Origin of the sequence: Stappia sediminis (genome assembly GCF_009826895.1) — a bacterium.
Taxonomy (GTDB): Bacteria; Pseudomonadota; Alphaproteobacteria; order Rhizobiales; family Stappiaceae; genus Hongsoonwoonella; species Hongsoonwoonella sediminis.
In genome coordinates this window covers 752,843-808,769 of record NZ_WUMV01000003.1, presented here as the reverse complement: position 1 = coordinate 808,769, position 55,927 = coordinate 752,843, and the positions used below count along the sequence as shown (strand labels likewise).

The following is a 55,927-nucleotide window of genomic DNA, read 5'->3' as shown; positions in this document are numbered from 1 at the left end:
AAGTATCCGCGCGCCGGCAGCCAGAGCTACCCCTCGCCCGCCGCCGAAACCGCCGACGACGGGTCCACGACCGTCTACTTCGGCCCCGAGCAGCCGGAAGGCGTGTCGCGCGGCAACTGGATCCAGACCGACCCCGACAAGGGCTGGTTCATCCTGCTCAGGCTCTACAGCCCGCTTCAGAGCTTCTTCGACAAGAGCTGGCGACCGAGCGAGATCGAGGCGGTGAACTGACAAAAGGAACGAAGCCGCGACACATGGAACGAAAAACGGCGCGCCGGGGGCTGGCGCGCCGTTCGTTCTTTTCAGGCGTTCGAAAGTTCAGCCAATCGGCGCGTTGTCGTCACGCTTGATGGCGATCACCGTGGAGCGGGGAAGCTTGCCCTCGCCATCCGGGAAAGGCGCCTTCGGGTGCTGGATGCCGACGAACATCGTCCGCTTGTCGGCCGACCAGGTGATGCCGGTGACTTCCGAACCGTTCGGCCCGGTCAGGAACCGCTCGATACGGCCCGTCACCGGATCGCCCGCCAGCATCTGGTTGTTGCCGTGGCCGGCGAAATCGCCCTCGTTGTCGTCATTGCCATCCGTCTGGATCCAAAGAAGGCCCGTGGTGTCGAACATCATCCCGTCCGGCGAATTGAAGAGATTGCCTTCGTTGATGTTGGACGAACCGGCATAGGCATCGTCATGCACCGCCGGGTTGCCGGCCATCACGTAAAGATCCCACGTGAAGGCGGTGTCCGCGTGATCCTCATTCGCCGGGCGCCAGCGCACGATCTGGCCGTAGTGGTTTTCGGCACGCGGGTTCGGCCCGCCGACGGGCGTCTCGTCGCCGCCGGCATTCGCCTTCACGCCACGGTTCTTGTTGTTGGTGAGCGCGCAGTACCCTTCGACGGAGACCGGATTGACCGCCACCCATTCCGGACGGTCCATGGTGGTGCCGCCGGCAGCAGAGGCGGCAAGACGCGTATGGATGAGGATTTCCGCCTCGCCCAGACCGCCTGTGGATTCCGGCGTCAGCTCAACCCACCGGCCCGAGCCGTTGTCGAGGAAATACGCGACGTAGAGCTTGCCGTCGTCAAGCAGCGTCGAGGTGTCGCCGCCCGGCGTGTAAAAGCCGTTGGAGACATATTTATAGAGATATTCGCCGCGCTCGTCGTCACCGAGGTAGACGACCACGCGCCCATCCGGTGCAAGCGCACAGGCGGCGTTTTCATGCTTGAAACGGCCAAGGGCCGTCCGCTTGACGGGGGTGGAGGCCGGGTCGGACGGGTCGATCTCGACAACGTAGCCCGCGCGATTCGGCTCATTCGGGTTCTTCGAGATGTCGAAACGCGGGTCGAACTTCTCATAGGCATAGCGGCCTTCAAGCCCGATGCCGTAGCGCTTGAACTCCGCCGGACGCTCGAAATTCGCATCCGTTGAACCGAAGTAGCCGTTGAAGTTTTCCTCACACGTGAGATAGGTGCCCCACGGCGTCTTGCCAGCTCCGCAATTGTTGAACGTGCCGAGAGATTGCGTGCCCGAAGGATCGGCCTGAGTCTTCAGCAGGTCATGGCCGGCGGCGGGGCCGGAAATGCGCATTGGCGTATTGTGCGTGATGCGCCGGTTGAACGGGCTGTCGACCACGATCTCCCAGCCGCCTTCGCCCTCGGCCACTTCCATGACCGCGACGCCTTGCAGGTTCTGAAGCTTGAGAACATCGTCGGCGCTTGCCGGGATGCCGTCTTCGTTCTTCGGCAGGTTGACCTTTGGGTTCGCATATTCGTGGTTGACGGCGATGACCTGATGGCCGCCGATCGCGAAAAGCTCCATCCCGTCGGTATTTTCGCCGAAGACACGGTCGGAATCCTTCACGCTGCCGCCGGTCTCGTGGTCAAGCTCGGAAGCGTCGGAAAAGAGCGGTTGACCCCATTTGGCAAGCGGGCGCCAGCTGTAACCCTCAGGCACATGGACCGTGAAGTCGGTCGCGATCGGGATCGGGTGGAAGGCGAAGCGGCTTTCGGCCTGCGCGTGCGCCGAGGTGCCCGACATCAGTGTCGCGAGCGTGCCCGAGCCCATGACGGCCGCCCCGGAACCGAATGCCAGAACGCCGCCCATGAAACCGCGCCGCGACATCGCGGCCTCGACAACACGGTCAAACCCGGTTTCTTCCGGACGCGGATCTTGCAACTCGTCCCACTCGTCCCACGACAGGTCCTGAATTTCCGATTTATCCATGATGCGCGCTCCTTTCAGGTTTCGCGGTTAACCTGATTAGGCCAGTTGCTTGACACTTGGATGAACGCCGCGTCATGAACAAATTCGCCAAGGAAATCAGGCCGCTTTCGCCCGATCCCTCAGCGCTTTTGTGATGAAATCGATGAAGACGCGAAGCTTCGGCGGCTCGAACGGCGTGTTCGGGCGCACCAGGCTCAAGATGCTTGGCTGGCTTTCGCAATCAGGCAGGACGCGGACGAGGCGGCCTTGCTCAAAATCCTCAACCAGGCTGATATCGGGAAGAAGCGTTATGCCAAGCCCGCGCAGGGCCGCTTCCCGGTGCGTGGCAAGGTTCGTCACGCCAAGTCGCGGGCGGATCGGCACCGTCACCCATTCGCCGTCACAGGTAAATATCCATTCGTTGGGCCGGAAGGGGTCCAGCCAGTGCATGCAGTCGTGAGCGATCAAATCCTCCGGACGTTGCGGCACGCCCTTGCGGGCGAGATAGTCCGGACTTGCGACCGCCACGAAGCTGATGTCGACGATATGATGGGCGATCATCGAGGAATCGACCAGCTCTCCGGAACGGATCGCCGCGTCGAAGCCTTCGGCGACGAGGTTGACCAGCCTCTCGGACAGATCGAGTTCCAGATCGATATGCGGGTTGGCCTCCACAAAGTCGATGGCGAGCGGCGCTATCCAGTCGCCTCCGACGCCGGGGGGCGCGGTGATGCGCAGGCGCCCGCGCGCCTGATTGCCCGCCGCACTCGTTTCGACGTTGAGCGTGTCTATCGCCTCCAGGATGGAAGCGGCGCGGGGCAGATAAGCCTCGCCCGCCTCCGTCATGCTGATATGGCGCGTGGAGCGGCGCAGGAGGGTGACGCCGAGCTTCGCCTCAAGTTCGGCGACATGACGGCTGACGGCGGTGGTCGACATGCCGAGCGAGCGCGCGGCTTCCGCGAAACTGCCCGCCCTTGCGACCGCCACGAAAACGGACATGGAAAGATGCTGGTTCATGATTATCCCTGAATTCGGGATTGTGTTTTCCGATTTTACGATATTATCCCAAATATGACGAGCCCCTAGATTGTCACCAACGATGGAGACGATCATGGCTCACTACGATGCTCATGCCACGCGGCCCGCACCGGCCGGGCTGATGGACTATCTGATCGGCAGCCTGAAGCGGCTGCGCTTTGCGCAATTCATGCCTTCGCGCGGCAGTTCCGAGGCAACCTGCAAGACGGCACTGGACGCCGAGACATCCCGCGATGCCGGCATCTGCCCGCAGTATCGCGACTATTCGTCATTCCGGGATGTGGGACATGGCCGCGACCTGCAGCGCACGGCGGAACGCATCCGCGCGGGGTTGCCCGGGTGAGGTTTCATCCTGGCCACTGAAATGCGCGCGCCGCCCGAACGAAGGCGGCGACGGCCGGCGGAAACGGGCGGCCCGGCACGGTGACGAGCGTTATATCCCGTTCCACGACCGGCTCGATCAACGGGCGCTGCTGCAATTCGGGGATCGTGACCGAATATTCCGGCATGAAGGCGAAACCGATGCGCGCCAGCACCATGGACTGCACCCAGTCCTCCCGCTCCGACCTGAAGCGGGCGTAAAGCTCGACACCCAGCCCGGCGCAGGTTTCCATCACCATCTCCCGCATCTCGCATGACAGGCGGTCGACGTAAGGCTCGCCGGAAAGGTCCTTCAAGGTCACGGCATTCAGGCTGCCGAGGCGGTGATCGGGCGGGAAGACGACAACGTAACGCTCGCTGTAAAGACGGTGGCCGTTATAGCCCGCGCGCAGACCCTCGAGCGGGTTCATGACCGCCGCATCGAGCAGGCCGTCATCGAGCTTTGCCTCCAGATCGGCGACGCTTCCCTCGGTGACCGCAACCTCGACGCCCGGAAAATTGCCCTGAAACTGCGACAGGAACCGCGACAGGCGCACCGGCCCGATGGTGGATAAAACACCGAGGCGAACGGGAACCTGATCGAGAAGGCGGTAACTGTCGGCAAGCGCGCGCGTCGTTTCCGCCTCCTCGGCGATCTTCTGCAAATGCGGCAGCATGGAGCGGCCGAACTCGCTTATCGAGATACGCTTGCCCTCCCGGTGAAAGAGCGGCGCGCCCAGTTCCACCTCCAAAGACTTCACCGCCTTGGTGAGCGCGGGCTGCGAGACATTGCAATCGCCCGCCGCACGCGTGAAGTTGAGATGCCTTGCGGCGGCGAGCACGTATCTGATCTGCGCCATTTCCATCGCCGACACCCCTCCTCCAACATGCCCGGCCATTATGGCCGCATCTATCATTCCCCAAGGTTATCGAACGATCAAATATCGGTCGTTCAAGTGACGGCAGGAACGCGCTTCAATAACCGTCATTGAGTACGAGCACGGGAGAGAGACATGACCGTCTACATGGTGGAACGCGAACTCAAGGGCATCGCGATGGAGGATCTTGCCGCCGCGCAGAAGGCGGCGATCGAAACGGGAAAGAAGATGACGGCGGACGGCAGGAACGTGCGCTATATCCGCTCCACCTTCGCACCCGACGACGGGCGCTGCATGTGCCTGTTCGAAGCGGATTCGGACGCTGCCGTCAAAAAGCTCAACGACGATGCCGGTATTCCTTACGTCAAGGTTGTCCGGGCGATGGATCTGACGCCCTGACAGTTATCATGACGGCTGCACCGAATAGCTGCGCGAGGCAACTCGCGCGGCTTTTTCACGGGTGAAAGGTGATTTGCGGCGAGAGTGAAAAGTTATACCCGCCAGCAACCTATTCCACTAATAATTGCAGAGGTGGCGCGATCACGTTTGACATCGAACAGCCAGGCCTGGTTGCAGACACAACCGTAAATAGGATAAATATGGAATAAGCCAGATATGATGGAAACATCCGGCTCACGAGGTGAATTATGAAACTCCGGTCTGCAGCATTCCGAAGAGGACTTGTAAAAGGGCTGAGCGCACCAATTTGGTTGTTTGCGCCTGCAACTTATGATTATAATTATCGAGATTATGCAACTGTAGAATCTTCTTGGCGTAGCGTTAGAGACGCGATGAATAAAGTAGAAACAAAAGAAATTTCATATGAATCAAGAACACCCAAAAGAGACAAAATCAAATCATAAAAACAATGCGCTAGGGGATGTAACTTTACAAAATTCGCAGCCTCAACGGGCGATTTCAGACGAAGAGAATTCAGCCGAATATGCCGAGAGAGTTATAGCACTCAAGAAAGAGCAGAGTTTTTCTGGTCCGGTACCGCATCCCTCTCACGCAGAACACTACGAGAGCATTTTAGAGGGCTCGTTTGATAGAATGCTGAGCATGGCGGAAAGAGAACTCAACCATCAGCAAACGCTCGATAAGTTCTCGCTAGAAGCCAGCATTCAAGATTCGAAATCTGGGCGTCTGTATGGCTTAATCGCGCTCGTGGCTCTGATAATCGCCGCTGTAATCACAGGATTATACGATCACGAAATATTAGCAGGCGCTTTCCTGACGACAGGAGCGCTTGGTACAATAAGCACTCTTGTTATGGGGCGCAGGCAAAAAAATAACTAGCGGTTTTTTATATCCGATCTGAGGATTGCTTCGGCCAAAATAACCGGGAAAAGTGGCTCGACTTTCCGAGAGGCCCGCCACCGCGCATGACCCCCATCGCCGACCCGATCTTCTATGTGCTGGCCGTACCGGCCGTATTCCTCGTCGGCATGTCGAAAGGCGGCTTCGGCGGATCGATCGCGCTGCTTGGCGTGCCGATGATGAGCCTCGTGATTTCGCCGGTGCAGGCCGCCGGCATCATGCTGCCGATCCTCGTCTGCATGGATATCGTCGGCCTGATCGCCTATCGCGGCAAATGCGACAAGACGAGCCTGAAGATCCTGCTTCCCGGCGCGGTCGTCGGCATCGCCATCGGCTATTTCACTGCCGCCTTCGTGACGGAAGCGCATGTGCGGCTGATCGTGGGTCTCGTGGCGCTGCTGTTTTCGCTGAATTACTACCTTGGACGCGCGAACCGGGGCGAGGCGCGCCCGCACAAGCCCTGGCGCGGGCGCTTCTGGGGCATGGTCGCGGGCTTCACAAGCTTCGTCAGCCACACCGGCGGCCCGCCCTTCCAGATGTACATGCTGCCGCTGCGGCTCAACCCTGTGCTTTTCGCGGGCACGGCGATCATCTTTTTCTCGACCGTCAACGCGATCAAGCTGGTGCCCTATTTCCTGCTCGGCCAGTTCGACGCCACGAACCTTGCCACTTCCGCCGTGCTCCTGCCGGTCGCGCCGGTTGCCACGCTCTTCGGCGTATGGCTCGTCCATTACGTGAAGGCGGAAACCTTTTACCGCATCACCTACGCCATGGTGCTGGCGATCTCCTTCAAGCTCATCTGGGACGGGCTCGGCGCGTTTTTGGCCTGATTATTGTGCAGTGCAAAAAGATATTGATCCTGGTCACCCGAATCTGAAGTTCGTCTCAATGCCCGGCATGCTCTGAACGAACTTCAGATTAAAAAGGGTGACTAGCAAATATATGTTTCTAGTGTGGTTTTCGGATTTGAAATACGCTCTGGAGGATGCTGCTATAGTGAGGCGTGTTTCAAATTCACCACACTAGGAGCGTTTGGCGCTTTCATGACGGTAACGATGTTTGGGAGGACTCAACGATGACCGGCACCGAAGGCGCCAGCGCCTATACGCGCGATCTCGACAAGAATCCGGCGAACTACGCGCCCCTTTCGCCGCTGAGCTTTCTTGCCCGCTCCGCCGCCGTGTTTCCCGACCAGACGGCGATCGTCCACGGCAACCAGCGGCGCAGCTACGGCGAATTCTACGCGCGCTCGCGCCAGCTCGCCTCCGCCCTTTCGAAACGCGGGATCGGAAAGAACGACACGGTCTCCGTGATGCTTTCCAACACGCCGCCGATGCTGGAAGCCCACTACGGCGTGCCGATGACGGGCGCCGTGCTGCATTCGCTCAATACCCGCCTCGATGCGGCGATCATCGCCTTCCAACTCGACCATGCGGAAACGAAGTTCATCATCACCGACCGGGAATTCGCGCCCGTGATGAAGGAGGCGCTTTCGCTTGCCAAGGTGAAGCCCGCGATCGTCGACTACGACGACCCGGAGTTTCGCCAGGACGGCGAGAAGCTCGGCTCGATGGAATATGAAGACCTCGTCGCCGAGGGCGATCCCGATTTCGAATGGTCCCTGCCCGGCGACGAATGGGACGCGATTTCTCTGAACTACACATCCGGCACGACGGGCAACCCGAAGGGCGTCGTCTACCACCACCGGGGCGCCTATCTGCTGGCGCAGGCGAACGTCGTCACCGCCTCCATGGGCAAGCACCCGGTCTATCTGTGGACATTGCCGATGTTCCATTGCAACGGCTGGTGCTTCCCCTGGTCGATCTCGGTGGTGGCGGGAACGCATGTGTGCCTGCGCTGGGTGAGGCAGAAGCCGATCTGGGATGCGCTGGCGGATGAAGGCGTGACCCACCTTTGCGGTGCGCCGATCGTCATGTCGACGATCCTGAACGCGCCCGAGGCCGACCAGCGCGACCTCAAGGGCCGGATCGTCGAATTCTTCACCGCCGCCGCACCGCCGCCGGAATCCGTGCTGGCCGCCATGAACGACGCGGGCTTTAACGTGACGCATCTCTACGGCCTCACGGAAACCTACGGCCCCGCCGTCGTCAACGACTGGAAGAGCGAGTGGAGCGAGCTTCCCTCCGACCAGCGCGCGACGAAGAAGGCGCGCCAGGGCGTGCGCTATATCGCGCTTGAAGACCTGACCGTCATGGACCCGCAGACGATGACGCGCGTGCCCGCCGACGGCGCGACCATGGGCGAGGTCATGTTCAAGGGCAACGTGGTGATGAAGGGCTACCTGAAGAACCGCGAGGCGAGCGAGGAAGCCTTCGCCGGCGGCTGGTTCCACTCCGGCGACCTTGGCGTGCTGCATCCGGACGGCTACATCCAGCTCAAGGACCGCTCCAAGGACGTGATCATCTCGGGCGGCGAGAACATTTCCTCCATCGAGGTGGAGGACGTGCTCTTCAAGCACCCGGCGGTGCAGGCGGCCGCCGTCGTCGCCAAGCCCGACGAGAAATGGGGCGAAACGCCCTGCGCCTTCGTTGAGGTGAAGCCGGGATCAAATGTCACGCCGGAAGAGCTGATCGATTTCTGCCGCGAACGCATGGCCCGCTTTAAGGCGCCCAGACACGTGGTGCTGACGGAACTGCCGAAAACCTCCACCGGCAAGGTGCAGAAGTTCCAGCTGCGCGAGATGGCGAAGGAAGTTTGAGGCCAAAGAAAAAGCCGCGACGAGGACGCCGCGGCTCTTTTCACGGGGACGCACCAACCTGTCGAAGGTCAGTGCAATGTACTCGACGACCTCAATCGCTCAATCTCATCCTTTACGACCAGTTTCTGCCGCTTCAGATCGTGCAGCTCGAGGGAATCTACAGATGGGTGCAGCATAAGCTCTTCGAGCTTGCGCTCCAGATCCTTGTGACGCCTCTCAAGCTCACTCAGATGAGAATCCAGTGACATGGATGACCTCCTTGGCGTGTGGTCGTTGACCTGGAAATTCTGGCATAGAACTCCCTTTGCTGTCGAATGTTTGATGGACACGTTTTCGACAGATCCTGCAGCGTAGCCGGCAACCCTTTACCCGCCTTGACGAAATTCAAGAGCGCGGGTTCTCCACAAGTTTTCCACTCTGCGTAGAACCGGCGCGCTTTTCGCGTTCTTGCCCGAAACACCCGTCGTTCGACCGGATGCGGGTCTGGTATTCCCGGTGTCGGAGCACGAACGGAATTTCGACAATCGACGACCTTGGACGCACGCTCGCCCATCTCGCAGGCTGCCCACTACCACTGACTTATCGTGCGAAGTATGATGGACGAAAATATGGCCGGGCGGGGATTGCCGGAGTGAGTCGATGAACGACACGGACAGTGAAAAGGCTCTACGCATCGAACTTGCGAAATTGCGACAGGAACACAGGGATCTGGACATGGCGATCGGCGTAATGGCGGACACCGGACGCTGCGACGCCCTGCAGCTGCAACGCCTGAAGAAGAAGAAGCTTTACCTCAAGGACCGTATCGCCACCCTGGAAGACCAGCTTTTCCCCGACATCATCGCCTGACGCATCAATTCGATCGCCTTTCGGACAACCCGGTATCTTCCCTTGCGCAAGGGCGCCCCGTCCCTATAATCCGCGGCCTTCGCGGAACCGACACGACCTCGGGGGATGAATGACGAAAATACCGCCGCCGGTGGCGATCATCATGGGAAGCCAGTCGGACTGGGCGACGATGAAGCACGCCGCCGACATTCTGGACGCGCTGGAAATTCCCTATGACGCGCGCATCGTCTCCGCCCATCGCACCCCCGAAAGGCTTTACGGCTTCGCGAAATCCGCAAAAGGCGAAGGCTTCAAGGTCATCATCGCCGGCGCCGGCGGCGCGGCCCACCTGCCGGGAATGACGGCGGCGATGACGCCGCTTCCCGTCTTCGGCGTGCCGGTGGAATCGCGCACGCTGAAAGGCGAGGACAGCCTGCTTTCCATCGTCCAGATGCCGGCGGGCATTCCCGTCGGCACGCTTGCCATCGGCAAGGCGGGAGCGGCGAACGCGGCCCTTCTGGCCGCCGCGGTGCTGGCGCTTCAGGACGGGGATCTTGGAAAAAGGCTGGAGTCCTGGCGCGCGAGGCAGAGCGAAAGCGTGGCGGAAAAGCCGGTGGACGAGGCATGAACTCCATGACCGACGCGAAGCTTTCGCCGGGCGATACGATCGGCATCCTGGGCGGGGGCCAGCTTGGCCGCATGATCGCGCTTGCCGCCGGCAGACTGGGCCTCAAATGCCATGTCTTCTGCCCCGACGAGGCGAGCCCCGCCTTCGACGTTTCAGCGGAAAAAACCGTGGCCGCCTATGACGACGAAAAGGCCTTGCGGGATTTCGCCGGAAAGGTCGATGCCGTCACATACGAGTTCGAGAATGTGCCCGGCGAGACGGCGGATATCCTGGCCTCGCTCCGGCCCGTGCGGCCCGGACCGCGCGCGCTTTCCGTCTCCCAGGACAGGCTGAGCGAAAAGACCTTCCTGCGCGATGCCGGCATTCCGGTCGCCGATTTCGAAAGCATCGATTCCCAGAACGAACTGGACGACGCGCTGACGCGCTTCGGCGGGCGCGGCGTGGTGAAAACGCGGCGCTTCGGCTACGACGGCAAGGGCCAGATCATGATCCGCGCGAGGGAGGATGCGCAGGACGCCTTCTCAAGGCTTGGCCATGTGCCAACGATCCTGGAGGCGCTCGTCACCTTCGAGCGCGAAATATCCGTGATCGTGGCGAGAGGCCTCGACGGGACGGCGCGCGCCTATGACGTCGCCGAAAACGTTCACGAAAACCACATCCTCAAGACCTCGACCGTGCCGGCCGATATCCGCAGCGCTACGGCGGCACAGGCCCGCGAGATCGCGGAAAGGATCGCGGACGCCCTCGGCTATGTCGGCGTGATGGGGGTGGAGATGTTCCTCGTGCGCTCAGGCGAGGAGGAACGCATCATCGTCAACGAGATCGCGCCGCGGGTGCACAACTCCGGCCACTGGACGGAGGATGCCTGCCTCGTTTCCCAGTTCGAGCAGCATGTGCGCGCCGTCGCCGGCTGGCCGCTCGGCACCGCCGAACGGCACTTCGACGTGACGATGGAAAACCTGATCGGCCATGACGCGGACGCATGGCACGATATCCTGAGCGACCCCGGCGCGCGATTGCACCTTTACGGCAAGGCGGAAACGAGGGCGGGCCGCAAGATGGGCCACGTCAACCGGCTGCGCCCGATAAAGCCGTGACAGGGGCCGCACCTGCGACAAGACCGTATCGATCCCTCCGGTGGAAGCGGTAGAGCGCGGCGACGGCGACGAAGGCAAGCCCCATGGCCAGCCCCCACCAGATGCCCAGGCCGTCAAGGCCGAGCGGAAAGGCGAGCAAAAAGGCAAGCCCGCCACCCACGCCCCAATAGCCGGCTGCTGCGATGACCATCGGCACGCGGGTGTCGGACAGCCCGCGCAGAACACTGCTGCCAACCACCTGCGCGGCGTCGAACAGCTGGAAGAGCGCCGCGACGGCGAGGAACGACGCGCCGATGGCGATGACCTCTCCCGACTGCGCCTTGGCGCCATCCAGAAAGAGCGAGACAAGCTCGTGCGGGAACGTCCACATCACGACCGCCATCAAACCCATGAAGGCGAGCGCTACTGCCGTCGCGCTCCAGCCCGCGCGGCCGACGGCGGCGGTATCCTTGTGCCCGGCTGCAAGACCGACGCGGATCATGCCCGCCTGGCCGATGCCGAGGGGAACCATGAAGGTGATCGAGGCGATCTGCAGCGCGATGCCGTGGGCTGCGAGCGGAACCGTGCCGAGCCAGCCCATGGGTATCGTGCTGCCCGCAAAGAGCCCTACCTCGAACAGGATGGTGAGGCCTATCGGCCAGCCCAGCTTCAGGATCTCGAAAAAATACGGCCAGTCGGTGCGCCAGATGCGCCCGAAGATCGCGTAGCGGCGAAGCTTGCGCTCGCGCAGGCAATAGACGACGAGCAGGACGGTGGTGGAGAGAGCGGTTGCCACCGAGGCGACGCCCGCGCCGACGATACCCAGTTTCGGAGCGCCGAAGTGGCCGAAGATCAGCACATAGTCGAACAGGGCATTCACGAGCGCGGCGGAGACGGTCGCCCACAGGACAACCTGGGCCTTTTCCATCACCGTGATGAAATTGCGGATCGCCATGGTTGCGAGCGAGGGCGGCAGGGCGAACATCAGCACTTGCATGTAGAGGCCCGCCAGACGCGCGACCTCCGCTTCCTGACCAAGGGCAAGCAGGATGGCCTGCGTATGCCAGAGAACGAACAGCGCGGGGACGGAGTAAAACGCCACCACCCAAAGACCCATGCGCACGGCGCGGCGCAGTTCGCGCGGGTTCCTTTCGCCACGCGCCTTGGCGCCAAGGGGAATGACGGCCTGCAGCACGCCCATGCCGAAAAGCCAGATGACGATGTAGAGATTGAAGGCGAGCACCATGGCGGCCAGCGGTTCCGCTCCCAGCCAGCCGACCATGACGACGTCCGTGGTGTTGATCGCCATTTGCGCAAGCTGGGCACCCGCGATCGGGCTGCCAAGCGCAAGCGTGGGCCAGATATCGCTTTTCCAGAGCGACGATATCCCCCCACCCGAGCGTATCGCGCCCGGCCGCGCCATCTCTGATCCTCCGAAAATGCTGGACGGGCGAAACCGGCCCGGACCGAAACGAATGGTCGAAAGGCAGATTGATAGCCTTGCTCAATGCCAAGGTCCAGACAAAGCTGTCGATGGAACCGATCACTTTGATGAATGTTCGAAAGAGCGAACAAGCATCAGGCCGGCCAGATGGCGAAGAGGTAAAGCGCGTATACAGCCAGCAGCAGCGCACCTTCGCCGCGCGAGATGCGACGACCGGTAAAAGCCACGGCCAGCAGGAGCACCGAGACGCCAACCATCACCAGATTGTCGAAATGTGCGATTTCGGCGGGAATCGTGGTCGGTGCGATCAGCGCGGTAACGCCGCCGATGCCGAGGATATTGTAGATGTTGGAGCCGAGCACGTTACCAAGTGCCACGTCGCCATGGCGGCGCAGGGCCGCCACTACGGATGTGACCAGTTCGGGCAATGACGTTCCCACCGCGACGATCGTCAGGCCGATCAGGGTTTCGGAAATTCCGGCGCTGCGCGCGATGGAACTTGCGGCATCGACGAGAATCTTCCCGCCGGCCACGACCACCGCAAGACCGGCAACCGCAAGCGCAAGCGGCAGGACGAGCGCCATGGCGCCGCCTTGAGCCGGGCGGGCTGCTGATGGCGGCGAACCAGCTTGACCCGCGAGCACTTCGTCGTGCGCCTCGACCTTCTCGAACGCCGCCGTGTGACCTTTTGGAGCGTCCGCCTTTTCCTGCGAATAGGCGTAATGGAGATAGCCCGCAAGACAGGCGAGGAATACCACGCCCACGAACCTGTCGAGCGGGAGGAAAAACCCGAGCACTGCAAAGAGCGCCGCGGTCACCAGCACAAGGCCGCCATCGCGAACCAGTGCCTTCTGCCTGACCGCAAGCGGCATGATCATCGTGGAGATGCCCAGGATCAGCAGGATGTTGGCGATATTGGAGCCGACGATGTTACCCACCGCGATGCCGGGAGAACCGGAAAGCGATGCCTGCACGCTCGTCACCAGTTCGGGCATGGACGTGCCGAAACCGACCAGCGTCAGGCCGATTAGCAAAGGCGACATGCCGAGCCGTTCGGCCGTGCCCGCCGCGCCGCGTACAAGCAGTTCTCCGCCTGCCACGAGCAGCGCGAAACCAAGCAACAGAAACAGAAAGTCGGTCATTTCTTCACCGCACGAAACCCGAACCGGCGGCATATGGGGACACGGGCCGCCTTCTATAAGACCCGTTGAAGGGGCCGGCACAAAAATAAATTCAGGCCGGCACGGACAGCGAAGGACCGGGATGCAAAACGACGGTCATTTCAGCAGGATCGTACGGAACGTCAGGGAAATGCGTCGCCCGCGCGCGATCCGTCCATTCGGGCCGGGGTCGGATTTGCGCGCGGCGATGCCGTGCCGCCAGCGGTAGCGCGCCTCGCCGGATAGCACCAGAAGACTGCGCGGTTCGAGATAATGCGAGAACCTTTCGCCCGCCTCGACGTTCGTGAAGTCCATCACACAGCCGGAGCACAGGCTCAGCGAAGCGATGGTGTCACCAAAGCATGGTTCGCAATCGACATGCGGCGCGATGCCCTGCCCCGGCAGATATTCGTTCACGATCACCTGATCGGGCGGTTTCGCGAAATGGCCATCGTTCGCAAGCCTTTCGCAAAGAGGCATGAGCCAGCCCGGCAGGGGGCCGAGGAAGCTTTCCCGCGTCACCCGCCGCGCCTTGTAGTCGTAACGGTAGCCATAGTGCTGCACACGGCGTTTCAGATCCGCACGCCAGGGAGCGGCGTCGATCCGGTCAAGCAGACGTCTTTCCAACGTCCCGCCGACATATTCGGATTGAAGGACCGCGGCGGCCGGCAGCTCGCCGCGAGAAAAGCTGTATCGTCTAAAATTCAAGCAAATTCCCCAAGGATTTGAGAACCGGTTTTCTTGGCGGTTTCGTTACATTCGCCCGTTAGCGTCCCACCCGATTGCGCGCATAAATTGAATCCAACGCAATGGTTGAAAGACATGTTTCGTGTTCTCGTTATCGTTTCGTTCGTCCTTGGCATATGGATCGGCTTCGGCGGCCCTATACCCTTGGTGGTAGAGCGGCCACTTGCGACCAACCCGGACGCTCCGACCTTCGCGGCGACCGTAAAGGATTTTCAGGCGCATCCGGAGCGGCACGAACTCCCCGAATTCAAGGAAAATCCGCTGCGACTGGCCGTTCAGAAAGACATCGCCGGCCTTTCGAAAAGACTCGTGGACTACCCATGCGCGCGAACCATCCGCGAAGCTTTCCTGCAGGCGGTCAGGCAGCTGGACACGATACCATTCGGAGAAGACGAGCCGGTGGTTGTCCTTGGCGGCGTGAAGATCAACCCGTATGGCTCCTCGACCTGGACGAACATCGCCATTTCGAAGGCTTTGGAGACAGGCGCGTTCCATCCCTCCGAAGTGCGGTTCATGCCTGTTGCGTTCCGGCTGAAAGCTGCGGAAAACTACTCGGAAGGCAAATGCAAGACGTAGAGACGCACCTGCGAAACGCCGTTCGCGCACCGTCACGAACCGCACCGGATGATTCGTTCACGATGACCGCCGGCAAGGCCGCCCGCGGAAATTCAGGGCCGACCAGCGCGAAACTGTGGCAACCATGCCGCTGATCGTTCGCAAGCGTGAAAATTCGCCCGGATTCAAGCCGAAAAATGAAGCTTCGCAGTAGACAAGATGGGGGTGGTCTGCTACTAAGCCTGCCTCATCGAGCGACGTGAAAGCGGCGGTCGGCTCGTTGTCGCCGGACACCGGCACCTGACCGAAACGTCAGGCGGTTGAAGGCAGCTTTCAGGCATTCGCCTGACATCCGCTTCTGACGAATGACAAACCGGTGGTTCATGCGCATTCGGGCGAGGACGCCCAATGCCACGAGGATGGGATAAAACGCGTGCAGGTTCTGGTTCGCGACAACAACGTCGATCAGGCGCTGAAGGCGCTCAAGAAGAAGATGCAGCGAGAGGGCATCTTCCGCGAAATGAAGCTTCGCGGTCACTACGAGAAGCCTTCGGAAAAGAAGGCGCGCGAAAAGGCCGAGGCCATCCGCCGCGCCAGGAAGCTTGCCCGCAAGCGCGCCCAGCGCGAAGGTCTTCTGGCCGGCAAGGCCCGCCGCTGACGCTTCGTCCGCTCGGACGAGCGGACCGAGGCCATTCCCCCACATGAGATCACAGGCGGACCGACCGGCATGCCGGCTGGTCCGTTTGCGTATGGCCGGCCTCTTTCATAATTTGCATTTTCCGAAGACTTTCCGACGCCTGGAGCCGCCTGAATGACCGCCCACCTCCGGACGCCCGCATTTGGCAAGAAGACCGCTTTCGCCCTTTCGCTGGCCCTGCTTCTGGGCGCCTGCCAGACGGGCAATTTCGGCAATGGCGCGAACGTCGACCGCTCGGCGGGATCGGCCGCGAACATTTCCTCGCTGACGGCGGTGATCGAATCCAGCCCGAACGATGCCGGTGCCTATAACACCCGCGGCGTCGCCTACGGACGGGCCGGACGCTACAAGGAAGCCATCGAGGATTTCAACAAGGCGCTCGATATCGACCCCTATTCCTACCAGGCCTATGCAAACCGGGCGCTGGTGCTGCGCCGCAGCGGCGACCTGCAGGGCGCAATCCAGGACTACACCCGCGCGCTTCGAATCAAGCCGGATTACCAGGTCGCGCTCGTCGGGCGCGGCAACACCTACAGCCAGCTGCATCAGTATCCGCAGGCGCTTGCCGATTTCGACGCCGCGATCCGCGCGGATTCGGGCGATGCGCGCGCCTATCACGCGCGCGGGCTTATCTATCAGGCGCAAGGCCGCCACGAGCAGGCGATCGAGGATTTCGCGACCGCCATCGGCCTCGACCCCAACGCGGCCGAACCCTATACCGCACGCGGCATTTCCTATCTCGCCGTCAACGATCCGAACGCAGCACTTTCCGACCTGTCGGACGCCGTCAACCGGGACAAGCGCTCGGCGATCGCATGGGCGAACAGGGGCGTGGCGTTCGAGGCGCTCGGCAAGACGAACGACGCGCGGCGCAACTACAACCGCGCCATTTCCATAGATTCGGGAAACGAGCTAGCCCGCGAAGGCCTCGCGCGGATCGGGACGTGAGCGCGCAGGGCAACGAAAAGTTCGCCTGAAAAAAAGCCGGGGCAACATCGCCCCGGCTTTTCTTTTGGACTGAACCTTGCTCAGCGCGGCAGATTGGAACTGCCGGTCAGGAAAATATCGATGGAGCGCGCGGCCTGACGGCCTTCGCGGATCGCCCAGACGACGAGCGACTGGCCGCGGCGCACGTCGCCCGCCGCGAAGACCTTGTCGATCGAGGTCTTGTAGTCCTCGGTGTTGGCGAGGATGTTGGTGCGCTGATCCTGCTTCAGATCCTCGCCCATCTCCTTCATGTAGGTCGTCAGTTCCGGCCCGGAAAAGCCGATCGCCAGAAGCACCAGATCGGCGCGCAGGATGAACTCCGTACCCTCGATCGGTACGCGCTTTTCGTCGACGCGGGCGCATTTCACGCCGGTGACGTGCCCGTCCTCGCTGACGATCTCCAGCGTCGCGGCGGAAAACTCTCGCTCGGCCCCTTCGGCCTGGGACGAGGACGTGCGGAACTTCGTCGGCCAATAGGGCCAGATGTTGAGCTTGTCTTCCTTCAGCGGCGGGATCGGCCGGATGTCGAGCTGGGTGACGGAAAGCGCGCCCTGGCGGAAAGAAGTGCCGATGCAATCCGACGCCGTGTCGCCGCCGCCGATCACCACCACATGCTTGCCGCCGGCCCACAGCGGCGCCTCGCGCGAGACATCCTCTCCGCCGACGCGGCGGTTCTGCTGGACGAGGAAAGGCATCGCCCAGTGGCAGCCCTCGACCTCCTTGCCCGGCACGCCCGGATCGCGCGGACGCTCCGCACCCGCGGTGATCAGCACGGCATCGTGGCGCGCCTTCAGTTCGTCGATGGAAATATTGACGCCGACATTCGCGTTGTAATGGAAGGTGACCCCTTCTCCTTCCATCTGTTCCACGCGCTTGTCGATATAGTGCTTTTCCATCTTGAAATCGGGAATGCCGTAGCGCATCAGGCCGCCGGCCTTCGGCTCACGTTCATAGACGTGCACCGTGTGGCCCGCGCGGGCAAGCTGCTGGGCAGCCGCCATGCCGGCGGGTCCGGAGCCGATGATCGCCACCGTCTTGCCGGTCTTCTCGCGCGCGGGCTCCGGCTTGATCCAGCCTTCCGCCCAGGCCTTGTCGGCGATGGCCTGTTCGACCGTCTTGATGGCGACGGGCATGTCCTCAAGGTTCAGCGTGCAGGCTTCCTCGCAAGGCGCGGGGCAGATGCGGCCCGTGAACTCCGGGAAATTGTTGGTGGAATGAAGGTTGCGCGATGCAAGCTTCCAGTCGCCATTGTAGACGAGGTCGTTCCAGTCCGGGATCTGGTTGTGGACCGGGCAGCCCGTCGGCCCGTGGCAATAGGGAATGCCGCAGTCCATGCAACGCGCGGCCTGCCGCTCCACGTCCTTGTCTGCCAGAGGCAGCGTGAACTCGCGAAAGTGGCGGATGCGGTCGGATGCCGGCTGATACTTCTGATCCTGCCGGTCGATCTCGAGAAATCCGGTGACCTTACCCATTAATCCAAGTCCCCTTATTCCGCCGCAACCATGCCAAGGCGCTTTTCTTCCATTTCGCGAAGCGCCTTGCGGTATTCCACTGGCATCACTTTCACGAACTTCGGCCGGAAGCTTTCCCAGTTCTCGAGGATGTGCTTCGCCCAGGCGGAGTCCGTGTAGTGGATGTGATTGGTGATGAGCTGGCGCAAGCGCTCGTCGTCGTGACGCGTCATGTCCGCATTGAGATCGACGAGCCCCTTGTGCTCGATATCGCCGCCGTGGTGATGCAGCTTCTCAAGCAGGTCGTCCTCTTCCGGCACCGGCTCGATGTCGACCATCGCAAGGTTGCAGCGGTTGCGGAATGTACCGTCCTCATCCAGCACGTAGGCCACCCCGCCGGACATGCCGGCCGCGAAGTTGCGGCCCGTCCAGCCAAGGACAACGGCGACGCCGCCCGTCATGTATTCGCAGCCGTGATCCCCCACGCCCTCGACAACCGCGATGGCGCCGGAGTTGCGAACCGCGAAACGCTCGCCCGCGATGCCGCGGATATAGCATTCGCCCTCGGTCGCGCCGTAAAGGATCGTGTTGCCGGCGATAATCGAATAATCCGGATCGGCTTTGGAGTTTTCCGCCGGGCGAATGACGATGCGCCCGCCCGCAAGACCCTTGCCGACGTAATCGTTGGCATCGCCCTGCAGGTCGATCGAAACGCCCTTCGCAAGGAAGGCGCCGAAGCTTTGGCCCGCCGTGCCCTTGAGCTTGATGGCGATCGTGTCCGGCTTCAGCCCCTTGCCGCCGTAGCGCTTGGCGACTTCGCCGGAGAGCATGGCGCCCGCCGAGCGGTCGATATTGGCAATCGTCTCCTCGATCACGACCGGCGTCTTGTTCTCAAGCGCAGGGCTCGCCGCCTCAATCAGGCGGCGGTCGAGAATTTCGTCGATCGGATGGTTCTGGCGCTCCGTCCAGCGCACTTCTTCCGGCGCCGCGTCGGGCCGGTAGAAGATGCGGGTGAAGTCGAGCCCCTTGGCCTTCCAATGCTCGATTGCAGCTTCCTTGTCGAGGAAATCGCTGCGGCCGACGAGATCGTCAAGCTTTGCGATGCCAAGCGCGGCCATGATCTCGCGCACTTCCTCGGCAACGAAGAAGAAGTAGTTGACCACATGTTCGGGCAGGCCCTTGAAGCGCTTGCGCAGCACCGGGTCCTGCGTGGCGATGCCGACGGGGCAGGTGTTCAGGTGACACTTGCGCATCATCAGGCAGCCAGCGGCAATGAGCGGCGCGGTGGAGAAGCCGAATTCATCCGCGCCCAGCATGGCGCCGACGATCACGTCGCGCCCCGTGCGCAAGCCGCCGTCGACCTGAAGCGCGATGCGCGAACGCAGGCCGTTCAGCACCAGCGTCTGCTGGGTTTCGGCAAGGCCGATTTCCCAGGGGGAACCGGCGTGCTTGATGGAAGTAAGCGGGGATGCGCCCGTGCCGCCGTCATAACCGGAGATGGTGATGTGATCCGCGCGCGCCTTGGCGACGCCGGCCGCGACCGTGCCCACGCCGACCTCGGAGACGAGCTTGACCGAGATATCGGCTTCAGGGTTGACGTTCTTCAGGTCGTAGATGAGCTGCGCCAGATCCTCGATCGAATAGATGTCGTGATGCGGCGGCGGCGAGATGAGGCCGACGCCCGGCGTCGAGTGACGCACCTTGGCGATGACGGCATCCACCTTGTGGCCCGGAAGCTGACCGCCCTCGCCGGGCTTTGCCCCTTGCGCGACCTTGATCTGGATCATGTCGGAGTTGACCAGATAGTCCGTCGTCACGCCGAAGCGGCCGGACGCAACCTGCTTGATCGCCGAACGCTCAGGGTTCCTGGACCCATCGAGCAGCGGCTTGTAGCGCTCGGCTTCCTCGCCGCCTTCGCCCGTGTTCGACTTGCCGCCGATCCGGTTCATCGCGACCGCAAGCGTGGAATGCGCCTCGCGCGAGATGGAGCCGAAGGACATGGCGCCGGTCGAGAAGCGCTTGACGATATCGGCGGCCGACTCGACCTCGTCGATCGATATCGGCTTCGTGCCGAGCTCATCGGCACCCTTGATGCGGAAATGACCGCGGATCGAATAACGCCCCTGCTCCTCGTTCACCTGGCGCGCGAACTCGCGGTAGGTGTCGGGCAGGTTGCCGCGCACGGCATGCTGAAGGGCCGCGATATTGTCCGGCGTCCACAGATGGCTTTCGCCGCGGATGCGGTAGAGATATTCGCCACCGACCTCGAGCGAGCGGCGCAGCACCGGAACATCCTCGAACGCCTGGTTGTGGCGCAGCACGGTCTCTTCGGCGACCGCGTCGAGGCCGATGCCCTCGATCATCGTGTCCGTGCCGAAGAAATACTTCTCGACGAAAGCGGCGGAAAGGCCGACCGCATCGAAGATCTGCGCGCCGCAGTAGGACTGATAAGTGGAAATGCCCATCTTGGACATCACCTTCAGGATGCCCTTGTCGATCGACTTGATGTAGCGGCGCACCACCTCGTCGTCGTCGACCTCTTCGGGGAATTCCATCTCCTGATGCATGGCAAGCAGCGTCTCGAAGGCGAGATAGGGGTTGATCGCCTCCGCCCCGTAGCCGGCAAGCACGCAGAAATGATGCACCTCGCGCGCCTCACCCGTTTCGACCACGAGGCCGACGGAGGTGCGAAGCCCCTTGCGGATCAGGTGATTGTGGACGGCCGCCGTTGCCAGGAGCGCGGGAATCGCGATCCGCCCGCGGCTGATCAGCCGGTCCGAGAGGATGATGATGTTGTAGCCGTTACGGACCGCCTTTTCCGCGTTTTCGCACAGGAGCTTGACCGCCGGTTCCATGCCCTCGGCACCCTTGTCCGCCGAATAGGTGATGTCGAGCGTCTTGGCGGAGAACTGGTTGTCGGCGATATCGCCGATGGCGCGGATCTTCTCCAGATCCTCGTTGGTGAGGATCGGCTGGCGCACCTCCAGGCGCTTGTGCGTCGAGGTGCCTTCAAGGTCGAGCAGGTTCGGACGCGGCCCGATGAAGGAGACGAGGCTCATCACGAGTTCCTCGCGGATCGGATCGATCGGCGGGTTCGTGACCTGCGCGAAACGCTGCTTGAAGTAGGTGTAGAGCAGCTTCGACTTGTCCGACAGCGCGGAGATCGGCGTGTCGGTTCCCATGGAGCCGATGGCCTCCTGTCCAACGGTCGCCATCGGCTGCATCAAGAGCTTGATGTCTTCCTGCGTGTAGCCGAAGGCCTGCTGACGGTCGAGCAGGCTTTCGCCGGCAACCGGCGCACGCTGGCGCACGGCCGGCATTTCCTCCAGCACGATCTGCGAGCGGTGCAGCCAGTCCTTGTAGGGATAGGCGGTGGAAAGCTGGCGCTTGATCTCGTCGTCGGAGATGATGCGGCCTTCCTCGAGATCGAGAAGAAGCATGCGCCCCGGCTGCAGGCGCCACTTCTTGACGATCTTTTCCTCCGGGATGCCGAGTACGCCGACTTCCGACGCCATCACGACCAGATCGTCGTCCGTCACGACATAGCGCGCGGGACGCAGACCGTTCCGGTCAAGCGTCGCGCCGATCTGGCGGCCATCGGTGAAGGCGACCGCCGCCGGTCCGTCCCACGGCTCCATGATCGCCGCGTGATACTCGTAGAAAGAGGCGGTGTTCTCGTCCATGAGCTGATTGCCGGCCCAGGCCTCGGGGATCAGCATCATCGCCGCATGGGCAAGCGAGTACCCGCCCTGAACGAGGAACTCCAGCGCGTTGTCGAAGCACGCGGTGTCGGACTGGCCCTCGTAAGAGATCGGCCAGAGCTTCTCGATATCGTCGCCGAAGAGCGGCGAGGACACGGAAGCCTGACGCGCCGCCATCCAGTTCACGTTGCCGCGCAGCGTGTTGATCTCGCCGTTGTGGGCGACCATCCGGTAAGGGTGCGACAGATCCCAGGAGGGGAAGGTGTTCGTGGAAAAGCGCTGGTGGACGAGCGCAAGGGCGGACTTGAAGCGCTCGTCCTTCAGGTCCTTGTAGTAGGCACCGAGCTGGTAAGCCAGGAACATGCCCTTGTAGACGATCGTCCGGCTCGACATCGAAGAAAGGTAGAAGCCCTTCTCGACCGCGTTCGTTTCCTTGCGCACGGCATTGGAGATGACCTTGCGGATCACAAAGAGCCGGCGTTCGAACGTATCGTCGCTTTCCGCCGTCTTGCGGGCGATGAAAACCTGGCGCGAGACAGGCTCGGTCGCCACGATATCCGGCGCCTTGGAGAGCGACGAATTGTCGACCGGAACCGAACGCCAGCCGAGGAACTCCTCACCCTCCTCGCCGATCACGCGCTCGACGATCTTCTCGCATTTGGCGCGAAGCGCATCGTCCTGCGGCATGAAGACGAAGCCGACGCCATATTCGCCGGCCGCGGGAAGAGAAAATCCGGCGGCAGCCGCCTCTTCCACGAAGAGATCGTGCGGGATCTGCGTCAGCATGCCCGCGCCGTCGCCGACCAGCGGGTCGGCGCCGACCGCGCCGCGATGGGTGAGATTCTCCAGAATCTTCAGGCCATTCGAGATGATGTCATGCGACTTCACGCCCTTCATCTGCGCGATGAAGCCGACGCCGCAGGCATCATGCTCGTTGGCCGGATTGTAAAGGCCCAGACGTGCGGCCTCGGCAGTTCGTTCGCCAACGCCGCGCGTTTTCACGGGCGTATCCTTGCGCTGCCCGTCAAATCCACCCGCATGCGTCGTCGTGTCGATCCTGCTCATTGCGCCCTCACTTTCGAGCCCGTATCCAGAGGCCTCGCCGGAACCCTGCCGTCGTCTCTCGTTCGGGTCGCGCTCCTCCCCGGGAACACGGCTCGTTCGACGACCTCGGCACAAGGCCCTGGCGCTGTCGAGTAGGAACGGCCCTGCCTCCCGGACCGTCCGCCGCGCGGCATGGTATCTGCCGCGTTCTCCTTCATGCGGCCGTAACGCCGCATCCGGCTTGCGAACGTGCCCACGAAAGGTGAACCCCGCCCGGCTGAAGCCATCGGGCCCGGATGGGCGGTCAATCCGCCTGACGGGCCCCTCGCGACCCTGACGCCTGTCCGATCGGCCGGCATCCGCAATCGAGCGAATACTGCATGACCGATATTGTCGCCTTGCGCCGCTGCCGCTAGATAGGACAGCAATCCTGTCCTATCTCGGAGGCCGAACAATGCCAGATTTCCCGAACGGGGGCAAGCCGGTTCGTGACGCAATATAATATAGTTCTTGCGTCACGCGAGGACGAATTGTCACATTCGGTCGCGCACGGGCATGCAATCGGCAACAAAATGACCGTGCGCGGCGGCCCGCCAGATGCCGGCCGCGTGATGACGTGGAAGTCACATCGCTTTGATTTTTCTTTTACAGCTCAACTCCCCACATTGTTACGGTCGGTAACGGAAGGGAATTTCTGATTATTTCCGCTACGGCACAAATGGATGAAAACTTGAACGCCGCTCTATTCCGAATGAACGGGAGACCTGAATGAGCAACAAGACGCTTACCGCCGCCATCGTCGCCGGTGCGGTCGCGACCGCAGTCGCTTCTGTAGCCGCTCCGGGGAGCGCATCGGCCGCCGCCAAGGAAAAATGCTACGGCGTGTCGCTTGCGGGCCAGAACGACTGCGCAGCGGGCCCGGGCACGAGTTGCGCCGGAACGTCCTCTATCGACTACCAGGGCAACGCCTGGACGCTCGTCCCGCAGGGTACCTGCGCTTCGATCGAGCTTCCCGATGGGCGCGTCGGCTCGCTCGAGCCGCTCGACCGCGATCTGCCGGAAGGCTGATTCCCGTTCTGGACTGTTTTTACGGCAAAAGGCGCGGGGTTCCGCGCCTTTTGCGCTAGGGTCTGGATACTAGAGCATATCCCGCAAAATCCGAATTGGATTTCGCGACAAGGATATGCTCAAGACATTGATTTTCAACAGACCCAAGGTCACGGACCGGAACCATGTCAGAGAAAAACACGCGATATCGCAAGATCGAAATTCCTGCTCGAGCCGGGGTCGGGCTCAAGGCGCAGCATTACCGCGACGTTCTGGAGGGAGCTCCGGACATCGGCTTTTTCGAGATCCATGCCGAGAACTACATGGGTGCGGGCGGGCCGCCGCATGCATATCTGAGCGCGATTCGCGAGTTCTACCCTCTCTCCCTGCACGGGGTCGGGCTCTCGATCGGCTCGCACGGAGCCCTCGACAAGGACCACCTCGCCCGCCTCAAGGCCATCGAAAGCCGTTATGAACCGGGGCTTTTTTCGGAACATCTGGCTTGGTCCACACATGATACGGCCTATTACAACGACCTTTTGCCGGTTCCCTACGACCGGGAGACGCTTGCCCGCGTCTGCGACCATATCGACGAGGTGCAGGACACGCTCGGCAGGCGGATGCTGCTTGAAAATCCGTCCACCTACGTCGCTTTCGAACAGAGTACGATGAGCGAACTCGATTTCCTGCGTGAAATCGTGCGCCGTACCGGCTGCGGCCTGCTTCTCGACGTCAACAACGTCTATGTCTCGGCGGTGAACCACGAAACCTCGCCAGAGGATTATCTCGACAGCTTTCCTGTGGAACATGTTGGCGAAATCCACCTTGGCGGGCATGCGCCCGACATCGACGACGAGGGGCGCCCGCTGCTGATCGACGCCCACGACCGGGCGGTCGACAACGCCGTCTGGGGGCTTTACGACCGCCTCCTGCAACGCGCCGGCGCGCTTCCGACGCTGATCGAGTGGGACAATGACGTACCGCAGTGGGCGGTTCTGGCCGGCGAGGCGGCCGCCGCCGAGCGCATGCTTGCGGGCGTCGCCCAAGGAACGACGGTTCATGCCGCGACTGCCTGACCTGCAAGCCGCGTTTTCCGCAGCCCTGACCGACCCGGACGCGGCCGTGCCCGAAGGCGTGACGGCACCCCGCGGCGGACGAGCGGACAAACGCTTCGCCGTCTACCGCAACAATGTCACCGTCAGCCTCGTCGGCGCGCTGGAAGATACGTTTCCCGCGATCGCCCGGCTGCTGGGAGACGAATATTTTACAGCGCTTGCGCGCGAATACGTGCGTGCGAAGAGGCCGTCCTCACCCTTCCTTGCCGAATATGGCGAGGATTTCGGCGATTTTCTCGACGCCTTTCCGCCGCTTGCCGGCTATCCCTATCTTGGCGATGTCGCGCGGCTGGAGCATGCCTGGCTTTCGGCCTATCACGCGGCGGATGCGGCCCCGCTCGATCCCGCGCGGCTTACCGCCATATCCGAATCCGACGTGGGCGATGTCCGTTTCACGCTGCATCCGGCCCTGCGCATGGTGCAATCGCGCTGGCCGATCCTGCAACTGTTCGAGGCGAACCGCACCGGCGAAGGCAAGCCCCCCGCGGACCTTTCCTCAGGCGGCGAAAGCGTGCTGGTCACCCGTCCCGTTCTCGACGTTACCCTTTCGCGGCTTGCCCCCGGAGCCTCGTATTTCCTGAATGCGCTTGCGGAAGGTTCGACGCTCGGAGCCGCCGCCGGCAAGGCTTTCGAAAACGCTTCTGAATTCGACCTTGCGCAAGCCCTTCAGGCCGCGCTTGCCGCCGGCGCGTTCGCCGACATCCGAATGCCGGACTGAACAACCGATCCCACCTTTCGAAAACGACGGAGACCGTCACAGTCATGACTACGCTGATATCGCTGCTCGTCCGCCTCTACGCCGCAGTATTCGGGACGCTCCAGCGATTAACCGACCGGTGGCTGATCGGGCTTGCCGCAAGGTTCGTCTTCGCCAGCGCGCTTTTCGTCTATTTCTGGAATTCGGCGCTGACGAAGATCGGACCCGGCCTCCTCGGTTTCCTGGAGCCGACCGACGGTGCCTATGTGCAGATTCTGCCGAAAATGATGGAGGCGGCGGGCTACGACACAAGCGCGATCGAGTTCTTCCCCTACGGGTTGATCGTGCTGCTCGGCACCTGGGCGGAATTCCTTCTGCCGCTGATGATCGTGCTCGGCCTTTTCACGCGGGCGGCAAGCCTCGGCTTCATCGTCTTCATCGCCGTGATGTCCTATGTCGACATCACGGGCCACAATCTGGATGCGGCGACCATCGGCACCCTCTTCGACGGCAAGCCCGGCGGGCTCATCGCCGACCAGCGGCTGATGTGGGGGTTCCTGCTTCTGGTGCTGGCCTTGCGCGGCGCAGGCGCGATATCGCTCGACCATCTGCTCGCCCGCTGGTGGCGCGAGCGCTACTGACGGCTTCGTGCCAATCCGATTGCGCCGAGCGTCCGCTTCCTTTACCGGTGGGACCCATGATTTTCGCGAGCGACAACTGGACAGGCGCTTCAGACGCGGTGATGGCCGCGCTGACGCGCCACAATTCCGGGATGGCCCCGGCCTATGGCGGCGATCCGCTGACCGAATCGGTCACGAAGCGGTTTTCGGAAGTTTTCGAGCGTGAGGTCGCCGTCTTTTTCGTGACCACGGGAACGGCGGCGAATTCGCTGGCGCTTTCCGCCTACGCGAAGCCGGGCGGCGCCATATTCTGCCATGACGAGGCGCATGTGCTCGTCGACGAGTGCAACGCGCCGGAGTTCTTCACAAGCGGAATGAAACTGGTGGCGCTGAAGGGGCCCGAGGGCAAGTTTACGCCCGCAAGCCTTCGCACGGCGCTCGCCGCGTTGCCGGAAGGAGTGGTCCACCATGGCCGGCCGGCTGCGGTGACGATCACCCAGGCAACGGAAGCGGGAACGGTCTACGGCCTCGATGAAATCCGCGCGATCAGCGACGTAGCGACAAAGCGCGGCATTGCCCTTCACATGGACGGCGCGCGCTTCGCGAACGCTCTCGTCCATCTGGATGTTTCGCCCGCCGACATGACATGGCGGGCCGGCGTCGACGTGCTTTCCTTCGGCGCGACCAAGAACGGCTGCTGGTGCGCGGAAGCCGTCGTCTTCTTCAACAAGGATGACGCGGAAGGTTTCGGATACCTGCGCAAGCGCGGCGGCCAGCTTCTTTCAAAAAGCCGCTTCGCCGCCGCCCAGTTCGAGGGTTATTTCGAGAACGGAAACTGGCTCGAGCTTGCCCGTCATGCGAACGCCATGGCCGCGCGCCTTGCCGACGGCATCCACGCCAGTGAAAGCGGGCGCCTTGCCTGGGTTCCGCAGGCGAACGAAGTGTTTCCGGTCTTCAAACGCGAGAAATTCGCCGAGTTGAATGCCGCCGGCGCGATCATGCACGAATGGCCGGCGAAAAACCTTGGCGCCGACGAAACGCTTGCCCGCATGGTAACGAGCTTCCGCACGACCCGTGACGAGGTCGAGGCGTTTCTTTCGCTCCTTTGACAGTGAAAAAGCGGCTCCCATTTGGAAGCCGCCCGAGAAAGCGCGTGCCGGAAGGCCCGGCACGCTTCGTTTCGTTCAATCGTCAGTTCACTTCGCCTTCGATCTGGCGCGCGTCCGCCCCGGCCGCGGCAATTTCGATCTTGCGCGGCTTCATGGCGTCGGGAATTTCACGCTCCAGGTCGATGTGAAGCAGGCCGTTCTCAAGGCTCGCGCCCTTCACTTCCACGAAGTCGGCGAGCTGAAAGCGGCGCTCGAAAGCGCGCGAGGCGATGCCTCGATAAAGAACCTCGCGATCCTCACCCTCGGGCGCGCGCTCGCCCTTGATCAGGAGCGTGCCTTCCCTGGCCTCCAGCGAAAGATCCTTCTCGGAGAAGCCGGCAACGGCCATGGTGATTCGATAGGCGTTCTCGCCGGTCCGCTCGATGTTGTAGGGCGGATAGCTCGGCACGTCGCCGTTGGCGTTGTCGAGCATGGAGAAAAGACGGTCGAAACCGACGGTCGAACGATAAAGCGGGCTGAAATCAAAGTGACGCATGGCATGTCCTCCTTTGAGCGACAATCGGATGACGGGCGGTATGCCCAGTCTTCTTCCTTCCCCTGCAGCGGGCGAAGGAAAGTCGGTCGTTGCAGACCCTTTTCGGCGCCTGCGGACAATTAGGTGGGATGCCGAAATTCGCTTTTCAAGACCCCTGAAAGGAGGCTCGGCCGCGCAGATGAACGGCGGATGAACAGTCCCTTCCGGTTGGGTTCAAGCCACTGGATGCAATCTCACCGTCATCAGCCGGGCGCCATGCCGGCACCACCGATCGGGAGAAAGATCATGAAGAAGATCGCCATCATCGCCGCAGGATTGGCCATGCTCGTTTCCGCAAGCGGCGCACAGGCCTTCGAGGCCCGCTTCACCCAAGCCCCCGCCGCTGCGCAAACCGCCGCCGCATACACCCAGAAGGTGGACTGGCGCGGCGGCTACCACCGCCACGGCCGCAGGCACCACATCGGCCCGCGCCGCGTGTCGCGCATACTTCACCGGCACGGCTACCGGGACATTCGCGATATCCGCCAGCATCGCAACGTCTATATCGTGCGCGCCGTCGGCCGGCGCGGCAACCTCGTCCGCCTCGTCGTCAGCGCCCGCGACGGCGACATCCTCGACCGGCGGATAATCCGCCGCCATCATGGCGGCTGGGGCAGGCACGGCCATGGCGATTGGCACGGTCACGGAACCTGGCGCTGAAGCCCGGCACAGGCAATAGGCACGTGCTTCCCGGCCCCGGCAGCGTTTCCTCCCGCTTCCGGGGCCGATACGCCTGATGGAGCATATGCTTGCCGCGCTCCGCCCGCTCGTCTATCAACTTGCGCAAGCGATACATCCTTTCCTGGCGCGAAAAAATGCTCGATGCCGCAACACAGCTTGTCGACCTTCCCGACAACCCGGTGCCGGAAGGCGCCAATGCCGGCTATCTGACGACACCGGACGGCATCAGGCTGAGGTTCGCCTATTGGCGCGCCACGGCCAGCCCGCTCAAGGGTACGATCACGCTCCTTCAGGGCCGCGCGGAATTCATCGAAAAATATTTCGAAACGATCGAGGATTTGCGCCTGCGCGGCTATGCCGTCGCCACGTTCGACTGGCGCGGACAGGGAGGGTCCGAGCGCCTCCTGAGCAACCCGCGCCGGGGCCACGTGGACGATTTTTCCGATTATCTGACCGATCTCGACACGATGTTGAGCGGCGTCACCCTTGCCAACCTGCCGGGACCGCATTTCGCTCTTGCCCATTCGACGGGCGGCGCGATCATCCTGCACGGGACGGAGCGGCTGGCGACACGGCTCGAAAGGGCCGTCCTCACAAGCCCGCTGATCGGCCTTGGCAAGATCGGCTGGCCGCCGGAGGTCGTCTCGCCGCTGGCGCATGCTTTATCGGGACTGGGCTTTGGCACCGCATTCGTGCCGGGCGGATCGGACACCATTCGCCAACCTTTCGAGGGAAACTGGCTGAGCCACGACGAACGGCGCTACGAACGCACGCTCCAGATCCTCGACGAGGCGCCGCAACTGGAGATCGGCGCGCCGACGATCGACTGGCTTGCCGCCGCAAGCCGCGCGATGAAACGGTTCGCATCGGCCGATTTCGGACCGTCCATGCGCCTGCCGGTGCTCATGATCGGCGCCGGCAACGACCGGATCGTCTCGACAAGGGCGATCGAGCAGCTGGCGAAACGGACACGCTCCGCCCGTTACCTGGAAATCGCGGGCGCGAAACACGAGCTTTTGATGGAAAGCAATTTCTACCGCGACCAGGCCCTGGAGGCCATGGACGCGTTTTTCTCCAGTTACTGAAACTTTCAGACTTGCGACAGCTGTGCGAGGACCGCCTCGTGCAGGCGCTTGTCGCCGCTTGCGACAATACGCCCCCCATCCTTGGCCGAGCCTCCGGTCCAGGTCGTCACCGCACCGCCGGCCCCTTCGACGATCGGGATGAGGGCGACGATGTCGTAGGCGTTGAGACCCGATTCGATCACAAGGTCGACGTGACCGGCCGCCAGCATCGCATAGCCGTAACAATCCGTTCCGTAACGCGTATTGCGCGCAGACCTTTCGATCCGTTCGTAAACCGGGCGCTCCTCCGGTGTGAACAGATACGGATCCGTCGTGCACATCAGCGCATCCTCAAGGCGCGCACAGGCCCTTGTGGAGATGGACGATTTTCCGGACCGCGTCGCAAGAAACGCCGATTTCCCGTCGCCGTAGAACCGCTCGCCGACATAGGGCTGGACCATCATTCCATGGCTGGGGCTACCGCCCTGGCAAAGGCCGATCAGCGTTCCCCACGTCGGCAGGCCGGCAATGAAGGCACGCGTTCCGTCAATCGGGTCCAGCACCCAGACGTTGTCGGCGTCGAGTTGATGGTCGCCATGCTCCTCGCCCAGGATGCCGTGGCCCGGAAAGCGCGAATGAATGATCCGGCGAATGGCGCTTTCGCCCTCGCGATCTGCGGCAGTGACCGGGTCGAACCCGGCGGAAAGCTTGTTTTCCACCGTCAGGCCAGCGCGGAAATGCGGCATGATCGCGGATGCGGCGGCATCGGCCAGTTCGTCGAAAAAGGCTGCAAGGTCGGGCATTGCGATCGTCACGGGTCCAGCGCGGTCGGGGCCAGGTAATGTCTGCGGTTTTGATAAAGACGCTGCGAGCAAAACACAATCATGGCTGGAGGGCGATTTCATGCCCTTCCGGCAAAAGCCAACCCTCGATGTTGCCAAACCCACAGAATACTGTGGCATAATAGACACTATCGTTGGCGTCTTGCAGAATGGGCTTGACTATTGTGCGGTGCAGTGCGAATTTATTGCAGCGCGATATGACGCTTTCGCGTCTGAGCGTCGCCCTCCTTGGGCGTTTCCTCCCTAGACTTCGGCCGCCTCGCAAGAGCGCGGCCTTTTTTTTGGCTGGATACGGGGTTCGACCGTGGATTTCCGCCCGTTATTCGGCGGCGATAGCGCCTGCCTCGAATATGTTGCCGCCGATGCCCATCAGATCCTTGACGAATTCGTGCAGGTCCCTTGAAAGCGCCGTGAAGCCGTCGTGCTGCTTCAGGCTTCCCTCGTCCATGTAAAGAGCGCGGTTGATTTCAAGCTGCAGCGCATGAAGCCCCTTCGCAGGCCGGCCATAATGCTCGGTGATGAAACCGCCCGCGTAGGGTTTGTTCCGGCTGACCGTGTAGCCCATCGCCCGCAGGCTTTCCATCGCGGCTTCGACGAGGACCGCGGAGCAACTCGTGCCGTAGCGGTCGCCCAGAATGAAATCGGGCCGTGGCCCGCCGTCCGGATTGCGGATGGTGGAGGGCATGGAGTGACAGTCGACCAGGATCGCATAGCCGAAGGACACATGCGTTTCGGCCAAAAGCCGGCGCAGCGTCCGGTGATAGGGCTTGTAGATCGATTCGATCCGGGAAATCGCCTCGTTCACCGGCAGGCGCTTGCGGTAGATCTCCTGCGATTCGCCGACAATGCGGGCAATCGTGCCCAGGCCGCCTGCGACGCGGATGGAGCGCACGTTGGCGTAGGGCGGCAGGCGTTCCTCGAACATCTTCGGATCGAGCTCGTAAGGCTCGCGATTGACGTCAAGATAGGCACGCGGGAAATGCGCCCGGATCATCGGCGCGCCCAGGGAGACGACCCATTCGAACAATTCGTCCACATACGCGTCTTCGGAGCGGCGTATGGCGGCCGCGTCGAGGCGGGAAGCGCTTATGAAACTCGACGGGTAGCTGCGGCCCGAGTGGGGCGAATTGAACACGAAGGGCAACTGCCGCCGGGTCGGAGTGAGGACATCGAATGCCGGGCTGTCCTCGAAGCCGCTGACCACTTTCATCCCGCGCTGCCCCTGCCTTTCACGCTTCGTGTCTCATGTCCGCCTTCGCCGACATTCGGATTTTGCCCGTTGTTGTCGCCCAATGTCCACAAGGTTGGATGATTCGTGTGGCGGAAAGCGGGATAACGCATCGTTTCACTGGATGTTTACCGCGGCACAGCCTTATAACGGTCGATATACGAAGCCAAGTGGAGTGCCCACGCTCCCGGTAGCAAAACGGATTACGGAAACCGAGGATGTCACGAATCCTTCTTGCGGAAGACGACAACGACATGCGCCGGTTCCTCGCCAAGGCATTGCAGAAGGCAGGCTACGATGTCGTCTCCTTCGACAATGGCAAAAGCGCTTACGAGCGCTTGCGCGAGGAACCGTTCACCCTGCTTCTGACCGACATCGTCATGCCGGAGATGGACGGCATCGAGCTTGCCCGGCGCGCAACCCAGCTCGATCCGGATCTCAAGGTCATGTTCATCACCGGTTTCGCGGCCGTGGCTCTCAATCCGGATTCCAACGCACCAAAGGACGCCAAGGTGCTTTCCAAGCCCTTCCACCTGCGAGATCTGGTGCAGGAAGTGGAGCGCATGCTGGCCGCGTGAGCGGATTTCGACGGTGACCTTGCCGGTTTTCCACCGGCGGGCGCTTCGCCTTTTCAAGGCGTGCAAGATTTGGAACGAGGGGCTTGCGCCGGGGGACGATCCCCGTTATATCGCTTGCCACTGCGGCGGGAACGCCGCTTTCCGAACGAGTTTCGGGCGTGTAGCTCAGCGGGAGAGCACTACGTTGACATCGTAGGGGTCACAGGTTCAATCCCTGTCACGCCCACCATCTTACGGCAATCCTGATCCGATCCGGACCCTGGATTCGCCATCCCGCTTCCGGGCTGGAATGTTGTCGCTGCCGCGCCTTGCGCTTGCGCGAACATGACACCCGACGGGACGCTTCAGGCGCTGCGGCGCCTGTTTTTTGTAACGACGGACCGGCAGGCGCGAACGCGCAGGCCACCAGCAACTGCCCGCATCGGGGAATGGAACGATGAAGATCAAGAATTCGCTCAAGGCGCTGATGACCCGTCATCGCGACAACCGCATGGTTCGCCGCAAGGGCCGCGTCTACATCATCAACAAGAAGAACCCGCGCTTCAAGGCTCGCCAGGGCTGAAGCTCGATGGTGCGGCGGCACAGGGCCGTCGCGCCTGCGCCTCGCCTGCCACTCGCGATCGCGCGCGAATGGTGCAACGCGCTTTCAAGACTTCTTGACCGGGCAATCGCCCGCTTGACCGCCGCACACGGGGATACATAATTCCTGTATGCGGTATTTTGCGTTTCTACTGGCTTCTGCCACGGGCCTCATCCTCGCCGCCGGCGTAGCGTCGGCGCAAACGGTGCCGCCCGAGTTTTCGCCACCGTCGCTGGAAGACCTGCCTCCCACTCCCGAAGATGACGCGATCGACGCGCCTGCCCCGGCGGTGGAGGAGGAAGACAAGCTCGCCCGTGAACTTGACGAGCTGTTTGCGGAGCTGCAGGCCACCGAGAAAGAGGGCGAGGCCAATCGCATCGCCGCGAAGATCCAGCGCCTGTGGCTCAAGTCCGGAAGCCCCACGGTCGATCTTCTCATGGCCCGCGCGGCGGCTGCCATGAAGGCGGAGGAATACGGCCTCGCGCTCGACCTTCTCGATACGGTAACACGGCTTGAGCCGGAGTATGCCGAAGGCTGGAACCGCCGCGCGACGGTCTATTACCTGCAGCAGAATTTCGGGCGCTCGCTCACCGATATAGAACGCGTGCTTGCAATCGAGCCGCGCCATTGGGGCGCGATTTCGGGCCTTGGCATCATCCTGCGGCGTCTCGACCGCAAGGAAGAGGCGCTGGCCACCTTCAAGAAGGTGCTCGAACTCAATCCGATGAGCACCAATGCGCGTAAAGCGGTCGAGGACCTGGAGGCGGAGACCGCCGGCGAAGCGATCTGAACCTATCGTGAAAAATCCTGCATGCGTCGGGGCGCGGATAGCCCGCCCGACGACGGAACGATTCAATGAAATTCATTGCCTATGCCACATTCGCGTGCCTGTTTCTCGCGCTCGGCCTGAGCGCGATCTACACGGAATATCGTCGCCGCCAGATCGAAGCCGCCAACCAGCCAACCGGCCAGTTCCAGACCGTCGACGGCGTGCGCCTGCATTATATCGACCGCAAGCCGGCCGGCTGGACGAGGGACGATCCCGCAGTCGTCTTCATCCACGGCGCAAGCGGTAATCTTCGCGATCCCCTGCTCGCCTTCGGGCATGAATTCGACACCGGCGTGCGCTCCATCTTCATCGACCGGCCAGGCCACGGTTTTTCGGAGCGCGGAGCGAACGGCCACTCGCCGGACCGCCAGGCGGAGCTGATCGCCGGCCTTCTTCACGAACTTGACCTCGGGCCCACGGTTGCCGTCGGCCATTCATGGGGTGCCTCGGTCGTTGCGGAACTCGGGCTTGATCACAAGGACCTTGTGCAGGGCCTCGTATTCGTTGCACCGGCAACCCACCCTTGGGGAAGCGGCGAGGTGAGCTGGTACTACACGCTTGCGGCCACGCCTGTAATCGGGGCGATATTCACGAAGACGCTGACCTTGCCGGTTGCCGAGAGGATCGCGCCTTATACGATCCGCAGTATTTTCTCGCCGAACCCCATGCCGCGCGACTATGCCGAGGAAATAGATCTCCAGCTCCTGTTCCGCCCGGCGAACTTCCAGGCCAATGCCGAAGATGTGGCCGCACTCTACGATCACGTGAGCGAGGCGGCAAAAAAATATCCGCAAATCAGCCAGCCCGCCGTCATCGTCACGGGCGATGCGGACTCCGTCGTCTATCCCAGCATCCACTCGCAAGGCCTTGCCCACGACCTTCCCAATGCCGAATTGCGCGTGCTGGCCGGAACGGGCCATATGCCCCACCATGCGCACACGAGCGAGGTCGCCGAAGCGATCCGCTCTGTTATTCGCAAGATCGCCCCGCGCCAGCCGCGCGGAACCGAAATTTCACGGAGAATTCCGGAGAATTAACCCAGGTCGCACAAGAAATGGACAACCGTTTACCGGTCTGGTGGAAAACGATTCACCGGATCCATTTCGATTACGCCCCGCTCCGGTAGCGCTCGGCCAACGTTGTCAGGCTCTCTTAACTATTCAGTATTGCTCGGCGGACAGCCTTCTGTCGCCAGAGCCGGGGCGCAACCGCTAAAGGGCATGCTTTGTGGCCCTGCCATCAAGAACCTCGCCTATAGCGCATCCTTTCAAGTCAGGGAGAATAAAGCACCATCAATGCGCAGGATCAAACAAACGCGCTTAGAGCGCGTCTTGTTTAATCGGGATCACCGGACGCGCTCTATCAATTTGATATTGTGCATGTCCTTGCCCCAAAACCGGTTCCCACTTTTGGGGGACATGCTCTAGGCGGCTTGCCCTTCCGATAGACTGGCGGTCAGCTTGCGGACCAGGACATCCACGCCCTGTTCAGCCGATCCGATCGATTCCTGCAAGCGCTCGTCTGCGAACTCGTCGAATTCGATTGCCAGCGAATGGACGTTGCTGATGCCGATATAGGCGAATGGCGTTCTGACGCCCGGTTCGACATGGTTTTGCGCCTCAAGGCGCTCACCCGGATCGTAGCCGTAATCGCCGCGAGAAGACAGCAGGACGAGGGTCTTGCCCGCCGGCACCATCGGCCAGTAGGGCGCGCCCGCGCGTCCGCGGTCAAAGCCGAATGTACGGCCGACACGGACGATGTTGTCGATATAGGCCTTGAATTGCGCGGGCGGCCCGAAGTTGTACATCGGCACTCCGGCTACGATGATGTCGGCTTCCAAGAGTTCATCGACGAGCGCATCGCTTTCGGCAAGCACCTCGTGCATCCAGTTTTCACGTTCCTCCGGCTTGGTGAAGGCGGCATGGATCCACTCGCCCGTCACCGACTTTGGAGGATTGGCGCCAACATCGCGGTAAATCACCCTGTCTCCGGGACGAACCGTTTGCCAGTTGTTCACAAAGCGCCGCGTCAGACGCCGGCTGTGCGATCCGAAGCGATGTTCGTCGGACCCCCCGGAACGGGCGCTGGAATCGATATGCAATAAGGTCGTCACGGGCTCTCTCCGTCGTTCGTTTTTTGCGATTGAGCTTGATTCATAATCATCCGTCGACAACCGGCGCCGTTGTCGATAGAAGAGATAGCCTCATGATTTTCCTTGTTCAAAATCGAATTTCTCAGGAGGGGGATGAACAGGATTCAGCTATGTCACCACTCCCTCCCCTTGCATCACTGCGCGCCTTCGAAGCCGCTGCCCGCCACCTGAGCTTCAAACGCGCCGCAGACGAGCTCGGCGTAACGCCGACGGCGATCAGCCATCAGGTACGGCTACTGGAAGAAATCATCGGTTCGAAGCTATTTGAACGACAGCCACGCAAGGTCGCGCTGACGGAAATTGGCGTGATGATGTTTCCGCCGCTCCGCGATGCGTTCTCATCGATGGCAAAGGCTGTGGGGCAAGCCAGGCGGAATACAGGCCAAAGAGCTGTTACCCTTACCTCGACGACGGCCTTCGCGGCCAAGTGGCTGGTGCCGCGCATCAAGCGGTTTAGCGCCCAAAACCCCGACATCACTTTGCGCATACACCCTAGCGAGAGCGTGGTTGATCTTCACGCCGGGGCGGCGGACTGTGCTATCCGCTATGGCCGTGCACCGTTTGCAGAGCTCGTATCGGAACCGTTATTCGAAGAACGCTTTGCGCCAATATGCAATCCACGTCTTGGAATTCGCGATTTGGCGGACCTCAAACATCAAACGCTCCTTCACTCGGAATGGCGCAAGCAGGATGAGTTCACGCCTTCCTGGCGGAGATGGTGCGACATTGCCGGCGTTACGGACATCGACACACGCGGCGGAGCGGTGTTCACCGACGATAGTCACGTCATCCAGGCCACGATCGCCGGCCAGGGAATCGCGCTGCTGAGTAGTGTGCTGGTTCACGATGACCTTAGAAGCGGCTTGCTCACGCAACCCTTCGGACCGGATCTCGCCGGTCTTGGTTATCACTTCGTCTATCCCGAAGCGGCTGCCGGGAATGCAAATATCCAGGCGGTGCGCAGCTGGTTGAGTGCAGAAGTGTCTAACACGCCCGAGAATGCCGATACTGCGGCGATGGAGCAAAAACGAACGAAACTTCCCGAAGGCTAGGTTGGGGACGAATTCTTGTCACGAAAGCAATCCCGCTTTCAGGACAAGCGCTCTAAATGCCCCCACGCCCGTCGCTGCCGACGAAGGCGATGCGCAGCATGTTCGTGGAACCCGGCGTACCGAAGGGCACGCCCGCGGTGATGATGATGCGCTGGCCGGGCTTTGCGAAGCTTTCGCTGAAGGAAATGCGGCAAGCGCGGTCGACCATGTCATCCTCGCTCTTCGCATCATCGCTCACCACGCAATGCAGCCCCCAGGCGATCGACAGCCGCCGCGCGGTGCCGACCACCGGCGACAGCGCGATGACCGGCACCGAAGGCCGCTCGCGGGAGGCGCGCAGCCCCGTGGCACCCGAAGATGTGTAGCAGACGACGGCGGCAAGGCTCAGCGTTTCGGCGATCTGACGGGCAGCGGCGGAAATGGCGTCTGCTCCCGTCGGCTCCGGTTCGGGGCGCTGTGCATGGATGATCATGCGGTAGTTCGGGTCCCGCTCGACCTCATGCGCGATGCGATCCATCGTCTCCACCGCGTCGACCGGGTAGTCGCCGGCCGCCGATTCGGCGGAGAGCATGACGGCATCGGCACCTTCGTAAACCGCGGTTGCGACATCGGAAACCTCCGCGCGCGTCGGCACGGGAGCGTTGATCATGGATTCCAGCATCTGCGTCGCCACGACGACGGGCTTGCCGGCGCGGCGCGCGGCACGTGTGATCTGCTTCTGGAGTCCGGGCACGCGCTCAAGCGGCATTTCCACGCCAAGGTCGCCACGCGCGACCATCAGGGCGTCGGAAAGCTCCAGGATCTCCGGCAAGCGCTCGATCGCCTGAGGCTTTTCGATCTTCGCCATGACACCGGCGCGCCCGCGCGTCACCTTGCGCACGTCGGCAAGGTCGTCCGGACGCTGGATGAACGAAAGGGCGATCCAGTCGACATTCGCCGCAAGCGCCGCATCAAGGTCCTTGCGGTCCTTGGTCGTAAGCGCACCGACCGGAATTTCCGTGTCGGGCACGCTGACGCCCTTCTTGTTGGAAAGCTTGCCGCCGACATCGACCACGCAGTCGGCGCGGGTTTCGGAGGCTTCGCGAACGAGAAGGCGGATCTTGCCGTCGTCGAGAAGAAGACGGTGGCCGGGCTTCAGCGCCTGCAGGATCTCGCGGTGCGGCAGGTGAACGCGCGTTACATCTCCGGGAGCGGGATCCGAATCCAGGATGAATCGGGCACCCTTTTCCAGCATGACCGGGCCGTCGGCGAAAGTGCCCACGCGCAGCTTCGGCCCCTGCAGGTCGGCGAGGATGCCGATCGGCCGGCCGACGTTCGCCTCGACCGTGCGAATGCGCTCGACCAGCGTGTTGAGCAGCGCGTGGTCGGTATGGCTCATGTTAATACGGAAAACGTCGGCACCGGCGCGGTGAAGCTTCTCGATCGTTTCGGGATCAGATGACGACGGGCCGAGGGTTGCCAGAATTTTGACCCGTCGATTACGCCTCATCTTCCGCCTGTCCCCTCTTGCACCGGTTCGGTCAACTGAACCGTCCAGCTTGCCTGCTCGCCGGTGTCTATTTCGAAAAATCCGGTCCGTTCATAACCGCGAGCGACGCAGTCCTCAATGCCTTGAATGGTAAATTCTTTTTCGCGCGTGCACATAAATGCGCGACCGCCCCATTCTCCGAACTGATCGTAGTCGACAGCGTAAATATAATAATAACGCGAGACGAGCGGGCCCGGCACGATTGTCTCGCAGCTGTTTGCGGGAAGGTTCCACCAACCCTCGGTCACCCAGGCGGCCTGTTCGCGATACCCGATAGCAACGCCGACCTGGCTCTCAGTCTTGTTGCACAAACGAAGCTCCGCTCGCGCTTCTGCACTGAGCGATGCGGAGAATAAAAATGTCAGAACCGCGCTGGCCAAGATCGAGGGGGCAAGGCCGGCCAGTTTTTTTACCGCAGAGCATTGGCGTTTTTCGCCATTTTTCATCATTCGATCACTCGTACCACGGCTTTGCGTGATTTCTTATTGCTGACGGTCAAGTGAATTGTCAATGAGTACGACCCTGAAGTCGTTTACATTGGTCATCGTGGGACCGGGGCGAACGAGATCGCCGATTGCGCCGAAGAAAGCCGTACTGTCGTTTCTCGACAAAAATGCGGCAGCATCAAGGTCAAAAGCTTTTGCTTTGGATAACGTTAAGGGATCTATGATCGCTCCCGCCGGATCGTCCGCCGCGCCCGAACCGCCATCCGTTCCGTCGGTATCGCCGGCCAGCGCCGCCACCGCCGGATGTCCGTCAAGCGCGATGGCCAGCGCAAGCGCATATTCCTGATTCGGCCCCCCGCGCCCGTCCCCGCGAATTGTCACCGTCAGTTCGCCGCCTGAAAGAAGCACCGCCTTCCTCCCTTCTCGCGCGAGCGCGGCCGCCCGTCTCGCGTGGTCCGCGGCAACGTCGCGCGCCTCCCCCTCGATGCTGTCGCCCAGTTGTATCGCCTCGTAACCTGCACGTTGCGCGATTTCGCCGGCCGCATCCAGCGAAATCTGCGGACGGGCGACAAGGCGGTATCGGGTTCGCTCGAAAAGCGCGTCGCCCGGTTTCGGCGTTTCGTTGGCGGAATCAGCCAGCGCATCGCGCACGGAGGCGGGAATGGCGATCCGGTAGCGCTCGATCACCGCACGCGCATCGGCAAGCGTCGTGGGGTCGGGCACCGTGGGGCCGGAGGCGATCACGGCCGGATCGTCATGGGGAACATCCGAAACGGCAAGCGTGGTAAGCCGTGCGCCATTTCCCAGAGCGGCCGCGAGCCTGCCGCCCTTGATGAGCGACAGGTGCTTGCGAACGGTGTTGATCTCGTCGATCGTCGCACCGGATTTCAGGAGCGCGCGTGTAAGATCCTGTTTTTCGGCAAAAGATACGCCATCGACCGGGGCCGACCAGTTGGCCGAGCCCCCACCCGAAAGCAGCACCACCACGTGATCCCCCGGCCCGGCGCCTTTCGCCAGTTCGATCGCCCTTGCGCTCGCCATCCTGCCCGCCTCGTCGGGGACGGGGTGGCCGGCCTCGATCATCTCGATCTGCCGTGTTGGACGGGCATAACCGTGGCGGGTGACGGCAAGGCCCGCGAGCCGCCCGGGCGGAAGGCGGAATTTATCGAGGTAGACCGCCTCCGCCACTTCCGTCATCGCGCCCGCGCCCTTTCCTGCGGCGAGGAGAACGATCCTGCCGCCGTCTTCCGGCTCGGGAAGAGCCGGCGGAAGCGTGGTTTCGGCCTTCGCCGCATCGACGGCGGCGGCGAACATCTTGAGGAGCAGCGAGCGGGCTTCGTCGAAGGATGGCATGAAACGCCTCATTGAATGCGCCGGCGGATCATCGCATCGCACCGGTGGATAAGTGTGGATCAGCCCGATGCGGACAGGGCTGGCGACCTTTCCCGGCGAATTCGTGTTGGTTGCGGGTCAAAGCTCGTTTATTCGTAACCGACCGTCGCGCCAATGCAATCGCGCAACAGCCGCAATTCCACTCTTCGACACGATCAAAGCCGTTCATGCCTTTCGATTTCCCGCCCCCGGTATCGCCTGACGAGGCCCCTTTCGAGACGATCGAGGGAAACATCTCGTCCGGTCTCCTCATCGTTTGCGACCACGCCAGCAATCTCGTGCCGGCCGAGTATGGCGACCTCGGGCTGCCCAGGGAGCAGTTCGAGAGGCACATCGGCTACGACATCGGCGTGCGCGACCTGACGTGCGAACTGGCGCGCCGTCTCGCCCTGCCGGCCGTCATGACCACCTATTCGCGCCTTTTGATCGATCCGAACCGGGGCGAGGACGACCCGACGCTCGTCATGCGCCTGTCCGACGGGGCCGTGGTCCCGGGAAACGCCCTGGTGGACGAAGCGGAACGCACGCGGCGGATGGAACGCTTTCACAAACCCTACCACGCAGAAGTCGACCGCCTTCTCGACCGGATGCTCGCGAGCGGAAATACGCCCGCTATCCTTTCAATCCACAGCTACACGCCCGTCTGGCGCGGCGTGCCGAGGCCGTGGCACGCTGGCATCCTGTGGGACAGCGATCCGCGATTTCCGCTGCCTCTCCTTGCCGCGCTGCGCGCGGATGCGGAATTGGTCGTCGGCGACAACGAACCCTACGACGGTTGCCTGAAGAACGACTGCATGTACCGGCACGGCACCGCGCGCGGGATCGCCCATGCGCTGATCGAGGTGCGCCAGGACCTGATCGCCGACGGGGCGGGCGTCAAGGCGTGGGCGGACCGTCTCGCCCCCATCCTTGAAGAATTGAACGAAAAGCCCGAGTTACATCGCTTGGAAGAACATCGATCCCGCGCTGACCGGTAAGGCCGGCGTATGGAAAAGTCAGGAGGCCGATCGTGACGGATATCGACGAAAAGACCCGGATGGAACTTGAGGCCGCAGCCTTTCGCAGGCTCGTCTCGCACCTGCGCGAACGCACCGACGTGCAGAATATCGACATGATGAACCTGGCCGGTTTCTGCCGGAACTGCCTGTCCAACTGGTATCGCGACGCAGCCGGGGAAAAGGGGCTCGACCTCGACAAGGAAGAAGCGCGAGAGATCGTCTACGGCATGCCCTATTCGCAGTGGAAGGCCAAGTACCAGAATGAAGCGAGCGAGGAACAAAAGGCCGCTTTCGAGATCAACAAGCCACAGCACTGACCGAAGTTGGCAAGCCGCACGCAAATATCGCTGCGGCGGCTTGATCCCGTGGCCAGAGTGAAATTAGAGCATATCGCGTTCAAGGGAATGCGAAGGTACAAGGAGCAAAGGACGACATGGCGGAACCCGGTGGTGTTGCAGGCGATCAGCTTCGCGCATTCGTGGAGCGGATCGAGCGGCTCGAGGAAGAAAAGAAAGTCATCGCGGACGACATCAAGGACGTCTACGCCGAGGCCAAGGGGAACGGGTTCGACGTCAAGATCCTGCGCAAGGTGGTCTCGTTGAGGAAAAAGAAGCCGGAAGAGCGCGAGGAAGAGGATGCGGTTCTCGATCTCTACATGCACGCGCTCGGCATGATCGGGGCAGCGCCCGAAAGCAACTACTGATCCGGCGAGATACCGCCTGCGAAACAAAAAATGCGGCTCCCTCCAAGGGGCCGCATTTTTCATGGAACCAGGCAAGGCTCCTTGGCGCTATCAGCGCAGATTCATAATCGTCAGCGCAGGCTCACCACGGGAAGAAGCACCACGGCCTCGCCGGAGAAACTGTCCGTACGCGGGGCATCCAGCGTCGGCTTGAAGTTGGCCGGGAGCACCCGGTCGCCCGTCTGGAACAGATCCTTCAGCTCGCGCTGGTTAGGGTGGCTCAGCCGGGCGAAGGCGGCCGTGCGGGTCGACTTTTCGCCGGTGATGAATTCCGAAACCAGCTCGCGGTCCGGAAGTGCGGCAAAGCGCGCCAGCGGATCGCGAACCACGCGATCCGGCACCGTTCCGGAAATCGAGGGCTTGGCGGCTGCCTTCGCCGGCGCCGGCTTCCTGTCGAGCGCGGCCGCGGATGCGCTGGAGCGCGCGGATACATCAGGCACACCGGCCGCGGCCGATGCGGTCTGGATCGGGGTGCCGGGCGCGCCATAGGCCAGCACGGCCTCGCTCAGGCCCGCGCGGTCGATGGACGGCTTTTTCGCGACGCCGCCGGTTGCGGCGGCGATCGCCGCAGCTCCGTTCGCCGGGGGCGCAGCGCGCGGCACGGCAGCTTCCGCCCGTGCGGTGGCCGCGGCGGCCAGCACGTCTTCAGGCTTCACGCGCGGGGCGGTGGCGAAAGTCGGGCGGAAGCGGTCCTCGTCGGGTTGCGAAAGTGCGGCGACCTGCGTCGCGGCAACGGCCGGCTTGCCTTCCTTCAGGCGAACGGCCTGCGCGTCGAGCGAATTCGGATTGGCCTGCGCACGGGCAAGCAGCGCCGGGCTTACGGGTTTCACCCGGGGGTGAATTCCGGCGAGGACGACCGGGTCGTCGTCGGCAGGCTTTTCCTCGATCTTTCGATCCGGTACCGGCGGCTTGGAAAGATCGGCGACCGCGCTTTCAGGCTCCTTGGCAGGCTCGGCCGGCTTTTCCTGGGCGTCGGCGGCTTCGCCGCTGCGCACGCCGGGCAGGGGCGCGGGCGGCACGCGCGATCCCGGATTGATGGAGGCAACGCGCGTGCGCGTACCGCTGCTTTCCTCATCGGCGGAGCTCGCCTTGTCCTCTTCGTCGTCATTATCGAAGAAGGTGGCTATGAAGCCTTTGCCGGAGCCCGATCCGCCGCCCGGACGGACGATCGCGCCATCGCTCCCGGCGCTGCTCAGCACCTGGCCCGTCGTCGACGGGGCGTTGTTGGAAGCGACCGTAACGGTGCCGGCACGGCCCGACTTGTGCCTTGCGAGCGCGGTCTGGTAGCCCGGCATGGGCTTGCCGTCGGTCGGCACGTGCAGCGTCACGCCGTCGGGAAAGACGGCGGCAAGCTGGCTGCGGGTCATGCGCGGCCAGTGGCGCACGCTGCCGGTATCCATATGCACGAAGGGCGAGCCGGAAGTCGGATAGAAGCCGACGCCGCCGACTTCCTTTCTCAGGCCCGTCTTGCGCAGGGTGGAAAGGTTCACGCCCGGAATGTAGAAATCCATCGCCTTGCCGCGCGTGTGCTGGCTGTTCTTGGCAACGCCTTTCGAACGGCTGCGCAGCATGTTGTTCGTCGCCGGTGAACGGTATCCGGACACCACGTGGATCGGCTGGCTGCCACCGACTTTCTGGTAAACCTCCCAGATCAGGTCGAAGAGTTCCGGATCCATCTTGGTGGATTCGTTCCGCCGCCAGTCGCGCAGGAAGCGGTTCAGATCGCGCAAGCCCGACTGGATATACCTGCCGTTCTTCTTGAAGGTGATCGACACGCGCTCATGGGTGTGCGTGTTGTAGAGCTTCAGCGTCCGCGTTTCGGCGCGCGCGCTCGCGGTTGTCAGGCACAAGCCGACGACCAGGGTTGCGAAGACCGCGAATGCCACAGCCGCAATGGACCGGGCGCAGGCTGCTGACCTGAGGACATACGCTTCAAACAAGATTCATGTCTCGCGTGCTTGCCGGCAACGGCACCAGACCGCCGGTCCATCAACCCCCCGGTTAAAAGGAAGGTAACAGGCCGGCGGTTAAGAAGTTTTTACCGTAACCAGAATTGAGAGCAAATCGTGGCAAAAGCGCACCACCTCTCAATAAATTCAGACCGCGGCAAAAAAACATCACCTGCCGCCAAAGTCCAGCCCCGCATTTCCCCTATTCGGCCGCGTCCTGATTCGCGCCTTCCTCGAGGCCGTATTCCTTGAGCTTGCGATATAGCGTGGAACGGCCGATTCCGAGGCGCCGGGCAACCTCCGTCATGCGCCCGCGGTAATGGTCGATCGCGACGCGAATCATCTCTTCTTCCATGGCGTTAAGCGTACGAACGTGGCCTTCGTCGTTCAGGCTGCGCATGAAGCCGAAGGGCGCGCCGGCCCCTTCGAATGCCTGCTGGACCGGCGTCCGCTCATCGCCGTGGCGTTCGACCGCTTCTTCGTCGCCGGGCCGACCTTCTCGCGGCAGTTCGGCAGCCTGCGGTGCGGTTTGCGAAGCATCCTGCGACGCTTCGTCGCGCGGCGGAGCGTCAGGCCTCAAAGGGTGGCGCGCGGGCTGCGATACGCTTCCGCCATGGGAAGCCGCCGCGACCTGCGGAAAATCTTCCGGCGTGAGATGGTCTCCATCGCACAGGACGACGGCGCGGAAGACGGCGTTTTCGAGCTGGCGGATGTTGCCGGGCCAATGGTAGGCCTGAAGCAGGCTCATCGCGTCGGGCGCCACGGTGGAGACCTGCGGCTTTCCCTCTTCGGCGGCGAAACGGGCGAGGAAATGGCGCACCAGTTCCGGCACGTCTTCCAGCCTGTCGCGCAATGGCGGCAGCCAGATCGGGAAGACGTTGAGGCGATAGTAGAGATCCTCGCGAAAACGGCCTTCCTTCACGAGGTCGATGAGGCGCCGGTTGGTGGCCGAAATCAGGCGGAAATCCACCTTGACCGGCCTGCGTCCGCCGATCGGGTCGACCTCGCCCTCCTGCAGCGCGCGCAACAGGCGCACCTGGATGTCGAGCGGAAGCTCTCCCACCTCGTCGAGGAAGAGCGTGCCGCCATGGGCTTCCTGGAATTTGCCGACATGCTTGTCGACGGCGCCCGTAAATGCCCCTTTTTCATGGCCGAAGAGGATCGATTCGACCAGGTGCTCGGGGATGGCGCCGCAGTTGACCGTCACGAATGGCCGGGATTTTCGGTCGCTCGTGCCCTGGATCGCGCGGGCTATCAGTTCCTTGCCGACGCCCGATTCGCCTTCGATCAGGATCGGGATCTGCGAATTGGCGGCCCTGCGGCCGATCCTGAGAACCCGCTCCATCGCCTCCGAGCGGGTGACGATATCGTCGAAACTGAAAGTACCGGTCGAGCGCTTCTTGAGCCTTGTGATCTCTCCTTCGAGCGCGGAAACCTTCATGCAATTGCGAAGCGAGATTTCAAGCCGTTCGGGCGACACCGGCTTGACGACGAAATCCTGCGCGCCCGCGCGGATCGCATTCACCGCCGTCTCGATGCCGGCATGCGCCGTCTGCACGATGATCGGCACCGTGATCCGGCTTTCGCGCAGGCGGGTGATCACGCCCATGCCGTCGAGCTCCGGCATGACGAGGTCGAGGACGATGATATCGATCTCCGCCCCGTCCGGCCCGTTCATCAGGCGCACGGCTTCCTGCCCGTTGGTGGCGGTCGTCACGCGGTATCCGAAGCGCTTGGCGGCTTCCTCGAGAAGACGGCGCTGTACCGGGTCGTCGTCGACGATAAGAAGCCGGCCGCTCAAGTGATCCATGCTATTCGCCTGTCGGTCCTGAAAATTGTCTCATTTGGAAACAGGCTAGCCGCGGGGCGGTAAATAAATCGTCCATTTCCAACGCAAGAGGTGCGAAGGACAATTCGGCATCTTGCGCAAAGGGCCCGCCTCGCCAAAATGACGGAAAGAACGAAACTCATACATCCGACACGGAGAGCGCATGTCCCTCACCTTCGAACTCAGGCCCCTTTCAGCCGCGAATGCGCAAGGCGCTACCGCCGCCGACCTCGGCAGCCTTCCGGAATGGAACCTTGCCGATCTTTATCCTGCGATCGACGCTCCGGAAGTTATGGCGGATCTTGAAAGATGCGAAGGCGACGCGAAGGCTTTCGAGGAGACCTACAAGGGCCGTCTCGCCGAACTGGCCGGGAAATCCGGCGCGGAGCTGGCCGAGGCCGTGAAGGGATACGAGGCGCTTGACGACCTGATGGGCCGGCTCGCCTCCTTCGCCGGCCTCGTCTACGCGGGCGACACGACGGATGCGAAGCGCCAGAAATTCTACGGCGACATCCAGGACAAGCTGACGACGGCCAGCACCCACCTCATCTTCTTCACGCTCGAGCTCAACCGCATCGACGATGCCGTCATCGATAAGGCCGCGGAAGACCCGGCCCTCTCGCACTACAAGCCCTGGCTTGAGGATATCCGCAAGGACCGGCCCTATCAGCTGGACGACAGGATCGAGCAGCTTTTCCACGAAAAATCGGTAACGGGGCGCTCCGCCTGGAACCGGCTCTTCGACGAAACGATCGCCGGCCTCACCTTTTCGGTAGACGGCAAGGACCTTTCCATCGAGCCGACGCTGAACCTTCTGCAGGACCAGGACGGGGAGAAGCGCAAGGCGGCGGCGCAAGCGCTGGCCGAAACCTTCAAGGCCAATCTTTCCACCTTCACGCTGATCACCAACACGCTCGCCAAGGACAAGGATATTTCCGACCGCTGGCGCGGCTTCAAGGATGTGGCCGACAGCCGCCACCTCGCAAACCGCGTGGAGCGCGAGGTTGTCGATGCGCTGGTGGACGCGGTGCGCGAATACTACCCGAAGCTCTCCCACCGCTATTACGCCATGAAGGCGAAATGGCTCGGCGTGGAAAAGCTGAACCATTGGGACAGGAACGCGCCGCTGCCCAGCGCCGATACGCGCACGATCCCCTGGGACGAAGCGCGCGAGACGGTTCTTTCGGCCTATGGCGGCTTTTCGCCGGAAATGGCGGAGATCGCGGGCCGCTTCTTCGACAAGCGCTGGATAGATGCGCCCGCGCGGCCGGGCAAGGCGCCGGGCGCCTTCTCCCACCCCACGGTGCCGAGCGCGCATCCTTACGTTCTCATGAATTATCAGGGCCGCACGCGGGACGTCATGACGCTTGCCCACGAGCTCGGCCACGGGGTGCATCAGGTTCTTGCCGCCCCGAACGGGGCGCTTATGGCGCCGACACCGCTGACGCTGGCGGAGACGGCGAGCGTCTTCGGCGAAATGCTGACCTTCCGCGCCCTACTCGAAAAGGCCGAAACGGATGAGAAGCGCAAGATCATGCTCGCCGGCAAGGTGGAGGACATGATCAACACGGTCGTGCGACAGATCGCCTTCTACAGTTTCGAGCGCAAGGTTCACGAGGCGCGCAAATCGGGCGAGCTGACAGCCGACCAGCTTTGCGAATTGTGGATGTCCGTCCAGCACGAGAGCCTCGGGCCGTCGATCGCGCTGCGCGAAGGATACGAGACCTTCTGGACCTACATCCCGCACTTCATCCATTCGCCGTTCTACGTCTACGCCTATGCCTTCGGCGACTGCCTGGTGAACTCGCTCTACGCGGTCTACGAAGAGGCGGAAGCGGGCTTTCAGGAGAAATATTTCGGGCTTTTGAAGGCCGGCGGCACCAAGCATCACTCGGAACTCCTCGCCCCCTTCGGCCTGGATGCATCCGATCCGGCTTTCTGGCGCAAGGGCCTTTCCGTGATCGAACGGCTGATCGACGAACTGGAAGCCATGGACAAATGACGGCGACGGGCAAGGCTGATTCGGGTGATGTGGACGAAAAGCGGAAGGAACCGCCTTTCGCCCACACGCCCTATGACGGGTCGAAGCGCCCGTTCACCGTCGGCCTTGCCCCGCTCGACCTTGCCGAGTGGATTGAGCCGGACGGCAATCTTGTGCCCCATCTCGACGAGAAGGAACGGCTCTTCCGCGAAGCCGAGGCGCCCGTATTTCTGGCCGAGCCGGATACGGTCGCGGCGCAGGCGGAAGTCCTCGCCCTGCTTCTGGAATACCTGCCTTCGCGCTTTCCGCACCTCTATGAGATACGCGACGGCGGAATCCGCATTATTCCGGCGGGCAAGACTTATTCCACGCAGGATTTCGACGAGGCTCCGCTTCTTCTCGCCGCAAGGCTCGTGCAGGAAGACCTCGTCATCATGCGAAAGGGCGAAGGCGGCTACCGCCTAGCCGCCGCCTCGCTGTCGTTTCCCTCTTCCTGGTCGCTGGCGGAGAAGTTCGGCAAGCCAATGCCGGAAATCCACGAGAACGTTCCGGGCTTCAACGACGGCCGCATGGGCATGATCGTCGCCCGGCTTTTTGATAACCTGACCGCCGACCAACCCTCATGGCGGCTCAACTGGTCGCTTTATTCGGATGCGGAGCTGCATCATCCGCATTCCAAGCGCATGGATCCGCGCATCGAGGAAGGAGCGGGCATCGCGCTTCATATCCGCGTGGAACGGCAGACCTTGCGCCGCCTGCCCCTGTCGGGCGACATCCTCTTTACGATCAAGGTCCATCACGACCCCGTCGCAGCCTTCGCGAAGCACCCAGACGGCGCGAGGCTCGCCCGGGCCTTGCGCGATCAGGTGCTCGCGCTCGATCCGGATCAACTCGCCTACAAGGGGCTGACGGAAAGCCGCGATGCCATCGCCGGGCGCCTGCAAAGGCTCGCCTCCCGGATCGGCTGACGGATTTTCGAAAAATCGGCATCCCGCTCACTGGTGTTAGCGGGGGATCGGCCTATCTTAGCGCTCGACCAATGCCGAAATCCGGAGCATGCGAGCGCCAATGAGTTCAACGGGACGGGACCGCGAACAAAACCGATTTTCAGCGCGTGTGAACCGCTATGCGCGGGTCGGCACCAACATGGGCGGCATCGCCGCGAAACTTGCCGGACAGAGGCTTTTCGGCATGGAAGTCGACAACGAGCGGCAGGCGGCGGAACTGGCCGCCGCGCTCGGCGGGCTCAAGGGTCCGCTCATGAAGGTGGCCCAGCTTCTGTCGACGATCCCCGACGCGATCCCGCCGGAATACGCGACCGAGCTTTCCAAGCTGCAGTCGGCGGCTCCCCCCATGGGCTGGCCCTTCGTCAAACGGCGCATGATCGCGGAGCTGGGGGCGGGCTGGCAGAAGAAATTCGAAAGTTTCGACCGCGAACCGGCAGCTGCTGCATCCCTCGGGCAGGTTCACAAGGCCCGCCATCCGGACGGAGGCCTGCTTGCCTGCAAGCTGCAGTATCCGGACATGGCGTCTGCCGTGGAGGCGGACCTGCAGCAGCTCTCCATGCTCTTTTCGCTGCACCGGCGCATGCGTCCGGCCATCGACACGCGCGAGATCGCCAAGGAGATCGGCGAGCGCGTTCGCGAGGAACTCGATTACGTGCGCGAGGCGCGGCATATTGCCGCCTATTCCCAGATCCTCGCCGACGAGCCACGCATCCGCGTGCCTGATGTCTTTCCCGACCTGTCGAGCGGGCGCCTGCTCACCATGCGCTGGCTGGAGGGAAAGCCGCTGCTCACCTACAAGGAGCACGGCCTGGAGGACCGCAACAGGATCGCGGAAGTCATGTTCCGCGCATGGTGGCACCCCTTCAGCCACTTCGGCATCATCCATGGCGATCCGCATCTCGGCAACTACACGGTCTACGAGGATGACGGCAGTCCGCGCGGCATAAACCTTCTCGACTACGGCTGCATCCGCGTCTTTCCCTCAAGCTTCGTCTCCGGCGTCGTCGACCTCTACCGCGGCCTTCTGGAGGACGATCAAGAGCGTGTCGTCGGCGCATACGAACGTTGGGGCTTCAAGGGGCTCACCAAGGAGCTTATCGAGATCCTCAATATCTGGGCGCGCTTCATCTACGGGCCGCTCCTGACCGACCGTACGCGCGCCATCGCCGAAGGGGTCAGCCCCGCGCAATACGGGCGCAAGGAGGCGTTCCGTGTCCATCAGGCGCTGAAGGAGAAGGGGCCGGTAACGATCCCGCGCGAATTCGTCTTCATGGACCGTGCGGCGATCGGCCTTGGCGGCGTTTTCCTGCATTTGCGCGCGGAGATGAACTTCTACAGGCTCTTCAACGAGCAGATCGATAATTTCGAGGAAACGCGCGTCGCGGACCGCCAGCTCGCCACCTTGCGGGCGGCCTCGCTCGACGGGTTCGCGCCCCGCGCCTGATCGCCCCGCGATGATTGCTGGACCCGGGCCCCGTGGCGGGTCCGGTTTTCGCCCGGGTAACCCACCGGAAAGGCCCTCGCGTCAGGAGAACGTTGCCGAAGTTCAAGGGTTTGCTATAAAGGCCGACGAATTCAGCTTTTCTGGCAGAGGACGGTCATGGCCGACAACAACGCAAACACGATGGAATTCGAAGCTCATCGCGCCACCTACGAAGGCTTCGTCAATATCGGCAAAATCAGCGCGATCGCGCTTTTAAACGTTCTTCTTTGCCTCATCATGTTCACCTTCGGTGGAACGGCCGGGACGATCTTCGGCTGGATCATGGTCTTCGCGCTGCTGATCGCGGCCGCTGTCGGCATTGCGCTCGGCGCGCGCGGCTGGATACCGGGGGCAGCCGTCTTCGTCATGACAGTGGTCCTTTCGATCCTGACGTCGGCGGGCTGATTGTTTTCCTCCCGCGATTCCCGCGGGAGCCGAATTCTGCATATCTGGGAGGACAGCGATGAAGATCGGCGTCCCTCGCGAGAGCGAGGCGAATGAACCGCGCGTCGCCGCAAGTCCCGAAACGGTGAAGAAATTCATCGCGCTCGGGTTCGAGGTCAGCGTGGAAAAGGGTGCGGGCGAACTGTCACGCATCCTCGACAAGGACTACGAGGAGGCGGGCGCCAAAATCGCGCCCACGGCGAAGGACGCGCTTGCCGACGCCGATGTGGTCCTCAAGGTCCGCAGGCCGAACGCGGAAGAACTCGGCCTCATGAAGAAGGGCGCCCTTGTCGTGGCCACGATGGACCCTTACGGCCATGAGAGCGACGTGCGCGCCATGGCCGATGCGGGCGTTGTCGCGCTCGCGATGGAGTTCATGCCGCGCATCACCCGCGCGCAGGTCATGGACGTGCTCTCCTCCCAGGCGAACCTTGCCGGCTACCAGGCGGTGATCGAGGCGGCGGAGGAATACGACCGCGCCTTTCCGATGATGATGACGGCGGCCGGCACCGTTCCGGCGGCCCGCGTCTTCATCATGGGTGCCGGTGTCGCGGGCCTTCAGGCGATCGCCACGGCACGCCGCCTCGGCGCGGTGGTGACGGCGACCGACGTTCGCCCCGCCGCCAAGGAACAGGTCGAATCGCTCGGCGCGAAGTTCATCGCCGTCGAGGACGAGGAGTTCAAGCAGGCGGAAACCGCCGGCGGCTACGCCAAGGAGATGTCGGAGGAATACCAGAAGAAGCAGCGCGAACTGGTTGCCTCCCACATCGCAAAGCAGGACGTGGTCATCACCACCGCGCTCATTCCGGGCCGTCCGGCACCTCGCCTGATCACCAAGGAGATGGTCGCTTCCATGAAGCCGGGCGCGGTCGTCGTCGACCTCGCGGTAGAGCGTGGCGGCAATGTCGAAGGCGCCAAGCCCGGCAAGGTGGCGAAGGCGGGTGACGTGAAGATCGTCGGCTACCTGAACATGCCAGGGCGCATCGCAGCGTCCTCGTCCGCGCTCTACTCGAAGAACCTTTACGCCTTCGTCGAGACGCTGGTCGACAAGGAAAAGAAAGAGCTTTCGGTCGACTGGAGCGACGAACTCGTCAAGGCGACGGCGCTCACGCGTGACGGCAGTGTCGTTCATCCCGCCTTTGCGGAAACCGAACAACTGGGAGGCGCATGATGACGGATCTCACTCCTGCGGAAGCTCTCGAACGCGCCCGCGAAGCCGCCGATGCCGCCAGCGACGCGGCAACTGCCGCGCAGGCCGCCGCCGACGCGGCCCAGGGCTATGTCGCCCAGGCCGCCGGCGGAACGGGCGATCTTCTCGCCGACGCGGCGGCTGCCGCGACCGGCGGGGCGATCGATCCCTTCGTCTTCCGCCTGTCGATCTTCGTTCTGGCGATCTTCGTCGGCTACTACGTCGTCTGGTCGGTGACGCCGGCGCTGCATACGCCGCTGATGGCGGTCACGAACGCCATTTCCTCCGTCATCGTGGTCGGGGCGCTGCTTGCGGTCGGCGTGGATCTTTCCACCGGGGAAGGCACGCTGATGGCGCGCGTCTTCGGTTTCCTCGCCCTTGCCATGGCCAGCGTGAACATTTTCGGTGGCTTCCTCGTCACCCAGCGCATGCTCGCCATGTACAAGAAAAAGCAACGCTAAGGAGCGCGCCGGATGTCAGCCAATCTCACCGCCACGCTCTATCTCGTTTCGGGCGTTTTGTTCATCCTGGCGCTGCGCGGGCTTTCAAGCCCGGAAAGCTCGCGCCAGGGCAATATCTTCGGCATGGTCGGCATGACCATCGCCATCCTGACGACGCTTGCTGCGACCGGAATTTCATTCGGCTCCGGCATTCTGATCGTTGCCGGGCTCGGCACCGGCGCCGCCGTCGGCGCGACCATCGCCAAGCGCATCCCGATGACGGCCATGCCGCAGCTCGTCGCAGCCTTCCACTCGCTGGTCGGCCTTGCCGCCGTGCTGGTGGCGGCGGCGGCACTTTATGCGCCCACCGCCTTCGGCATCGGCGATCCGGGCCACATTCACGTGCAGGCGCTCGTTGAAATGTCGATCGGCGTCGCCATCGGCGCGATCACCTTCACGGGTTCCGTCATCGCCTTCGCCAAGCTTGACGGGCGCATGTCCGGCAAGCCGATCATCCTGCCGGCACGGCACGCGATCAACATCGCGCTCGCGGCGGCAATCGTGATCTTCGTCGTCGTCCTGACACAGACCGAAAGCCACACCGTCTTCTGGCTGATCGTGGTCCTGTCGCTCGTCTTCGGCGGGCTGATCATCATCCCGATCGGCGGCGCGGACATGCCGGTCGTCGTGTCGATGCTGAACTCCTATTCGGGCTGGGCGGCGGCCGGCATCGGCTTCACGCTGGGCAATACGGCGCTCATCATCACCGGCGCGCTGGTCGGCTCCTCGGGCGCGATCCTGTCCTACATCATGTGCAAGGGCATGAACCGCTCGTTCATCTCCGTCATCCTCGGCGGCTTCGGCGGCGAGACCGTGACCGCCGGCGGCGATGGCGGCGAGGAGCGCCCGGTCAAGCAGGGTTCCGCTGACGATGCGGCCTTCATCATGAAGAACGCCTCCAAGGTCATCATCGTGCCGGGCTACGGCATGGCGGTCGCCCAGGCGCAGCATGCGCTGCGCGAAATGGCGGACCAGCTGAAGGAGGAAGGCGTCGAGGTGAAATACGCCATCCACCCGGTTGCGGGCCGCATGCCGGGCCACATGAACGTGCTTCTGGCCGAGGCGCAGGTTCCCTACGACGAGGTGTTCGAGCTTGAGGACATCAACTCGGAGTTCGCCACCGCCGACGTCGCCTATGTCATCGGCGCGAACGACGTGACCAACCCCGCCGCGCGCGACGATCCGCAATCGCCGATCTACGGCATGCCGATCCTCGACGTCGACAAGGCGGGCACCGTCCTCTTCGTCAAGCGCGGCATGGGCTCCGGCTACGCCGGCATCCAGAACGAGCTTTTCTTCCTCGACAAGACGATGATGCTCTTCGGCGATGCGAAGAAGATGACGGAAGAAATCGTCAAGGGGATATGAGAGAGCCCGCTCGCGGCTACCGATATAAAAACAAAACCCCCGGCGATCCGCCGGGGGTTTTTCTTTTCGCGATCTGTGTCCGACTGTCGGGCCGCACCGCAAGGGCCGCTCAGGGCGATCCGACGCGGAAGTCGTCGACGCGGCCAATGACGGGCGGCAAGGCCTCGCCCTTGACGATCAGACGGTGCTGCACCGTTTCCGCGACGGGCTCCGGCAGGCCGCCGTCTCCGCCGGCGAGTTCGTTTTCCGGCGATGTCGTCCTCCCGGTCAGGACGATGAAATTCGGGTCGTCCTCCACCCCGTCGAAGGCGAAAGCGCCCGACGAGCCGATGACGCGTGAAATTTCGCGCTCGCAGAAGAAGGCGACCTTACGATAGCCCGACCAGGTGAAGCCGAAGCCCGCTCCGTCGCGAAGGCGCCTTTTCTGGCCTTCCACGTCCGGCCCGTAAGAAGTGTATTTGCCGTCCTCGCTCAGGAACACGTCCCAGATGTCGACGAAGATCGCTCCGCTTGCTTCCGCCCTCGCCTTGGACAGGCCGTTCAGATAGGCGAAGCTCGTGCGCGTGGCTGTCACCTTCGTCGGCGGCAGGCCGACCCAGACAAGCGGCGTCTGGTAGAAGCTTACCGTTTTCACGAGCTTGTCCACCCGCCGCTTGTAGGCTTCCTCCCAGGCCTCGCCGCGGAATTCGAGCTTGCCCGCCCCGCTTGCGATGTCGCGAACGTCGTCGGTTCCCACGAACATCACGACAATCGCGATATCGCGTCCCTGGAGGATTTGCTGAATGCGCGTCTGGTAGTCGGGCTCCGGCTGGTTGACCAGCCCCTTGTCCTTGAAGATCAGCTTCTCGACCTTGATCGACGGGGTTTCGGCATATGCGGCCACAAGGCCTTCCGACAAGCCGTCGGCCATATTGTCGCCGACGACGAGCACGATACGCGCATCCTCGTCCTTGGGTTCCTCGACGATCTTCGGCTTGGCCGGCTCGCGCCGCCTTTGCTGCTGTTGCTGGCTGCTTTGGGTCTGGTCCTGCCTCAACTGCCTTCTCGGCCTGCGCTCGCGAACGCCGAAGAGATTGAGAAGCGGCTTCAGCGGATTGAAGCTGAAGGAATTGTTGGGCTCCGGCGGGAGCCTTTTCTGGGCGAAGGCCGGATCGGTTGCGACCAGCGCTCCGGCAAGAAATGCCGCTAAGAGTGCAAGCAGGAGCCTGCCTCGCCGAAATCTGGACACGGTCATGTTTCCCGCCGGAGATCGATTTGCGTTCATGCGCGCGATCATAACGCCTGAAAGGCTCCGATTGAAGCGCTCACGATCCCGACTGGATCGACTGCAGCAGCAACACCGACGCATAGCCGTCCGGCGTCAGCCCGGCCGCCCTTTGATAGGCGCGGATGCCCCGCTTCGTGGCGGGTCCGACGAGGCCGTCCGCCTTGCCGACGTCGAAGCCCTTGCGGTTCAAAAGCGTCTGGAGCGTCATCGTCTGCTCGCGCGAAAGCGGCAGGGCGTTGCGCGGCCATGCGGCCTGGAAGGCGTCGCCACCGCGGATCCGGTCGGCAAGGTGGCCCACCGCAAGCGCATAGGCATCGGCATTGTTGTAGCGCTTGATGACGAAGAAGTTCCTGAGCATCAGGAACGCCGGACCGCCCGCGCCCGCCGGCAGAAGAAGCTCGGCGCGGTCGTCCGGCCTCGGGAACGCCCGTCCCCCGGTCCGCCTGATGCCGAGTTTCTGCCATTGCCCGAGCGTCTTCGTCGTGTCGCCGTCGGCCAAAGAAAAGTCGAATCCTCGCGGCAGGTCTATCTCATAGCCCCAGGTCTTGCCGTGCTCCCAGCCGTGCTGCTTGAGGTAGTTGGCGGTGGAGGCCAGCGCATCGGGCACCGATGTCCAGATGTCGTGCCTGCCGTCGCCGTCATAGTCGGCGGAATAGCGGCGCCAGCTCGACGGCATGAACTGCGTATGGCCCATCGCGCCCGCCCAGGAGCCTTCCATGGATTGCGGCGTGACATGCCCGGCCTGCACGATCTGCAGGGCCGTCACCAGTTCCTGTTCCCAGAAAGATGTCCGGCGCGGCGCGGCATA

General features: G+C 62.5%; 54 protein-coding genes and 1 tRNA gene (2 of these 55 cut by a window edge). 35 read left to right on the top strand and 20 right to left on the bottom strand.

Annotated elements, in window-relative coordinates; genetic code table 11:
* A protein-coding gene (locus GR183_RS10635) for a DUF1254 domain-containing protein (RefSeq protein WP_160775547.1) crosses the window boundary here: on the top strand, positions 1 to 231 show its 3' end. Its footprint begins 1,377 nt before the window's first position; 231 of the gene's 1,608 nt are visible here — the last part of the coding sequence; its start codon lies beyond the left edge, outside the window; its stop codon occupies positions 229 to 231.
* An 87-nt stretch (positions 232 to 318) separates the two neighbouring features.
* Here GR183_RS10635 and GR183_RS10630 read toward each other — a convergent pair whose 3' ends face one another.
* Both GR183_RS10630 and GR183_RS10625 read right to left on the bottom strand, forming a co-directional pair.
* Positions 319 to 2,217 (bottom strand): PhoX family protein, encoded by a 1,899-nt coding sequence (locus GR183_RS10630; protein WP_160775546.1) that lies wholly within the window; start codon positions 2,215 to 2,217, stop codon positions 319 to 321.
* 96 nt (positions 2,218 to 2,313) lie between these two features.
* Complete coding sequence (locus GR183_RS10625; RefSeq protein ID WP_160775545.1) at positions 2,314 to 3,213, bottom strand: LysR family transcriptional regulator; 900 nt, start codon at positions 3,211 to 3,213, stop codon at positions 2,314 to 2,316.
* Between the two features lie 94 nt (positions 3,214 to 3,307).
* On the opposite strand from GR183_RS10625, the gene GR183_RS10620 reads away from it, so the two are divergent.
* Positions 3,308 to 3,577 carry a hypothetical protein gene (locus GR183_RS10620; protein WP_160775544.1) on the top strand — a complete coding sequence of 90 codons (270 nt, stop codon included), beginning with the start codon at positions 3,308 to 3,310 and terminating at the stop codon, positions 3,575 to 3,577.
* A 4-nt stretch (positions 3,578 to 3,581) separates the two neighbouring features.
* Here GR183_RS10620 and GR183_RS10615 read toward each other — a convergent pair whose 3' ends face one another.
* Positions 3,582 to 4,454: a LysR family transcriptional regulator gene (locus tag GR183_RS10615; protein WP_160775543.1), complete on the bottom strand. Its 873-nt coding sequence runs from the start codon at positions 4,452 to 4,454 to the stop codon at positions 3,582 to 3,584.
* Positions 4,455 to 4,607: 153 nt separating this feature from the next.
* Between GR183_RS10615 and GR183_RS10610 the strand changes: the two genes are divergently transcribed.
* The 4 genes from GR183_RS10610 to GR183_RS10595 all read left to right on the top strand — a co-directional run bounded on the left by GR183_RS10610 (position 4,608) and on the right by GR183_RS10595 (position 8,511).
* Positions 4,608 to 4,871: a DUF4242 domain-containing protein gene (locus GR183_RS10610; RefSeq protein ID WP_160775542.1), complete on the top strand. Its 264-nt coding sequence runs from the start codon at positions 4,608 to 4,610 to the stop codon at positions 4,869 to 4,871.
* A gap of 423 nt (positions 4,872 to 5,294) precedes the next feature.
* Positions 5,295 to 5,771, top strand: a complete 477-nt coding sequence (locus GR183_RS10605; RefSeq protein WP_160775541.1) for a DUF2335 domain-containing protein — start codon at positions 5,295 to 5,297, stop codon at positions 5,769 to 5,771.
* 86 nt (positions 5,772 to 5,857) lie between these two features.
* Positions 5,858 to 6,622, top strand: a complete 765-nt coding sequence (locus GR183_RS10600) for a sulfite exporter TauE/SafE family protein (RefSeq protein ID WP_160775540.1) — start codon at positions 5,858 to 5,860, stop codon at positions 6,620 to 6,622.
* Between the two features lie 245 nt (positions 6,623 to 6,867).
* Entirely contained in the window at positions 6,868 to 8,511 is a 1,644-nt protein-coding gene (locus tag GR183_RS10595) for an acyl-CoA synthetase (RefSeq protein ID WP_160775539.1), read from the top strand.
* Positions 8,512 to 8,579: 68 nt separating this feature from the next.
* On the opposite strand, the gene GR183_RS22350 is transcribed toward GR183_RS10595, so the two are convergent.
* Complete coding sequence (locus GR183_RS22350; RefSeq protein ID WP_376765763.1) at positions 8,580 to 8,687, bottom strand: YdcH family protein; 108 nt, start codon at positions 8,685 to 8,687, stop codon at positions 8,580 to 8,582.
* Positions 8,688 to 9,150: 463 nt separating this feature from the next.
* On the opposite strand from GR183_RS22350, the gene GR183_RS10585 reads away from it, so the two are divergent.
* From GR183_RS10585 to GR183_RS10575, 3 genes are all read left to right on the top strand, one after another.
* On the top strand, positions 9,151 to 9,360 hold the full coding sequence (locus GR183_RS10585; RefSeq protein WP_160775537.1) for a YdcH family protein: 210 nt from the start codon (positions 9,151 to 9,153) through the stop codon (positions 9,358 to 9,360).
* A gap of 109 nt (positions 9,361 to 9,469) precedes the next feature.
* On the top strand, positions 9,470 to 9,967 hold the full coding sequence (gene purE / locus GR183_RS10580) for a 5-(carboxyamino)imidazole ribonucleotide mutase (protein WP_160775536.1): 498 nt from the start codon (positions 9,470 to 9,472) through the stop codon (positions 9,965 to 9,967).
* 5 nt (positions 9,968 to 9,972) lie between these two features.
* Positions 9,973 to 11,064: a 5-(carboxyamino)imidazole ribonucleotide synthase gene (locus GR183_RS10575; protein ID WP_202395978.1), complete on the top strand. Its 1,092-nt coding sequence runs from the start codon at positions 9,973 to 9,975 to the stop codon at positions 11,062 to 11,064.
* On the opposite strand, the gene GR183_RS10570 is transcribed toward GR183_RS10575, so the two are convergent.
* The 3 genes from GR183_RS10570 to GR183_RS10560 form a co-directional block, all read right to left on the bottom strand.
* The gene (locus tag GR183_RS10570; protein WP_160775534.1) at positions 11,036 to 12,466 is read right to left on the bottom strand and encodes an MATE family efflux transporter; all 1,431 of its coding nucleotides are present in this window, start codon (positions 12,464 to 12,466) and stop codon (positions 11,036 to 11,038) included. The genes GR183_RS10575 and GR183_RS10570 overlap by 29 nt on opposite strands.
* Before the next feature lie 155 nt (positions 12,467 to 12,621).
* The gene (locus tag GR183_RS10565; protein ID WP_160775533.1) at positions 12,622 to 13,629 is read right to left on the bottom strand and encodes a calcium/sodium antiporter; all 1,008 of its coding nucleotides are present in this window, start codon (positions 13,627 to 13,629) and stop codon (positions 12,622 to 12,624) included.
* Between the two features lie 135 nt (positions 13,630 to 13,764).
* Positions 13,765 to 14,274, bottom strand: coding sequence for an alpha-ketoglutarate-dependent dioxygenase AlkB (locus GR183_RS10560; RefSeq protein WP_244313666.1), 510 nt, complete (start codon positions 14,272 to 14,274; stop codon positions 13,765 to 13,767).
* Between the two features lie 195 nt (positions 14,275 to 14,469).
* Between GR183_RS10560 and GR183_RS10555 the strand changes: the two genes are divergently transcribed.
* The 3 genes from GR183_RS10555 to GR183_RS10545 all read left to right on the top strand — a co-directional run bounded on the left by GR183_RS10555 (position 14,470) and on the right by GR183_RS10545 (position 16,594).
* A complete protein-coding gene (locus GR183_RS10555) occupies positions 14,470 to 14,970 on the top strand; it encodes a hypothetical protein (RefSeq protein WP_160775532.1) in 501 nt (166 codons plus the stop codon).
* Positions 14,971 to 15,382: 412 nt separating this feature from the next.
* Positions 15,383 to 15,607, top strand: coding sequence for a 30S ribosomal protein S21 (gene rpsU / locus GR183_RS10550; protein ID WP_160775531.1), 225 nt, complete (start codon positions 15,383 to 15,385; stop codon positions 15,605 to 15,607).
* Between the two features lie 153 nt (positions 15,608 to 15,760).
* A complete protein-coding gene (locus GR183_RS10545; RefSeq protein ID WP_160775530.1) occupies positions 15,761 to 16,594 on the top strand; it encodes a tetratricopeptide repeat protein in 834 nt (277 codons plus the stop codon).
* A gap of 80 nt (positions 16,595 to 16,674) precedes the next feature.
* Here GR183_RS10545 and GR183_RS10540 read toward each other — a convergent pair whose 3' ends face one another.
* Positions 16,675 to 18,105: a glutamate synthase subunit beta gene (locus GR183_RS10540; protein WP_160775529.1), complete on the bottom strand. Its 1,431-nt coding sequence runs from the start codon at positions 18,103 to 18,105 to the stop codon at positions 16,675 to 16,677.
* Positions 18,106 to 18,119: 14 nt separating this feature from the next.
* Positions 18,120 to 22,850 carry a glutamate synthase large subunit gene (gltB, locus tag GR183_RS10535; protein WP_160775528.1) on the bottom strand — a complete coding sequence of 1,577 codons (4,731 nt, stop codon included), beginning with the start codon at positions 22,848 to 22,850 and terminating at the stop codon, positions 18,120 to 18,122.
* A 747-nt stretch (positions 22,851 to 23,597) separates the two neighbouring features.
* Here gltB and GR183_RS10530 point away from each other — a divergent pair.
* The 5 genes from GR183_RS10530 (at position 23,598) to GR183_RS10510 (ending at position 27,417) form a co-directional block, all read left to right on the top strand.
* Positions 23,598 to 23,897, top strand: a complete 300-nt coding sequence (locus tag GR183_RS10530; protein ID WP_160775527.1) for a BufA1 family periplasmic bufferin-type metallophore — start codon at positions 23,598 to 23,600, stop codon at positions 23,895 to 23,897.
* Positions 23,898 to 24,061: 164 nt separating this feature from the next.
* Positions 24,062 to 24,952, top strand: a complete 891-nt coding sequence (bufB, locus tag GR183_RS10525) for an MNIO family bufferin maturase (protein ID WP_160775526.1) — start codon at positions 24,062 to 24,064, stop codon at positions 24,950 to 24,952.
* Positions 24,936 to 25,709: an HvfC/BufC N-terminal domain-containing protein gene (locus GR183_RS10520; RefSeq protein ID WP_160775525.1), complete on the top strand. Its 774-nt coding sequence runs from the start codon at positions 24,936 to 24,938 to the stop codon at positions 25,707 to 25,709. Before bufB ends, GR183_RS10520 begins: the two co-directional genes overlap by 17 nt.
* Positions 25,710 to 25,753: 44 nt before the next feature.
* Positions 25,754 to 26,329 carry a DoxX family protein gene (locus GR183_RS10515; RefSeq protein WP_202395976.1) on the top strand — a complete coding sequence of 192 codons (576 nt, stop codon included), beginning with the start codon at positions 25,754 to 25,756 and terminating at the stop codon, positions 26,327 to 26,329.
* Between the two features lie 56 nt (positions 26,330 to 26,385).
* Entirely contained in the window at positions 26,386 to 27,417 is a 1,032-nt protein-coding gene (locus GR183_RS10510) for a threonine aldolase family protein (RefSeq protein ID WP_160775524.1), read from the top strand.
* A gap of 82 nt (positions 27,418 to 27,499) precedes the next feature.
* Here the strand turns inward: GR183_RS10510 and GR183_RS10505 are convergent, their stop codons facing one another.
* On the bottom strand, positions 27,500 to 27,952 hold the full coding sequence (locus tag GR183_RS10505) for an Hsp20 family protein (RefSeq protein ID WP_160775523.1): 453 nt from the start codon (positions 27,950 to 27,952) through the stop codon (positions 27,500 to 27,502).
* A 285-nt stretch (positions 27,953 to 28,237) separates the two neighbouring features.
* On the opposite strand from GR183_RS10505, the gene GR183_RS10500 reads away from it, so the two are divergent.
* The gene (locus GR183_RS10500; RefSeq protein ID WP_160775522.1) at positions 28,238 to 28,651 is read left to right on the top strand and encodes a hypothetical protein; all 414 of its coding nucleotides are present in this window, start codon (positions 28,238 to 28,240) and stop codon (positions 28,649 to 28,651) included.
* An 89-nt stretch (positions 28,652 to 28,740) separates the two neighbouring features.
* Positions 28,741 to 29,757, top strand: coding sequence for an alpha/beta fold hydrolase (locus GR183_RS10495; protein WP_244313665.1), 1,017 nt, complete (start codon positions 28,741 to 28,743; stop codon positions 29,755 to 29,757).
* A 5-nt stretch (positions 29,758 to 29,762) separates the two neighbouring features.
* Here GR183_RS10495 and hisN read toward each other — a convergent pair whose 3' ends face one another.
* Together hisN and GR183_RS10485 are read right to left on the bottom strand one after the other, a co-directional pair.
* A complete protein-coding gene (hisN, locus tag GR183_RS10490) occupies positions 29,763 to 30,539 on the bottom strand; it encodes a histidinol-phosphatase (RefSeq protein WP_202395975.1) in 777 nt (258 codons plus the stop codon).
* A 358-nt stretch (positions 30,540 to 30,897) separates the two neighbouring features.
* Positions 30,898 to 31,788, bottom strand: a complete 891-nt coding sequence (locus GR183_RS10485; protein WP_160775520.1) for an N-formylglutamate amidohydrolase — start codon at positions 31,786 to 31,788, stop codon at positions 30,898 to 30,900.
* 236 nt (positions 31,789 to 32,024) lie between these two features.
* Here GR183_RS10485 and cpdR point away from each other — a divergent pair, with 236 nt between their 5' ends.
* From cpdR to GR183_RS10460, 5 genes are all read left to right on the top strand, one after another.
* Positions 32,025 to 32,384, top strand: a complete 360-nt coding sequence (gene cpdR / locus GR183_RS10480; RefSeq protein WP_160775519.1) for a cell cycle two-component system response regulator CpdR — start codon at positions 32,025 to 32,027, stop codon at positions 32,382 to 32,384.
* Positions 32,385 to 32,538: 154 nt separating this feature from the next.
* Positions 32,539 to 32,613: transfer RNA gene (locus GR183_RS10475), tRNA-Val, on the top strand.
* Between the two features lie 207 nt (positions 32,614 to 32,820).
* Positions 32,821 to 32,946: a type B 50S ribosomal protein L36 gene (ykgO, locus tag GR183_RS10470; RefSeq protein WP_006932207.1), complete on the top strand. Its 126-nt coding sequence runs from the start codon at positions 32,821 to 32,823 to the stop codon at positions 32,944 to 32,946.
* A gap of 148 nt (positions 32,947 to 33,094) precedes the next feature.
* A complete protein-coding gene (locus tag GR183_RS10465) occupies positions 33,095 to 33,754 on the top strand; it encodes a tetratricopeptide repeat protein (RefSeq protein ID WP_160775518.1) in 660 nt (219 codons plus the stop codon).
* A 65-nt stretch (positions 33,755 to 33,819) separates the two neighbouring features.
* Complete coding sequence (locus tag GR183_RS10460; RefSeq protein ID WP_160775517.1) at positions 33,820 to 34,830, top strand: alpha/beta fold hydrolase; 1,011 nt, start codon at positions 33,820 to 33,822, stop codon at positions 34,828 to 34,830.
* A 386-nt stretch (positions 34,831 to 35,216) separates the two neighbouring features.
* Here the strand turns inward: GR183_RS10460 and GR183_RS10455 are convergent, their stop codons facing one another.
* On the bottom strand, positions 35,217 to 35,906 hold the full coding sequence (locus tag GR183_RS10455) for an FMN-dependent NADH-azoreductase (protein WP_160775516.1): 690 nt from the start codon (positions 35,904 to 35,906) through the stop codon (positions 35,217 to 35,219).
* A 92-nt stretch (positions 35,907 to 35,998) separates the two neighbouring features.
* Here GR183_RS10455 and gcvA point away from each other — a divergent pair, with 92 nt between their 5' ends.
* Positions 35,999 to 36,997, top strand: a complete 999-nt coding sequence (gene gcvA / locus GR183_RS10450) for a transcriptional regulator GcvA (RefSeq protein WP_202395969.1) — start codon at positions 35,999 to 36,001, stop codon at positions 36,995 to 36,997.
* A 52-nt stretch (positions 36,998 to 37,049) separates the two neighbouring features.
* Here gcvA and pyk read toward each other — a convergent pair whose 3' ends face one another.
* From pyk to GR183_RS10435, 3 genes are read right to left on the bottom strand one after another with little or no spacing between them, the layout of a single operon-like run.
* Positions 37,050 to 38,486, bottom strand: coding sequence for a pyruvate kinase (gene pyk / locus GR183_RS10445; RefSeq protein ID WP_160775515.1), 1,437 nt, complete (start codon positions 38,484 to 38,486; stop codon positions 37,050 to 37,052).
* A complete protein-coding gene (locus GR183_RS10440) occupies positions 38,483 to 38,974 on the bottom strand; it encodes a DUF1036 domain-containing protein (RefSeq protein ID WP_160775514.1) in 492 nt (163 codons plus the stop codon). The genes pyk and GR183_RS10440 overlap by 4 nt, the downstream gene beginning before the upstream one ends.
* A gap of 33 nt (positions 38,975 to 39,007) precedes the next feature.
* The gene (locus GR183_RS10435; protein WP_202395967.1) at positions 39,008 to 40,324 is read right to left on the bottom strand and encodes a glycerate kinase type-2 family protein; all 1,317 of its coding nucleotides are present in this window, start codon (positions 40,322 to 40,324) and stop codon (positions 39,008 to 39,010) included.
* 206 nt (positions 40,325 to 40,530) lie between these two features.
* Between GR183_RS10435 and GR183_RS10430 the strand changes: the two genes are divergently transcribed.
* The 3 genes from GR183_RS10430 to GR183_RS10420 all read left to right on the top strand — a co-directional run bounded on the left by GR183_RS10430 (position 40,531) and on the right by GR183_RS10420 (position 42,064).
* On the top strand, positions 40,531 to 41,340 hold the full coding sequence (locus tag GR183_RS10430; RefSeq protein WP_160775512.1) for an N-formylglutamate amidohydrolase: 810 nt from the start codon (positions 40,531 to 40,533) through the stop codon (positions 41,338 to 41,340).
* A gap of 59 nt (positions 41,341 to 41,399) precedes the next feature.
* Positions 41,400 to 41,678, top strand: coding sequence for a DUF1244 domain-containing protein (locus tag GR183_RS10425; RefSeq protein WP_202396050.1), 279 nt, complete (start codon positions 41,400 to 41,402; stop codon positions 41,676 to 41,678).
* 116 nt (positions 41,679 to 41,794) lie between these two features.
* Positions 41,795 to 42,064, top strand: coding sequence for a DUF2312 domain-containing protein (locus GR183_RS10420; RefSeq protein ID WP_160775510.1), 270 nt, complete (start codon positions 41,795 to 41,797; stop codon positions 42,062 to 42,064).
* Positions 42,065 to 42,174: 110 nt separating this feature from the next.
* On the opposite strand, the gene mepK is transcribed toward GR183_RS10420, so the two are convergent.
* Both mepK and GR183_RS10410 read right to left on the bottom strand, forming a co-directional pair.
* On the bottom strand, positions 42,175 to 43,989 hold the full coding sequence (mepK, locus tag GR183_RS10415) for a peptidoglycan L,D-endopeptidase MepK (RefSeq protein ID WP_446696954.1): 1,815 nt from the start codon (positions 43,987 to 43,989) through the stop codon (positions 42,175 to 42,177).
* Positions 43,990 to 44,254: 265 nt separating this feature from the next.
* Entirely contained in the window at positions 44,255 to 45,862 is a 1,608-nt protein-coding gene (locus GR183_RS10410) for a sigma-54-dependent transcriptional regulator (protein WP_202395965.1), read from the bottom strand.
* 181 nt (positions 45,863 to 46,043) lie between these two features.
* Between GR183_RS10410 and GR183_RS10405 the strand changes: the two genes are divergently transcribed.
* From GR183_RS10405 to GR183_RS10375, 7 genes are all read left to right on the top strand, one after another.
* A complete protein-coding gene (locus GR183_RS10405; RefSeq protein WP_160775509.1) occupies positions 46,044 to 47,882 on the top strand; it encodes a M3 family oligoendopeptidase in 1,839 nt (612 codons plus the stop codon).
* Positions 47,879 to 48,829 (top strand): heme-dependent oxidative N-demethylase family protein, encoded by a 951-nt coding sequence (locus tag GR183_RS10400; protein ID WP_160775508.1) that lies wholly within the window; start codon positions 47,879 to 47,881, stop codon positions 48,827 to 48,829. The genes GR183_RS10405 and GR183_RS10400 overlap by 4 nt, the downstream gene beginning before the upstream one ends.
* A 100-nt stretch (positions 48,830 to 48,929) precedes the next feature.
* Positions 48,930 to 50,312, top strand: coding sequence for an ABC1 kinase family protein (locus GR183_RS10395; protein WP_160775507.1), 1,383 nt, complete (start codon positions 48,930 to 48,932; stop codon positions 50,310 to 50,312).
* A gap of 156 nt (positions 50,313 to 50,468) precedes the next feature.
* Positions 50,469 to 50,756 carry an aa3-type cytochrome c oxidase subunit IV gene (locus tag GR183_RS10390; RefSeq protein ID WP_160775506.1) on the top strand — a complete coding sequence of 96 codons (288 nt, stop codon included), beginning with the start codon at positions 50,469 to 50,471 and terminating at the stop codon, positions 50,754 to 50,756.
* A 58-nt stretch (positions 50,757 to 50,814) separates the two neighbouring features.
* A complete protein-coding gene (locus tag GR183_RS10385) occupies positions 50,815 to 51,966 on the top strand; it encodes a Re/Si-specific NAD(P)(+) transhydrogenase subunit alpha (RefSeq protein WP_160775505.1) in 1,152 nt (383 codons plus the stop codon).
* A complete protein-coding gene (locus GR183_RS21795; protein ID WP_160775504.1) occupies positions 51,966 to 52,445 on the top strand; it encodes an NAD(P) transhydrogenase subunit alpha part 2 in 480 nt (159 codons plus the stop codon). The genes GR183_RS10385 and GR183_RS21795 overlap by 1 nt, the downstream gene beginning before the upstream one ends.
* A 12-nt stretch (positions 52,446 to 52,457) precedes the next feature.
* Positions 52,458 to 53,852, top strand: coding sequence for an NAD(P)(+) transhydrogenase (Re/Si-specific) subunit beta (locus GR183_RS10375; RefSeq protein ID WP_160775503.1), 1,395 nt, complete (start codon positions 52,458 to 52,460; stop codon positions 53,850 to 53,852).
* 109 nt (positions 53,853 to 53,961) lie between these two features.
* On the opposite strand, the gene GR183_RS10370 is transcribed toward GR183_RS10375, so the two are convergent.
* Together GR183_RS10370 and GR183_RS10365 are read right to left on the bottom strand one after the other, a co-directional pair.
* The gene (locus tag GR183_RS10370; protein ID WP_160775502.1) at positions 53,962 to 55,086 is read right to left on the bottom strand and encodes an SGNH/GDSL hydrolase family protein; all 1,125 of its coding nucleotides are present in this window, start codon (positions 55,084 to 55,086) and stop codon (positions 53,962 to 53,964) included.
* Positions 55,087 to 55,156: 70 nt separating this feature from the next.
* Positions 55,157 to 55,927 carry the 3' portion of a lytic murein transglycosylase gene (locus tag GR183_RS10365; protein ID WP_160775501.1) on the bottom strand. It continues 489 nt past the right edge of the window, so only the last 771 of its 1,260 coding nucleotides appear in the window; the start codon falls outside the window, past its right edge — the gene reads right to left on this strand; the stop codon is at positions 55,157 to 55,159.

Bases quoted from the DNA above. Each gene is read 5' to 3' on its own strand.
- GR183_RS10400 (WP_160775508.1), top strand. From the start codon at position 47,879: ATGACGGCGACGGGCAAGGCTGATTCGGGTGATGTGGACGAAAAGCGG.
- GR183_RS10440 (WP_160775514.1), bottom strand. From the start codon at position 38,974: ATGATGAAAAATGGCGAAAAACGCCAATGCTCTGCGGTAAAAAAACTG.
- GR183_RS10390 (WP_160775506.1), top strand. From the start codon at position 50,469: ATGGCCGACAACAACGCAAACACGATGGAATTCGAAGCTCATCGCGCC.
- GR183_RS10545 (WP_160775530.1), top strand. From the start codon at position 15,761: ATGACCGCCCACCTCCGGACGCCCGCATTTGGCAAGAAGACCGCTTTC.
- GR183_RS10420 (WP_160775510.1), top strand. From the start codon at position 41,795: ATGGCGGAACCCGGTGGTGTTGCAGGCGATCAGCTTCGCGCATTCGTG.
- GR183_RS10515 (WP_202395976.1), top strand. From the start codon at position 25,754: ATGACTACGCTGATATCGCTGCTCGTCCGCCTCTACGCCGCAGTATTC.
- GR183_RS10430 (WP_160775512.1), top strand. From the start codon at position 40,531: ATGCCTTTCGATTTCCCGCCCCCGGTATCGCCTGACGAGGCCCCTTTC.
- GR183_RS10630 (WP_160775546.1), bottom strand. From the start codon at position 2,217: ATGGATAAATCGGAAATTCAGGACCTGTCGTGGGACGAGTGGGACGAG.
- GR183_RS10405 (WP_160775509.1), top strand. From the start codon at position 46,044: ATGTCCCTCACCTTCGAACTCAGGCCCCTTTCAGCCGCGAATGCGCAA.
- GR183_RS10370 (WP_160775502.1), bottom strand. From the start codon at position 55,086: ATGACCGTGTCCAGATTTCGGCGAGGCAGGCTCCTGCTTGCACTCTTA.
- GR183_RS21795 (WP_160775504.1), top strand. From the start codon at position 51,966: ATGACGGATCTCACTCCTGCGGAAGCTCTCGAACGCGCCCGCGAAGCC.
- GR183_RS10520 (WP_160775525.1), top strand. From the start codon at position 24,936: ATGCCGCGACTGCCTGACCTGCAAGCCGCGTTTTCCGCAGCCCTGACC.
- GR183_RS22350 (WP_376765763.1), bottom strand. From the start codon at position 8,687: ATGCTGCACCCATCTGTAGATTCCCTCGAGCTGCACGATCTGAAGCGG.
- purE (WP_160775536.1), top strand. From the start codon at position 9,470: ATGACGAAAATACCGCCGCCGGTGGCGATCATCATGGGAAGCCAGTCG.
- GR183_RS10565 (WP_160775533.1), bottom strand. From the start codon at position 13,629: ATGACCGACTTTCTGTTTCTGTTGCTTGGTTTCGCGCTGCTCGTGGCA.
- GR183_RS10620 (WP_160775544.1), top strand. From the start codon at position 3,308: ATGGCTCACTACGATGCTCATGCCACGCGGCCCGCACCGGCCGGGCTG.
- GR183_RS10600 (WP_160775540.1), top strand. From the start codon at position 5,858: ATGACCCCCATCGCCGACCCGATCTTCTATGTGCTGGCCGTACCGGCC.
- GR183_RS10425 (WP_202396050.1), top strand. From the start codon at position 41,400: ATGGAACTTGAGGCCGCAGCCTTTCGCAGGCTCGTCTCGCACCTGCGC.
- GR183_RS10575 (WP_202395978.1), top strand. From the start codon at position 9,973: ATGACCGACGCGAAGCTTTCGCCGGGCGATACGATCGGCATCCTGGGC.
- GR183_RS10485 (WP_160775520.1), bottom strand. From the start codon at position 31,788: ATGAAAGTGGTCAGCGGCTTCGAGGACAGCCCGGCATTCGATGTCCTC.
- GR183_RS10395 (WP_160775507.1), top strand. From the start codon at position 48,930: ATGAGTTCAACGGGACGGGACCGCGAACAAAACCGATTTTCAGCGCGT.
- pyk (WP_160775515.1), bottom strand. From the start codon at position 38,486: ATGAGGCGTAATCGACGGGTCAAAATTCTGGCAACCCTCGGCCCGTCG.
- GR183_RS10530 (WP_160775527.1), top strand. From the start codon at position 23,598: ATGAGCAACAAGACGCTTACCGCCGCCATCGTCGCCGGTGCGGTCGCG.
- ykgO (WP_006932207.1), top strand. From the start codon at position 32,821: ATGAAGATCAAGAATTCGCTCAAGGCGCTGATGACCCGTCATCGCGAC.
- gcvA (WP_202395969.1), top strand. From the start codon at position 35,999: ATGATTTTCCTTGTTCAAAATCGAATTTCTCAGGAGGGGGATGAACAG.
- cpdR (WP_160775519.1), top strand. From the start codon at position 32,025: ATGTCACGAATCCTTCTTGCGGAAGACGACAACGACATGCGCCGGTTC.
- GR183_RS10585 (WP_160775537.1), top strand. From the start codon at position 9,151: ATGAACGACACGGACAGTGAAAAGGCTCTACGCATCGAACTTGCGAAA.
- GR183_RS10375 (WP_160775503.1), top strand. From the start codon at position 52,458: ATGTCAGCCAATCTCACCGCCACGCTCTATCTCGTTTCGGGCGTTTTG.
- GR183_RS10555 (WP_160775532.1), top strand. From the start codon at position 14,470: ATGTTTCGTGTTCTCGTTATCGTTTCGTTCGTCCTTGGCATATGGATC.
- bufB (WP_160775526.1), top strand. From the start codon at position 24,062: ATGTCAGAGAAAAACACGCGATATCGCAAGATCGAAATTCCTGCTCGA.
- GR183_RS10540 (WP_160775529.1), bottom strand. From the start codon at position 18,105: ATGGGTAAGGTCACCGGATTTCTCGAGATCGACCGGCAGGATCAGAAG.
- GR183_RS10610 (WP_160775542.1), top strand. From the start codon at position 4,608: ATGACCGTCTACATGGTGGAACGCGAACTCAAGGGCATCGCGATGGAG.
- GR183_RS10570 (WP_160775534.1), bottom strand. From the start codon at position 12,466: ATGGCGCGGCCGGGCGCGATACGCTCGGGTGGGGGGATATCGTCGCTC.
- GR183_RS10595 (WP_160775539.1), top strand. From the start codon at position 6,868: ATGACCGGCACCGAAGGCGCCAGCGCCTATACGCGCGATCTCGACAAG.
- GR183_RS10625 (WP_160775545.1), bottom strand. From the start codon at position 3,213: ATGAACCAGCATCTTTCCATGTCCGTTTTCGTGGCGGTCGCAAGGGCG.
- GR183_RS10435 (WP_202395967.1), bottom strand. From the start codon at position 40,324: ATGCCATCCTTCGACGAAGCCCGCTCGCTGCTCCTCAAGATGTTCGCC.
- hisN (WP_202395975.1), bottom strand. From the start codon at position 30,539: ATGCCCGACCTTGCAGCCTTTTTCGACGAACTGGCCGATGCCGCCGCA.
- GR183_RS10500 (WP_160775522.1), top strand. From the start codon at position 28,238: ATGAAGAAGATCGCCATCATCGCCGCAGGATTGGCCATGCTCGTTTCC.
- GR183_RS10505 (WP_160775523.1), bottom strand. From the start codon at position 27,952: ATGCGTCACTTTGATTTCAGCCCGCTTTATCGTTCGACCGTCGGTTTC.
- gltB (WP_160775528.1), bottom strand. From the start codon at position 22,850: ATGAGCAGGATCGACACGACGACGCATGCGGGTGGATTTGACGGGCAG.
- GR183_RS10385 (WP_160775505.1), top strand. From the start codon at position 50,815: ATGAAGATCGGCGTCCCTCGCGAGAGCGAGGCGAATGAACCGCGCGTC.
- GR183_RS10605 (WP_160775541.1), top strand. From the start codon at position 5,295: ATGAATCAAGAACACCCAAAAGAGACAAAATCAAATCATAAAAACAAT.
- GR183_RS10615 (WP_160775543.1), bottom strand. From the start codon at position 4,454: ATGGCGCAGATCAGATACGTGCTCGCCGCCGCAAGGCATCTCAACTTC.
- GR183_RS10465 (WP_160775518.1), top strand. From the start codon at position 33,095: ATGCGGTATTTTGCGTTTCTACTGGCTTCTGCCACGGGCCTCATCCTC.
- GR183_RS10510 (WP_160775524.1), top strand. From the start codon at position 26,386: ATGATTTTCGCGAGCGACAACTGGACAGGCGCTTCAGACGCGGTGATG.
- GR183_RS10460 (WP_160775517.1), top strand. From the start codon at position 33,820: ATGAAATTCATTGCCTATGCCACATTCGCGTGCCTGTTTCTCGCGCTC.
- GR183_RS10410 (WP_202395965.1), bottom strand. From the start codon at position 45,862: ATGGATCACTTGAGCGGCCGGCTTCTTATCGTCGACGACGACCCGGTA.